General features: G+C 62.8%; 47 protein-coding genes, 1 tRNA gene and 2 pseudogenes. 24 read left to right on the top strand and 26 right to left on the bottom strand.

Annotated features, from left to right (window positions below):
• The first annotated feature begins 305 nt into the window (after positions 1-305).
• Together BRC58_04770 and BRC58_04765 are read left to right on the top strand one after the other, a co-directional pair.
• Entirely contained in the window at positions 306-638 is a 333-nt protein-coding gene (locus BRC58_04770) for a transcriptional regulator (protein PSP18077.1), read from the top strand.
• 78 nt (positions 639-716) lie between these two features.
• Positions 717-1,205 (top strand): hypothetical protein, encoded by a 489-nt coding sequence (locus BRC58_04765; protein PSP18076.1) that lies wholly within the window; start codon positions 717-719, stop codon positions 1,203-1,205.
• A 956-nt stretch (positions 1,206-2,161) separates the two neighbouring features.
• Here the strand turns inward: BRC58_04765 and BRC58_04760 are convergent.
• From BRC58_04760 to BRC58_04750, 3 genes are all read right to left on the bottom strand, one after another.
• Entirely contained in the window at positions 2,162-2,341 is a 180-nt protein-coding gene (locus BRC58_04760) for a hypothetical protein (GenBank protein PSP18075.1), read from the bottom strand.
• Positions 2,342-2,456: 115 nt separating this feature from the next.
• On the bottom strand, positions 2,457-4,673 hold the full coding sequence (gene katG / locus BRC58_04755; GenBank protein PSP18074.1) for a catalase/peroxidase HPI: 2,217 nt from the start codon (positions 4,671-4,673) through the stop codon (positions 2,457-2,459).
• Between the two features lie 338 nt (positions 4,674-5,011).
• Positions 5,012-5,494, bottom strand: coding sequence for a DUF1817 domain-containing protein (locus BRC58_04750; protein PSP18073.1), 483 nt, complete (start codon positions 5,492-5,494; stop codon positions 5,012-5,014).
• A gap of 59 nt (positions 5,495-5,553) precedes the next feature.
• On the opposite strand from BRC58_04750, the gene BRC58_04745 reads away from it, so the two are divergent.
• The gene (locus BRC58_04745; protein PSP18072.1) at positions 5,554-6,141 is read left to right on the top strand and encodes a chromosome partitioning protein ParA; all 588 of its coding nucleotides are present in this window, start codon (positions 5,554-5,556) and stop codon (positions 6,139-6,141) included.
• Here BRC58_04745 and BRC58_04740 read toward each other — a convergent pair.
• Complete coding sequence (locus BRC58_04740; protein ID PSP18071.1) at positions 6,138-6,380, bottom strand: hypothetical protein; 243 nt, start codon at positions 6,378-6,380, stop codon at positions 6,138-6,140. The two genes, BRC58_04745 and BRC58_04740, sit on opposite strands and share 4 nt — an antisense overlap.
• Before the next feature lie 3 nt (positions 6,381-6,383).
• Complete coding sequence (locus BRC58_04735) at positions 6,384-7,562, bottom strand: hypothetical protein (protein PSP18070.1); 1,179 nt, start codon at positions 7,560-7,562, stop codon at positions 6,384-6,386.
• A gap of 273 nt (positions 7,563-7,835) precedes the next feature.
• On the opposite strand from BRC58_04735, the gene BRC58_04730 reads away from it, so the two are divergent.
• From BRC58_04730 to BRC58_04720, 3 genes are all read left to right on the top strand, one after another.
• Entirely contained in the window at positions 7,836-8,372 is a 537-nt protein-coding gene (locus BRC58_04730) for a transcriptional repressor (protein ID PSP18069.1), read from the top strand.
• A gap of 73 nt (positions 8,373-8,445) precedes the next feature.
• Positions 8,446-10,137 carry a DUF3685 domain-containing protein gene (locus BRC58_04725; protein PSP18068.1) on the top strand — a complete coding sequence of 564 codons (1,692 nt, stop codon included), beginning with the start codon at positions 8,446-8,448 and terminating at the stop codon, positions 10,135-10,137.
• An 80-nt stretch (positions 10,138-10,217) separates the two neighbouring features.
• Complete coding sequence (locus tag BRC58_04720; GenBank protein ID PSP18067.1) at positions 10,218-12,098, top strand: cell division protein FtsH; 1,881 nt, start codon at positions 10,218-10,220, stop codon at positions 12,096-12,098.
• Here BRC58_04720 and BRC58_04715 read toward each other — a convergent pair.
• A complete protein-coding gene (locus BRC58_04715; GenBank protein ID PSP18066.1) occupies positions 12,095-12,652 on the bottom strand; it encodes a M23 family peptidase in 558 nt (185 codons plus the stop codon). The two genes, BRC58_04720 and BRC58_04715, sit on opposite strands and share 4 nt — an antisense overlap.
• 125 nt (positions 12,653-12,777) lie before the next feature.
• Here BRC58_04715 and BRC58_04710 point away from each other — a divergent pair, with 125 nt between their 5' ends.
• A complete protein-coding gene (locus tag BRC58_04710) occupies positions 12,778-13,119 on the top strand; it encodes a hypothetical protein (GenBank protein PSP18065.1) in 342 nt (113 codons plus the stop codon).
• Here BRC58_04710 and BRC58_04705 read toward each other — a convergent pair.
• Genes BRC58_04705 through moaC form a run of 4 tightly spaced genes read right to left on the bottom strand, consistent with a single transcriptional unit; the run spans position 13,116 to position 15,459 of the window.
• Positions 13,116-14,354: a lipid-A-disaccharide synthase gene (locus tag BRC58_04705; protein ID PSP18064.1), complete on the bottom strand. Its 1,239-nt coding sequence runs from the start codon at positions 14,352-14,354 to the stop codon at positions 13,116-13,118. The two genes, BRC58_04710 and BRC58_04705, sit on opposite strands and share 4 nt — an antisense overlap.
• A gap of 13 nt (positions 14,355-14,367) precedes the next feature.
• Positions 14,368-14,676 carry a thylakoid-associated protein gene (locus BRC58_04700; protein PSP18063.1) on the bottom strand — a complete coding sequence of 103 codons (309 nt, stop codon included), beginning with the start codon at positions 14,674-14,676 and terminating at the stop codon, positions 14,368-14,370.
• The gene (locus BRC58_04695) at positions 14,663-14,920 is read right to left on the bottom strand and encodes a hypothetical protein (protein PSP18062.1); all 258 of its coding nucleotides are present in this window, start codon (positions 14,918-14,920) and stop codon (positions 14,663-14,665) included. The genes BRC58_04700 and BRC58_04695 overlap by 14 nt, the downstream gene beginning before the upstream one ends.
• Positions 14,921-14,961: 41 nt before the next feature.
• Positions 14,962-15,459, bottom strand: coding sequence for a cyclic pyranopterin monophosphate synthase MoaC (gene moaC / locus BRC58_04690; protein PSP18061.1), 498 nt, complete (start codon positions 15,457-15,459; stop codon positions 14,962-14,964).
• A 41-nt stretch (positions 15,460-15,500) separates the two neighbouring features.
• Here moaC and BRC58_04685 point away from each other — a divergent pair.
• Positions 15,501-15,573 (top strand) — tRNA-Arg (locus BRC58_04685).
• Between the two features lie 3 nt (positions 15,574-15,576).
• Here the strand turns inward: BRC58_04685 and BRC58_04680 are convergent.
• Positions 15,577-16,839, bottom strand: a complete 1,263-nt coding sequence (locus tag BRC58_04680; GenBank protein PSP18060.1) for an MFS transporter — start codon at positions 16,837-16,839, stop codon at positions 15,577-15,579.
• Positions 16,840-16,853: 14 nt separating this feature from the next.
• Positions 16,854-17,867, bottom strand: a complete 1,014-nt coding sequence (locus BRC58_04675; GenBank protein PSP18079.1) for a glycosyltransferase — start codon at positions 17,865-17,867, stop codon at positions 16,854-16,856.
• A gap of 87 nt (positions 17,868-17,954) precedes the next feature.
• Here BRC58_04675 and BRC58_04670 point away from each other — a divergent pair, with 87 nt between their 5' ends.
• The gene (locus BRC58_04670) at positions 17,955-18,848 is read left to right on the top strand and encodes a serine hydrolase (protein ID PSP18059.1); all 894 of its coding nucleotides are present in this window, start codon (positions 17,955-17,957) and stop codon (positions 18,846-18,848) included.
• On the opposite strand, the gene BRC58_04665 is transcribed toward BRC58_04670, so the two are convergent.
• The 3 genes from BRC58_04665 to BRC58_04655 all read right to left on the bottom strand — a co-directional run bounded on the left by BRC58_04665 (position 18,845) and on the right by BRC58_04655 (position 21,552).
• Positions 18,845-19,684 (bottom strand): alpha/beta hydrolase, encoded by an 840-nt coding sequence (locus BRC58_04665; protein ID PSP18058.1) that lies wholly within the window; start codon positions 19,682-19,684, stop codon positions 18,845-18,847. The genes BRC58_04670 and BRC58_04665 overlap by 4 nt on opposite strands.
• 24 nt (positions 19,685-19,708) lie before the next feature.
• Positions 19,709-20,503, bottom strand: a complete 795-nt coding sequence (locus tag BRC58_04660; GenBank protein PSP18057.1) for a DUF2993 domain-containing protein — start codon at positions 20,501-20,503, stop codon at positions 19,709-19,711.
• A 104-nt stretch (positions 20,504-20,607) separates the two neighbouring features.
• The gene (locus tag BRC58_04655; GenBank protein ID PSP18056.1) at positions 20,608-21,552 is read right to left on the bottom strand and encodes an alpha/beta hydrolase; all 945 of its coding nucleotides are present in this window, start codon (positions 21,550-21,552) and stop codon (positions 20,608-20,610) included.
• A 63-nt stretch (positions 21,553-21,615) separates the two neighbouring features.
• On the opposite strand from BRC58_04655, the gene BRC58_04650 reads away from it, so the two are divergent.
• Together BRC58_04650 and BRC58_04645 are read left to right on the top strand one after the other, a co-directional pair.
• Positions 21,616-22,191 (top strand): DUF2062 domain-containing protein, encoded by a 576-nt coding sequence (locus tag BRC58_04650; protein ID PSP18055.1) that lies wholly within the window; start codon positions 21,616-21,618, stop codon positions 22,189-22,191.
• A gap of 270 nt (positions 22,192-22,461) precedes the next feature.
• Positions 22,462-23,256, top strand: a complete 795-nt coding sequence (locus tag BRC58_04645) for a hypothetical protein (GenBank protein ID PSP18054.1) — start codon at positions 22,462-22,464, stop codon at positions 23,254-23,256.
• Between the two features lie 11 nt (positions 23,257-23,267).
• Here the strand turns inward: BRC58_04645 and BRC58_04640 are convergent, their stop codons facing one another.
• Positions 23,268-24,602, bottom strand: a complete 1,335-nt coding sequence (locus tag BRC58_04640) for a polymerase (GenBank protein PSP18053.1) — start codon at positions 24,600-24,602, stop codon at positions 23,268-23,270.
• Between the two features lie 117 nt (positions 24,603-24,719).
• Here BRC58_04640 and BRC58_04635 point away from each other — a divergent pair, with 117 nt between their 5' ends.
• The 3 genes and pseudogenes from BRC58_04635 (at position 24,720) to BRC58_04625 (ending at position 26,889) form a co-directional block, all read left to right on the top strand.
• Positions 24,720-25,304 carry a hypothetical protein gene (locus BRC58_04635; GenBank protein ID PSP18052.1) on the top strand — a complete coding sequence of 195 codons (585 nt, stop codon included), beginning with the start codon at positions 24,720-24,722 and terminating at the stop codon, positions 25,302-25,304.
• A 36-nt stretch (positions 25,305-25,340) separates the two neighbouring features.
• Complete coding sequence (locus BRC58_04630; GenBank protein ID PSP18051.1) at positions 25,341-26,021, top strand: hypothetical protein; 681 nt, start codon at positions 25,341-25,343, stop codon at positions 26,019-26,021.
• Between the two features lie 80 nt (positions 26,022-26,101).
• A pseudogene (locus BRC58_04625) lies at positions 26,102-26,889 on the top strand (transporter).
• On the opposite strand, the gene dacB reads toward BRC58_04625, so the two are convergent.
• From dacB to BRC58_04590, 7 genes are all read right to left on the bottom strand, one after another.
• Positions 26,842-27,759, bottom strand: coding sequence for a D-alanyl-D-alanine carboxypeptidase/D-alanyl-D-alanine-endopeptidase (dacB, locus tag BRC58_04620; protein PSP18050.1), 918 nt, complete (start codon positions 27,757-27,759; stop codon positions 26,842-26,844). The pseudogene BRC58_04625 and the gene dacB sit on opposite strands and share 48 nt — an antisense overlap.
• A 172-nt stretch (positions 27,760-27,931) precedes the next feature.
• Positions 27,932-28,657, bottom strand: a complete 726-nt coding sequence (locus BRC58_04615; protein ID PSP18049.1) for a hypothetical protein — start codon at positions 28,655-28,657, stop codon at positions 27,932-27,934.
• Positions 28,658-28,750: 93 nt separating this feature from the next.
• Positions 28,751-29,521 carry an ABC transporter ATP-binding protein gene (locus BRC58_04610; protein ID PSP18048.1) on the bottom strand — a complete coding sequence of 257 codons (771 nt, stop codon included), beginning with the start codon at positions 29,519-29,521 and terminating at the stop codon, positions 28,751-28,753.
• A 28-nt stretch (positions 29,522-29,549) separates the two neighbouring features.
• On the bottom strand, positions 29,550-30,326 hold the full coding sequence (gene cbiQ, locus BRC58_04605; GenBank protein PSP18047.1) for a cobalt ECF transporter T component CbiQ: 777 nt from the start codon (positions 30,324-30,326) through the stop codon (positions 29,550-29,552).
• Positions 30,323-30,961: a cobalamin biosynthesis protein CbiM gene (locus BRC58_04600; protein ID PSP18046.1), complete on the bottom strand. Its 639-nt coding sequence runs from the start codon at positions 30,959-30,961 to the stop codon at positions 30,323-30,325. Before BRC58_04600 ends, cbiQ begins: the two co-directional genes overlap by 4 nt.
• 4 nt (positions 30,962-30,965) lie before the next feature.
• On the bottom strand, positions 30,966-31,394 hold the full coding sequence (locus BRC58_04595; protein ID PSP18078.1) for a hypothetical protein: 429 nt from the start codon (positions 31,392-31,394) through the stop codon (positions 30,966-30,968).
• Between the two features lie 84 nt (positions 31,395-31,478).
• Positions 31,479-32,342 (bottom strand): DUF4382 domain-containing protein, encoded by an 864-nt coding sequence (locus BRC58_04590; GenBank protein ID PSP18045.1) that lies wholly within the window; start codon positions 32,340-32,342, stop codon positions 31,479-31,481.
• Positions 32,343-32,559: 217 nt separating this feature from the next.
• Here BRC58_04590 and BRC58_04585 point away from each other — a divergent pair, with 217 nt between their 5' ends.
• From BRC58_04585 to BRC58_04550, 8 genes and pseudogenes are all read left to right on the top strand, one after another.
• Positions 32,560-33,180, top strand: a complete 621-nt coding sequence (locus BRC58_04585) for a superoxide dismutase [Fe] (protein PSP18044.1) — start codon at positions 32,560-32,562, stop codon at positions 33,178-33,180.
• A gap of 1,113 nt (positions 33,181-34,293) precedes the next feature.
• Positions 34,294-36,021 carry a diflavin flavoprotein A gene (locus BRC58_04580; protein ID PSP18043.1) on the top strand — a complete coding sequence of 576 codons (1,728 nt, stop codon included), beginning with the start codon at positions 34,294-34,296 and terminating at the stop codon, positions 36,019-36,021.
• A 20-nt stretch (positions 36,022-36,041) separates the two neighbouring features.
• Positions 36,042-37,748 (top strand): flavin oxidoreductase, encoded by a 1,707-nt coding sequence (locus tag BRC58_04575; protein PSP18042.1) that lies wholly within the window; start codon positions 36,042-36,044, stop codon positions 37,746-37,748.
• 53 nt (positions 37,749-37,801) lie between these two features.
• Positions 37,802-38,931: pseudogene (locus BRC58_04570) on the top strand (sodium:calcium antiporter).
• A gap of 354 nt (positions 38,932-39,285) precedes the next feature.
• Positions 39,286-39,552, top strand: a complete 267-nt coding sequence (locus BRC58_04565) for a DUF4926 domain-containing protein (GenBank protein PSP18041.1) — start codon at positions 39,286-39,288, stop codon at positions 39,550-39,552.
• A gap of 40 nt (positions 39,553-39,592) precedes the next feature.
• The gene (locus BRC58_04560) at positions 39,593-39,832 is read left to right on the top strand and encodes a hypothetical protein (GenBank protein PSP18040.1); all 240 of its coding nucleotides are present in this window, start codon (positions 39,593-39,595) and stop codon (positions 39,830-39,832) included.
• A 76-nt stretch (positions 39,833-39,908) separates the two neighbouring features.
• The gene (locus BRC58_04555; GenBank protein PSP18039.1) at positions 39,909-40,124 is read left to right on the top strand and encodes a hypothetical protein; all 216 of its coding nucleotides are present in this window, start codon (positions 39,909-39,911) and stop codon (positions 40,122-40,124) included.
• Entirely contained in the window at positions 40,114-40,419 is a 306-nt protein-coding gene (locus tag BRC58_04550; GenBank protein PSP18038.1) for a hypothetical protein, read from the top strand. The genes BRC58_04555 and BRC58_04550 overlap by 11 nt, the downstream gene beginning before the upstream one ends.
• A 254-nt stretch (positions 40,420-40,673) precedes the next feature.
• On the opposite strand, the gene BRC58_04545 is transcribed toward BRC58_04550, so the two are convergent.
• Positions 40,674-43,223: a DNA gyrase subunit A gene (locus BRC58_04545; GenBank protein PSP18037.1), complete on the bottom strand. Its 2,550-nt coding sequence runs from the start codon at positions 43,221-43,223 to the stop codon at positions 40,674-40,676.
• A gap of 169 nt (positions 43,224-43,392) precedes the next feature.
• On the opposite strand from BRC58_04545, the gene BRC58_04540 reads away from it, so the two are divergent.
• Positions 43,393-44,328 (top strand): histone deacetylase, encoded by a 936-nt coding sequence (locus BRC58_04540; GenBank protein PSP18036.1) that lies wholly within the window; start codon positions 43,393-43,395, stop codon positions 44,326-44,328.
• Between the two features lie 11 nt (positions 44,329-44,339).
• Here BRC58_04540 and BRC58_04535 read toward each other — a convergent pair whose 3' ends face one another.
• The gene (locus BRC58_04535; protein ID PSP18035.1) at positions 44,340-45,527 is read right to left on the bottom strand and encodes a transposase; all 1,188 of its coding nucleotides are present in this window, start codon (positions 45,525-45,527) and stop codon (positions 44,340-44,342) included.
• 100 nt (positions 45,528-45,627) lie between these two features.
• Positions 45,628-45,723 carry a cytochrome B6-F complex subunit VI gene (locus BRC58_04530; GenBank protein PSP18034.1) on the bottom strand — a complete coding sequence of 32 codons (96 nt, stop codon included), beginning with the start codon at positions 45,721-45,723 and terminating at the stop codon, positions 45,628-45,630.
• A gap of 104 nt (positions 45,724-45,827) precedes the next feature.
• Between BRC58_04530 and BRC58_04525 the strand changes: the two genes are divergently transcribed.
• Positions 45,828-46,946 (top strand): 3-dehydroquinate synthase, encoded by a 1,119-nt coding sequence (locus BRC58_04525; GenBank protein PSP18033.1) that lies wholly within the window; start codon positions 45,828-45,830, stop codon positions 46,944-46,946.
• The last annotated feature ends 204 nt before the right edge of the window (positions 46,947-47,150 follow it).

The raw sequence follows: 47,150 nt of genomic DNA, 5'->3' as shown, positions 1-47,150 counted from the left end.
CCTCCTGTTCACGATTCAGGTGATCTTGCTATATATCCTGACAGTGGGGGACGGGTCGCTATTCTTTTATGGGTGGAGACAAAACTGGGGACAAAAGATTTCACGAACGACTTGTGCCACTAGCGGAGAGACTGTACGAAATCTATAGCAGTCGTAGACCACACGTGAACGGGGCTAGCTTGTTGGGCAAAACTCTGGGACTCTCTCAAACTGGGGATTGAAGCCCTCAGAGACAAGCCCACTTATCTGTTCACGATCCACGTGTTTTTGCTATATCTGGAGGAGATAAGGCAAGAGGGGCTGATATGAGCGGACACAAAAAATTCCATGACCTGACCCAAAAGTTCACCAAAAGCCAGAAAGATATTGTTGAGGACAAAAAAGCTCGCTTAAGAACCGAAATGGCGCTAAGCGAGCTGAGAGAAGCCCTCCAAATGACCCAGTCACAGCTAGGCGAAAGGCTATCGGTCAAGCAACCAGCTATTGCTAGAACAGAACAGCGGGATGATGTTAGTGTTTCTCATCTGCGCTCCATCATCGAGGCGATGGGCGGTGAACTCGACTTAGTTGCTCGCTTCCCTGAAGGAGAGGTCAAAATTAACGATTTCGCCGGAAGTCAGCAACACGACGAACGATAGTGCTCCTCATCTAAACGCTCAAAAGCATCTTCCGCCAAGCCGGTTGGTCATGGACCCCTCGTCGATGAGGCTTTCCTAATGCATTTCCCAATCGTCATTCATGCCGACTCGCAAGCAACCTACGGGGTTACCGTCACCGATCTGCCCGGCTGCTTCTCAGCCGGCAGCACTACGGACGAGGCCCTCCAGAGTGCGGTTGAGGCCATCGAGTGCCATGTTGAAGGCCTCCTGCTCGATGGCGAGGACTTCCCGACTAGCGGGTCTATCGAGCAACATGCTCGCAACCCTGAGCTAGCAGGTGGCACGTGGGCGCTAGTTGAGGTTGACCTCTCGAAACTCTCCGGTCAGGTGCGGCGCGTTAACGTCACCATTCCCGAACGAGTGCTGGAACGAATTGATGCTTACGCTAACCGGCATGGCACTTCCCGCTCGGGAGCGCTGACGGCGGCGGCACTTCAACTGCTCGCTAGTCAGTCTCCCGAGGAGGAGCCAACGGAGGCATTCGTCAATTCAGTGCAATCTCCGAAGCAGGCCTTCCAAGCTCATCGGCAGCAGCTATCCGCCTGACTACCCTGTAATAGCGCAACGAGTCCCTGAGTGGACTGTTCAAGCCAAGCAGCTACTAGCAGCGCAATCGCATTGAGCGTACTTTCAGCCGTTTTAAGGAATACCTTTGCCTGGCCACTACGCGCGATGTTCGCACGCAGCTCTATGAAAAGCGGGCGCAGAATGACCGCAAAACGGGAAACCAAAACGCTTACTTACGATTGCGAAGCATTAGCTTTGGGAAGCATATTATAGCTTTCTAAGCTCCAATAAAATCCTGGAACCTGATCGTTTTCGGGATTGCTGCTAGTAAAATAATTATCTGCAGAAGGATCTACTAGAAACGTTAACTTACTGCTACTCAAGGGCTGTATTTTATTGGCTGGCATGTTTCCAACTAACTCTATAATTCCCACATAAACACGATCCTCCATTTTAGTTAAATGTTCGACAGCCATGTCACTTAATAAGTCATCTTTCGATCTTGGCTGTGAACCAAGTGTACTTCTCTCGCCATCGCTTTCCTTTAATCTATAGCAGTCGTAGACCACATGTGAACGGAGCTAGCTTGTTGGCCAAAACTCTGGGACTCTCTCGAACTGGGAGTTAAAGCTCTCAGAGACAACTCTACCTATCTGTTCACGATCCACGTGTTTTTGCTATAGATTTTGCTTGTTTTATCTCTAAACTAGATTTTTCTGATAATTTTTGAACTGCTTTTTCCGATAAAGGTTTAGACAAAGTAACTGTAACGAGTATTCGCTCGTTAGGATTCACAGATGTTTCGATCCTATTGTTTTTCTTGTTAACTTGTTTCTTGTATTGCAATATTTCACTCTTAGAATCAATCATTTTATCATAACTCCCCATAAAAACTTGTTCTGCTGTTTCGGATCTATTAAGTTCGCTATTTTGTGCTATTGATACCGTGGCTGTTATACCGTCTAAATTTACCACCGGAATGCCCAGGAGTGACTTTACTGCGTCAGGTCATCATTAGAGAGATTGTAGTAAGCCGCGAACCGGCGGATTGCCGTGCCCTCAATTCCCGCCAAAAGCAGCCGATGCACGTCTAGAACCGACTGCACCCCCGAGTCGGCCGAGCGGCCAAAGCTCTCGAGGATTCCCGCATATTCCGCTTGCGCAGACGTTCCCATGAGTCGTGCTTCGCTTGCCATATTGGCAGCCTAGCACGTCAAACTGGCACGGGCTCGACTGTAGCGCGGAGCCGCACCAGACCCGAGCTGCAAGCGCAGCTGGGCCTGCAGGCCCTTACGCAAGGTCAAAGCGGTCCGCATTCATGACCTTGTTCCAGGCCGAGGCAAAGTCGCGTACGAACTTCTCCTGCGCGTCGTCCTGGGCGTAGACCTCCGAGATGGCGCGCAGCTGGGTGTTGGAGCCGAAGATGAGGTCAACCTGGGTGGCGGTCCACTTCAGCGCGTTGGTTTGGCGATCGCGGAGCTCGAACTGCTCTTCCGCTTCTGAGGTGGGTTCCCACTTCGTGTCCATATCGAGCAGGTTGACAAAGAAGTCATTGCTGAGCGTCTCCGGGCGATCCGTGAAAACACCGTGCTGGGATTGCTCGAAGTTGGCATTCAGCATGCGCATGCCGCCGACGAGCACGGTCATCTCGGGGGCAGTCAGCGTCAGTAACTGCGCCCGGTCGAGCAGCATCCGTTCGGCGGGCACGGTAAAGCGCGTCTTGAGGTAGTTGCGGAACCCATCAGCGACCGGCTCGAGCACCTGGAAGGCTTCTTCGTCAGTCCATTCCTGCGAGGCGTCGGTGCGTCCCGGATAGAAGGGCACCTCAATGTCATACCCGGCCTTCTTGGCGGCCTGCTCCACAGCAGCGTTGCCGCCAAGGACAATTGTGTCGGCGAGCGAGACCCGCTTGTTGCCAGACTGCGCGCCGTTGAAGGCTTTTTGGATGTTCTCCAGGGTCTCGACCACCTTCGCCAGCTGTTGGGGCTGATTGACCTCCCAATCTTTCTGCGGTGCGAGCCGGATGCGCGCGCCGTTGGCGCCGCCGCGCTTGTCGGAGCCGCGGAAGGTTGAGGCCGAGGCCCAGGCCGTGGCCACTAGCTCCGCGATCGACAGGCCGGAGCCGAGGATCTGCGCCTTGAGCGAGGCGATGTCTTGCGCGCCGATGAGCGCGTGGTCGACGGCAGGAACCAGGTCCTGCCAGATCAGGTCCTCCTGGGGGACTTCGGGCCCCAGATAGCGCGATTTGGGCCCCATGTCCCGGTGGAGCAGCTTGAACCACGCGCGCGCGAACGCGTCCTCGAGCTCGCCCGGGTTCTGGTGGAACCGCTGCGAGATCTCGCGGTAGCTCGGATCCACCTTCAGCGAAATATCGGTCGTGAGCATCATGGGCGCGTGCCGCTTCGACGGATCGTGGGCATCGGGCACCTTGTCCTGCTCCGCGACGTTTTTCGGCCGCCACTGATAGGCCCCGGCCGGACTCGCGGTCAGCTCCCACTCGTAGTTAAAGAGCATGTCGAAGTAGCCGTTGTCCCAGCGTGTGGGCTCGGGCGTCCAAGCCCCTTCAATACCGCTGGTCATGGCGTGCTCGCCTTTGCCCGTGCCGTAGCTGTTGTGCCAGCCCAGCCCCTGTTCCTGGAGCGGCGCTGCCTCGGGTTCCGGGCCGACGTGCTGGGGGTCGACCGCACCGTGGCACTTGCCGAAGGTGTGCCCGCCGGCAATGAGCGCGACGGCCTCGTAGTCGTTCATGGCCATGCGCCCAAAGGTCTCGCGAATGTCGTGGGCAGCGGCCTCCGGGTCCGGCTTGCCGTTGGGCCCTTCCGGATTGACGTAGATGAGCCCCATCTGCACGTTGGCGAGAGGCTGCTCGAGCTCGCGATCGCCGCTGTAGCGCTCGTCAGCGAGCCACTCCTGCTCGGGGCCCCAGTAGGTGTCGTCCTCGGATTCCCAGATGTCTTCGCGGCCGCCGGCAAAGCCGAAGGTCCTCAGGCCCATGTCCTCCATGGCGCAGTTGCCGGCTAGCAGGATCAGATCGGCCCAGGAAATGCGGTGGCCGTACTTTTGCTTGATCGGCCAAAGCAGCCGGCGCGCCTTGTCGAGGTTGCCGTTATCCGGCCAGCCATTGATGGGGGCAAAGCGCTGCGCCCCCCTGCCACCGCCGCCGCGGCCATCACCGATGCGGTAGGTACCCGCGGCATGCCAGGCCATGCGAATGAAAAGCGGGCCGTAGTGGCCGTAGTCGGCCGGCCACCAGTCCTGGGAATCCCGCATCAGGGCAAAGAGATCCTGCTTGAGGGCTTGCAGATCGAGCTGTTGGAATGCCTCCCTGTAGTTGAATCCTTCGTCCAAGGGATTGGACAAGGCAGAGTGCTGGTGGAGGATCGCGAGGTTGAGCTGGTGGGGCCACCAGTCGCGGAGCCCCATGCCATCGCCATCCAACTGCGTGCGAGCGCCGTGCATCACCGGGCACCGGCCTGCGCTCTGGGTGTCTTTTGCGTTTGCGGTCATATCTAGGGTCAGTTAGGGGGGTTGATCGATAAAAAACTGCAGGTGGAGGCGGGAGCTGGGTTGCCTGGCTCGCCCGCCCCAGTGCCGAACTGTCCTCGCTTGCCGGCATCCGATGCGCGATCGCGACGCGGGCAGTCGAGATACCGGCGCCTTCTAGCGCGGTTCCAACGGCAGCGGTTCCAACAGCCCAACAAGTCTCGGCGCTGTAGCAGCGTGCCCGCCATTGTAGCGATGGGGTTGGGATTGTGCCTGGCAAGGCTGGGGTCAGCCACTCGCCTTGCAGCCGCGACCGTCATTTCCCTAGCCGCGATCGCTAGCGGGCAGCCGCTCCCGAGCTGCTAGGACTGCGCCGCCAGATCGAAAAACGTATCGTCGAGCTCGTAGCCTAACATCTGCGCCATGGACTTGACGCGCGAGGTGCTGGATAGGCCCTGCGCGCCCAGCCAGTCGGTCAGCACGAAGATCTTGCGCATGACAAAGATCTCCAGGGCCTCGGGGTTGTACTGGATGCCCTCCGAGCGGCTGAACTGATGCGGCACTAGCATGGCGGCGTAGCGCGCCAGCTCGCCCGAGCGCCAATCCAGCGCAAACGGCAACCACGGATAGCGGGCATCGAGGCTGACGAACCACAGCCGGACTTCGGGGACCTCGGAGAGCTCGCGCGGATCGGTTTGCTCGCGCGGGAAGTCAATGTCAAAGCTGAGCTGCTGCTCGAGATCGGCAATGGCACCGCGCCGAAGCGGCTCGTCCACAACCTCGCGAATCGGGGCTAGATCGAGGTTGCGGATCTGGGTTGCATTGAGAGAAACCGTTGCCGTCATTAGAATGCCTCTCGATTTGCAGCCGACTCGTTCCTACCTGACATTCTCGAGGCTCCCGTATGTTCGTAACCGTTACGGCACTCAAAGGCGGCGTCGGCAAAACTACTACCGCCATTCACCTGGCAACTTACCTGCAGCAGCAAGCCCCAACGCTACTGGTCGATGCCGATCGCAACCGCTCGGCGCTGGTGTGGGCTAAAGAGGAAAAGCTCCCGTTTCGCGTGGCCTCTGAGGCCGGCTCCCATGCTGTCATCCGCAAGTACAACCACATCGTCATTGACACGCAACCGCGGCCCGAGCCCGACGACCTTAAAGATCTGGCCCAAGGCAGCGACCTGACGGTCCTGCCCACCACGCCCAACTCGCTGGATATGGATGCCACCTTCAAAACCCTGGAGCTACTGGAACCGCTAGGGGTGGCTTTTCGGGTCTTGCTGACCAAAGTCGATCCGCGCACCCGAAGCGGGCGCGAAGCCCGCGCGCAGCTGGAGGCGCGCAACGTGCCGCTGTTTTCGGTCGAGATTCCGCTACTGGTGGCCTACGAGCGGGCCGCCGAGCGCGGGGTTGCCGTTCGCGACTACACTGGAGCACGCGCCCGCCTGGCTTGGAAAAAGTACGAAGCCGTGGGCGAGCAAGTGTTGGCTTAATAGGGCGCCTCGCTTGCCGCGATGACCTCGCCATCGGCGATGGCGTAGCCCCAGTGCGGATTGCGCTGGGCTAGGCGCCGGGCAGCTGCCGTCTCGCCCAAGCGGCACAGCTCGGCAAGCTGGCGGTAGCCGGCTTCGACCTCGCGCCGCTGCCGCTCGCGCTGCCAGGCAGCCCGCTCTGCTTTTGAGGGGGCGCGGCGCCCGGGATCCCAAGCTGAGAACTGACCGAGCTGCTCCATGGCTCAAAACGGGTAGCGATCGACCACTTCGCCGCCTTCAATGGCATACCCCCACTCGGGATGGGCCGCAATTTGCCGCTCGACGTACTCGCGGCCCATGGGGGTTCGGTAGGCGCGGCGCAATGCCTCCAAGCTGGGAACCTCGGCCTCATCGGCAGGGGTATCGCTGCCGCCATCGGTCCCGCGCTGGGACGCCTGAGCGGTGTCCTCGCCGCCACCTTCGCTGCTGGTTTCGGCGGTGAGGCTAGCTGCCGGAGAACCTGCGCGGGCAAGCTTTTCCATGACGCTTTCTTTGGTGACCTGGCGCCGCTCGGTAAAGGACGAGGGCAGGGCCGGGTGCGAGACGCCGGCTTCGCGGGCCGTGATCGCCTCATCCGCCAGGCGATCGCACTTGCGCAAAAAGCCATCCCACAAATCTTGCCCCAAAACCGGGTCCCGCAGGTCGGCGCGCGCCTTGGCAACAGCAGCTTCCAGCGGTTCGCCCTTGTGGCGGTAGTACTGAATGCGCTCCTCCTCAAAAGCGGGATAGGGCACCCCCGGCGCCACTTCCCACTCGCGCTGGACCTGTTGCGACTCGCCCAGCGGGCGCCCGGCCGCAAACTCGTCCCAAAACGGCGAGTGGATGCCTTTGGTCAGCCCATCGATCACCTTAAAGGCCCAAGCCGAGGGGTTGCGCATGCCCTGCTGCTTGGCATACTCGAGCAGCGCGCGCTGGAATGCCTGCAACTGTTGCTCGGACTGCCACGGCCCCTGGAAGCGATAGTCCGGGCTAACGGGAACGCCAGCCGTCGGGCGGCGGACCGGGAAGTGCGGGTCAGCAGGTGCGGCGGGAGCTCGCTCAGGGGGACCGGCAGCACCATCCGCCGCCGGCGCATCCAACCGCTCGGCTAGGGGCGCCGTTTCGGGATAAAACGTGCAGCTCTGACCTTGCTGCGAACGCGCTTGCAGCAGCGAGCGGGCCTCGAGCAGCGCCCGCGCAAGTTGCTGCTCGTCGGCATTTAGACCGGTTGCGGCTTCGAGCTCGGCTGGCGTGCAGCTCACCCCACCCCCACCCTGGCGGGCCTGCCACTGCAACAGGATGGTATAGAAAATGGCGGCGGTCGCTCCCCCTGTGGCGCGCGCCAAGGCGGGATAGTAGCTGGCCGCAGGCCCTAAGGCTTGCAGTAATGCTCCTAGCTGCATGGCACCGTCTTGGCTGCCGGCAGCAGCTCCAGCGCTAGCTCAAGGGGACAACGCGCTCATCGATCCTGGCATATGCTAAGTCTGGGCAGTGGCAGCCTTCGCCGCACCTGCACGCCGATAGGCGGTCGCTGCTTGCAAGGCATGCAAGCTAAACTGGTAATGAGTATGAATAATGTTAAAAGCCGAGCCGGTTGCAATCGGGGCAGCTTGGACTGCGGTTGCTAGCGGCAGAGCGCAACGCACCATTTCTGCCCAAGGCAAGCATTAGGGCCCATGAGTCAAAGCAACCGCCAGCAGCAGGCTAATGAGAGCGAGCGCCGCGAAGCGCCCATCCGCTCGCTAGAAGATGCCCTGCAGCAGTGCCAGAAGCGCGGCATGCGCCTGAGCCGCCAGCGGCGCTCCATTCTGGAGCTGCTTTGGGAAGCAGACAAGCACCTATCGGCCCGCGAAATTTACGATCGCCTCAACTATCAGGGCAAAGAGATCGGCCACACCTCGGTTTATCAAAACCTCGAGGCGCTCTCCAGCCACGGCATTATCGAGTGCGTCGAGCACTGCGACGGCCGCCTCTACGGCAACATCAGCGAGGCGCACAGCCACATCAACTGCCTGGATACCGATCAAATCGTGGACATCCACGTCGAACTCCCGCCGGAGCTAATCCGCCAAATCGAGGCCCAAACGGGCATCGAAATCTCCGATTACCGCATCGATTTTTACGGCCGCTACAAAGCCGAACGGCCCACCCAAGCCGGCGGCGGCCCGCTGCCACCGGTCGTTCGCGCTCAAAGCGCCTCCTCCGGCGAGTAAGGCCGCTTGGAATGCGCCTGGGCCGTCAGTTAGGCTTAACGCGATCGCGCTGCGCGCAACGGGCGCTTAGGTTGTGACATCCGCTGGTGATCGCCCCCTCCGCATTGTAACGGTCGATGCCGATCAGGTCTTTCGGTGGGGGCTCGCCTCGGTACTGGAGGACGATAGTGGCATTGCCATCGTCGCGCAGCTCGAATCGCTGGCAGCGGCGTGGGATTATCTGCAACCGCCGGCAGGGACGGCACCGCCCGATCTGGTCGTGCTGGAGCCTCACTCGGGCGACCCGACAGAGGCAGCAGACGCCAGCCTGCAGCGCTGCCGGCAGCTCAAGCGCGACTTCCCGCGCATTCCCGTTCTGCTGTTGAGCGCGATCGCTGAACCGAGGTGGCTGGCAGCGGCGCAAGCCTGCGGCATTGAAGGCTACTGCCGTAAGGGAAGCTCGGCCGCAACGCTGGCAGCCGCCATGCGGGAAGTGGCAGCCGGCCGTCCGTCTTGGTCGCAGGCCCAGCTAGAGGGCCCAACCCCCTCGGCCAACTGGCTCTACCGACAGCGCCGCTCGGGAGTGCGCCAGATCGATGCCGAGCTGGCTGGCGTTCGGCTTCGCCTGAGCGACCCGCGCTTGCGCCTGCCGGACTGGTTGTTTTGGCAGGGCGTGCAGCGCGAGTTGCTCGCGGCCCGCTGGCTGATCGGCCAGCTGCTGCCGCTCGGGACAGGCGGCGCGACCCCCGAGCCGCCTAGGCCGGCCTTGCAGTCCGGCGAGCGTCCCTCAACGGGGGACACCGAGCCTCAAGATGCAGCCCAAATTGCCATTGCTGCAACGCTCGAGCGCGTCCGCGCCAGCACGGCCAATGCCACCGATCGCCCGCTCGAGATCGAGCTGCTAACCCCGGAGCGGCGGCGGGAACTGCTCTATACGATCCTCAAGCGCCTGGAAGCCCAGCTAGCGGAGCTGCGCTTTCTGGAGCTGGCCCCCGAGCAGCTGCCCGAGGCGCAATCGCGGCTGCTGCGCGAGCTGTGGCAAAATTCGCTGCTGCATTTTTTCGGCAAATACCATCCCAACCGCACGCCTACCGGCGATCCGCCCAGCTTCGATCTGATCCTGCAAAATGCGGCTCGCGTCGAGCGCGACATTCTGGAGCGCCTCCCGCTGGTGAGCGAGCTGTTTGCCTACCTGCTGTTCGAGCAGCCGCCGACCTTCGAGCGGGTCGATGCCTCGCAAACCCCGCCCACACCACAGCAGCGGGCCGAGCTGCTGCTGCAGAATCTCACCATCCAGGTTGGCAACGGCGTCATGCACGCCATTGCCAATACCTTCTCCGAGACGGATGCGGTCGTCAAAGCGCTCTACCGGCGCGAGTTTTGGTCCTCGCGCGCGATCGGGCGTTTCCGCAACAGCCTCTCCTGGCAGTACCGCCAGGACTACTACCTGTCCGAGCCGCGCGCCATATTCGAGAGCAAGTATCGCCTGCTGGCCTTTGGGCCCAACGGCATCCAAACGGTCGAGATTTACGGCCGGCGCCAGGCCGAGCTAGCCCAGCTGCGCGGCATTCGCTGGGGCGTAACCCTGGCCTGGGAGATCCGCGATGCGCTAGCGCCGCGGGTGCGCGTGATCGCCAGCTTTATCGGCGGCGGTGCGGTTTACGTGCTGACCCAAATTCTGGGGCGCGGGATCGGGCTGATCGTGCGCGGCGTCATCCAGCAAGCAGGGAGCGCGCTGCAAGAGGCGCGACAGCGCCGCAGCCAGGAGCAAGAGCAGCAAAAATAGCCCGGCAATGGCGGCGTTAGACTGGGAGCTAAGGCGCATAGCGTTCCTTAGTTGCCCACGCGATCCCCCATTCTAGGGTCATGACAGGATTGCTCCCCACCCGGCCGCGCAAGCAACGCTGGCTGTCGCTAGCGGCGGGCCTCGCCGCCATTCCTGCCGTTCTGCTCGGCAGTGCCAGCGCCACCCAAGCCCAAGACAAGCGCAACCAGTTCAACTACGGGGACCTGCTCCAGCAGCTCGAGCAGGGCAATGTGGAAAAGGTCACCCTCAACAAAAACGACCAAACGGCCCAAGTCAAGCTGAGCGGTCGGGCCGAGCCCCGTCAAGTTCGGCTTTTCCAGGACAATCAGGATCTCATTACCCGGCTGCAAAAGCAGGATGTCGCCATTGCCGTCAAAAACGGCTCGGATAACTCGCTGGCCATTGGGCTAGCCATCAACCTGCTGCTGTTTGCCATTTTGATCGGCGGGCTGGTGTGGTTCGTGCGCCGCTCCAGCAAGTCCTCGGGCCAGGCCATGAGCTTTGGCAAAACCAAGGCCCGGTTTCACATGGAACCCCAAACCGGGGTGAGCTTTGACGATGTCGCCGGCATTGAGGAAGCTAAAGAAGAGCTGCAGGAGCTGGTGAGCTTTCTCAAAGAAACCGAGCGGTTTACGGCAGTGGGCGCGCAAATCCCCAAAGGGGCGCTGTTGGTGGGAGCGCCCGGAACGGGCAAAACCCTGCTGGCCAAGGCAGTCGCCGGCGAAGCTGGCACGCCGTTTTTTAGCATCTCGGGATCGGAGTTCGTCGAGATGTTTGTCGGCGTGGGGGCCTCCCGCGTGCGCGATTTGTTCAAAAAGGCCAAGGAAAATGCCCCCTGCCTGGTGTTTGTGGACGAAATCGACGCCGTCGGGCGCCAGCGCGGTAGCGGCATTGGGGGCGGCAACGACGAGCGCGAGCAGACGCTCAACCAGCTGCTCACCGAAATGGATGGCTTTGAAGCCAACACCGGCGTGGTGGTGATCGCTGCCACCAACCGGCCCGACGTGCTGGATGGGGCGCTGCTGCGCCCGGGACGCTTCGACCGTCAAGTCACCATCGATCTGCCTAGCTACGCCGGACGCCTGGGCATTCTGGAGGTCCACGCGCGCGATAAAAAACTGGCTCCCGAGGTATCGCTAGCCAACGTCGCCCGCCGAACGCCCGGCTTTTCCGGCGCGGATTTGGCCAACTTGCTCAACGAAGCTGCCATCCTCACCGGACGGCGCCAAAAGGATGCCATCTCGATGCGCGATATTGATGATGCCATCGATCGCATCACCATCGGCATGACACTCAATCCGCTGCTCAACAGCAAGAAAAAGCGCCTGATCGCCTACCACGAAGTGGGCCATGCCCTGCTGATGACGCTGCTGGAGCATGCCGATCCGCTCAACAAAGTCACCATCATCCCGCGCTCGGGCGGCGTCGGCGGCTTCTCCCAAGCCACTCCCGATGAAGATGTGATCGATAGCGGCCTCTACAGCCGCGCATGGCTGCTCGACCAAGTAACGATCGCGTTAGGCGGTCGAGCGATTGAGGAAGAAGTGTTTGGCGAGGCCGAGGCAACCAGCGGCGCCAGCAACGACTTGCGCGCGGTCGCCAACCTGGCGCGCGAGATGGTGACGCGCTACGGCATGTCCGATCTGGGACCGCAAGCCTTTGAGAGTGAAAGTGTCCCCGTCTTTTTGGGGGGCAACTGGGGCAACGGGTCCGAGTACTCGGAAGAGGTGGCTGCCCAAATTGATCGGCAAGTGCGCGCGATCGCTACCCACTGCTACGACAAAGCGCGCCGCCTGATCCGCGAAAACCGGCAGCTCGTGGACGACTTAGTCGATATTTTGATCTACGAAGAAACCATCGACGGCGAGCGCTTCCGCCAGATTGTAGCGGCTTACACCCAGCTACCGGCGCGCCAAAAGCAGCTCGCCCCGTCGCGCTAGCCTGCGCCAGCAGCTTCCATCTTGCGCAGCACGCGCGCCGGATTGACGAACTGCCCCTGATACTTGAGCCCCCAATGCAGGTGGGGACCCGTGGTGTTGCCGGTTGTGCCGACGCGGGCAATGCGGGCGCCGGTGGGTACGGTCTGCCCTTGCCGCAGCCGGATGCCGCGCGTGCGGTAGTAAGCGCCGTTGTGATCGTGCTCGACGCTGCCTTGCAGGTGGCAGTAGATGTGCTTCCAGTCCCCCGAGCGCACGATCGCCATGGTGCCGCAAGCGGGGCGCTCGGCCACCTTGACCACGCGGCCGGCCCACCAGTTGCGGACGTAGCTGCCTTGGGGCGCGGCCATGTCTAGCCCGTGGTGGAAGTCTCGGCCGCCGCCGCCACTGGCCCCATTGGGGGCGTTGCGATAGCCGTAAGGGGAGGTATAGCCCTGAAAGGCCTCAATTGGAAATGAGGCCTCCTGCCAAACTGATGCCGCAGCTGGCGGCGCAGTCGAGGCCGCTGCAGCCAATGCAGCCCAAGCGGCCAGTCCGTAGCGGATAACCTCGCGCATGCTGCCGTTCCCTTCCTCGCACCGGCGCGATTTTAGCCTCGCTCTCCATAGCGTCAAGACAAGCGCTCGCGCCTTGCTGTTACAAATTGTTAAGCTTGCAGGCAAGCCACTTGCTGGGTCCAGCCATGCTTGCGCTCCCCATCGATACAACGGCCCTTGCCGCTGCCTGCCTCTGGTCGTTTGCCCTTTATTTAGGTGGCGAATCCCCGCGCGAGCGGCTGACTGTATGGCTCGAGCGGCGGCTTGGGCCCATCGAATGCGCGCTGCGCCGCTCGGAACCGGCTGCTCCCCATGCCTTGGGTGCCTCGGTTTTGAGCATCGTTCCCTTTTTGCTGGCAGGCGCGCTCTGCAACTGGGGCATCGCGCATACCTTGGGCGCGCGTTGGTCGGTAGCGGTCAGCCTGCTGGCCTGCGCGGCATGCGGCATTTACGAGCTGGGCCGCCAGTCTTACCGCTCCGATGCCTAGCGCGCGATCGCGGCAATGGCGAGATCGGCCAGGCGCTCGGCCGCCCCGGGCTGACCGCACGCTTGCTGCAGGCGCTGGCGCCTTTGGGCCAGCTCCTCCGATTGCTGCAACCAAGCCAGCGCCAGCGCTGCCACGCGCTCGGGGGTAAGCTGCCCGACTAACTCAGGCATGACGGTTTCTCCCGTCCAAATATTGGGCCAGGCAAAAGCGCGCTTTTGCCGCAAGACCCAGGCGTTGATGAGCTTGGCCAGCGGCGCGCCCACCCCCGGCAAGTTGGCTAGCAAGCCCGGCACGCCATCCCAGGCGCGCATGGCATCCAGCTGCTGCGTGGGCAACAAGACAATGGCTGGCACGCCCAGCGCGCCCAACTCGGCCGTATTGGCCCCAACCGTGGTCAGGCAGAACGTGCAATGCGCCAGTTGCGGGTGGGCGGGAAAGTGAGTCCATAGGGCCACCGTCGTGCCGCGCGCGGTGGTGAGGATTAGTTCGTCGCCCGCGCGCTCCAGCGTGGCGCTGGTGCCCCCAACGCGCGAAACCAGGGGATTGCGCGCGGGATCGCCAAAGCGCGCCAGCGCCGCCGGGTCCAGCGTGGGCGCCACGGGGAGAGCGAACCGGGCCTGCGGGCATTGAGCCTGAATGGCCTCGGCGCTGGCCAACATCAGCGGCAGCCCCTGCGCGAGTTTGGCGGGTTTCGATCCGGGTAGCAGCCCCACTAGCGGCTGGCTCGGTGGTGCCGGCGGGCCGGCCCCCGCGCTGACATCAGCCATCAAATCGCCCACGACCGCGATTTTGGCGCGATGGTGGCGTGGCGCGCGCGCGGCAACCTCGGGGCGCGGGACGCCAAAGCGGTCGTGCCAGCGCAGCCAGCGGGTTTCCCATTCCCCATAAACGACAGTGGGATAGCCCAAGCGCTTGCCAATGGGCAGCGGAAAGAACTGGTCGCCGCCTAAAAACAGTACGACGCCGCGATCGCGCCAGTCCCATCCCTCAGCGGTACGCCCCCAGAGCAGAAATGGCCAAAAGTGCTGCGGCCCCTGCACCCGATCGAGCGGCAGTAACTGGCGCGCCATCTGCGCCTCAGTGCCGGTGGCGTTGCGGCAAGGGGCCAGCACCAGCGACAGGCGGGCGCGATCGCCTAGGCGCTGCCGCAGGCACTCCATCACCGGCCGCACCCACGTCGCAATCTCGCCCGGCCCATTGGAGAGGATGAGAATGTCAGCGGGCGGAACCGACACAGCCGAGTAGCGGCTACAGCCGGCGCTGGTAGTCTTCGAGCTGCTCCACCAGATCGGTTTGACTTTGCGGAGGAATTAGCTCTGCTAGGGAGAGTTCTCGCTGGCCGCCCCCCAGTCGGACGGTGACCTGGCGCAGCGCAGCTTGCACGTCGCGTTCGCTAATGGCCTGCTGCTCCAGCACCGGATAGAGCTGCTCGGCTAGCGGCCGATGCAGGCGCGCGTCCGATAGGTAGAGGTGCCAGTTGGCAACATCGATGTAGGCCGCTTCGCCAATTTCGGCTGCCAGGGCCTCGATGGCTTGCGTGGTTTCAGAATCGGCCATGGGAGCTCCGAGCGCGCTCGGCAAGCGCGAAGGCATAGACTGCATGCGCGAGTACGGCCAAGCCCCACCCGCCGGTGAGCCACGGTGCCCAAGCCCAGTGGGCCTGCTGCAGGTTGTGAAAGAACCACAGCCCCGAGTTGGTTGCAGCGAACGCGCCCAAGTGAACGACCCAGTTGATGCGATCGGCCAAGCGTCGGTAATCGGGGTCGGTGCGAGTGGGCGGGCGCGACCAGCGCGGTGGCAAGGCAGCTCCTCGCAATCGCTTGTCAATTCAATTGTAAGGCGTCACTCCCCCTCGCGCGCGCTCTGGGAGCGGCCTCCCGTTTTGTGCAGCAAGCGCACCGAGCCGATCTCCATGGTTTGCTCTAGGGCTTTGGCCATGTCGTAGAGCGTCAGGGCTGCCACCGAAACGGCCGTCAGGGCTTCCATTTCCACGCCCGTGGCCGCTTGGGTGCTCGCGCTGGCCTGGATGTGGTAGCCCGGCAGCTGCGGATCGGCTGTCAGGGTTACCTCGACGTGATGCAGCGGCAGCGAGTGGCAGAGCGGAATGAGCCGATCGGTTTGTTTGGCGGCCATGATGCCCGCTAGCCGGGCCGTTGCCAGGACATCGCCTTTGGGCGCGTTGCCTGCCGCGATCGCCTCGAGCGTGGCCGCTCGCATCCGGACGCAACCGGCCGCAACGGCCTGGCGCGCCTGCTCGGGCTTGCGCGAGACATCCACCATCTGCGCCTCGCCGCTGGCATTCAGGTGCGAGAGCGCCTCATCGGAGCGCGATTGTTCCATGATGTGGGCCTGTGATAGCGTAGGAAGCCGGCAGATTGCCAGGGCTTGTAGCTCAGGGGACAGAGCACGTGGCTACGGACCACGGTGTCGGGGGTTCGAATCCTCCCAAGCCCGCTTTCACTGCGTTTGCTCTAGGGCGTAGGCGTCCCGGCTGCGGCCGGTGGCAAACCGCAACGAGTGTGCCAGATTGCGGTTGGCGCGCGTAACGAACACCAGCAGCGCCACTGCGACCAAGCCAGCGGCCAGCGCAAACAAGCCGCGATAGCCTAGCGCTTGCGCCAGGACGCCCACAAACGGGCTGGCCAGGGCGATGCCTAAATCGAAGCCGCCCACGCAGATGGAATAGACGCGACCGCGCTCGTTGGCTGCCGAGCGATCCGCCATGAGCGCAATCGACATGGGGAGCAGCGTTCCAGCTCCCACCCCCTGCACCAGCGCGGCCAGGATAAAGTCAGCGGGCGTGCGCGCGCCCGCCAGCAGCACCATGGCTGTGGCGTAGCAGAGCAGGCTCCCGGTTATGAAGGCGCCGCGCCCGTAGCGATCGGAGGCGCGCCCGGCAAAGGTCCGGACGATAAAGCTCGCCAGCGCCACGATGGTGTAGTACAGCCCCGGGTTGAGCGCAACGCCCAAATCTCGGATGAAAAGCGGCAGGAAGCTGGCAATGGCCCCAAACACCAGCCCCATGAGAAACAGTACCGCCGTCGGCACCCGCAGCCGCGGGCTGGCCAGCAGCTGCCAGAACCTCTGCGAGCCGCCGGCACCGCCGCGATCGCAACTCGGGGCATCGGCCACTTGGCTGGAGAGCGCGAATCCCACCAGGCCAATAGCACCTGCTAGGCCGAATAAGGGGCCGTAGCCCACCTGCGCTTGCAAGTAACCGCCGCCCGCCGTGCCGATCGCCATGCCGATGGGGACCACCAGGCTCATGTAGCCGATGAGCTCGCCTTTTTTATCGGGTGGGGACCAATCGACCACCAGGGTGCTGTAGCCAGTGGTAAATGCAGCAATGCTGATGCCGTGGAAGCCACGGATCGCCACTAATAGCGGAATCGAGTCAACGGCCCAATACCCCAGCGGCGCCACGCCCCCCACCGCCGTCCCAATGGCGACAGCCAGCTTGCGACTGCGCCGATCCGCCAGCCGGCCCAGCCAGGGCCGAAACAGCAGCAACCCGGCTGCAAAGCTGCCCATGACCAGCCCCACCTGCTGCTTGCTCCCGCCCACATCGCTGATGTAGGCCGGGAGCGTGGGCAGCATTGCCGTCAGGCCGATCCAAAACGAGAGGCCGGCAACGAACAGAAACAGCAGGTTTTTGAGTTGTGCCGGTTGAAGCTCGCGGAGGCTGTTGGCCGCAGGTTGCACGGTTGGGGAGCGCCCCATTCAGCGATGGCTACTTAACCATTCTTAACAGATTGGCGCTCTACGACTTCCCTAACCCGATAGATCGGCCGGTCCTGGGACTCGTGGTAGGTCCGCATCAGCAGCTCGGCCAGCAGGCCGAAACAGAACAGCTGCACGCCGGCCAGCAGCAGGATGGCTACCAGCAACAGCAGCGGGCGATCGCCGATGTCCTGCCCCAGCGCGTACTTGACGTAAGTCAGATAGCTCCCCACCGCGACGCCGGCTGTCATGGAGAGAAGTCCCAGCAAGCCAAAAACGTGCATGGGGCGCGTCAAAAATTGCTGCATGAACCAGACCGTCAGCAAATCCATCAGCACGCGGAAGGTGCGCCCCAGGCCGTACTTGCTGCGGCCGTGGCGGCGCGGGTGGTGGTGCACCGGCAGCTCGGCAATGCGGGCGCCCTCAATAAAGGCCAGCGCCGGTAGGAAGCGGTGCAGCTCGCCGTAGAGGTTCAAATCAGCGACCAGATCGGCGCGGTAGGCCTTGAGCGAGCAGCCGTAATCGTGCAATTGCACGCGCGTGACTTGCCCGATGAGCCAGTTGGCCACCTTGGAGGGCAGCAAGCGCGCAATCGCGGCGTCCTGGCGGTTCTGGCGCCAGCCGCTGACCAAATCGTAGCCATCGGCCAGCTTGCGCACCAACTGCGGGATGTCGGCAGGGTCGTTTTGCAAATCCGCATCGAGCGAGACAACGGCACCGCCGCGCGCGTAGCGAAACCCGGCTGCCAGTGCCGCGCTCTGCCCGTAGTTGCGTCGCAGTAGAATGGCGCGCAGGTCCCCCCGCTCGCGGGCTAGCTGCTTGAGCAGCGCTGCCGAGCCATCTGCCGAGCCGTCGTCAACGCAGACGATCTCGTAGCGCCACGAGCTCAGAGCAGCGGCAATCCGCTCGCACAGCGAGCCCAAGCTCTGGCATTCGTTGTAGATGGGAACGACCACCGACACGAGCTTGCTCTCCCGAGCATCCCCATCTGGCTCGGTACTGGCCGGGGGCGCTTGGCTGGCGGGCAGGTGATGGGGCAACGGCCATCGAGCGGATGCATCCAGCCCAAATCGTAAACGCCAACGCCGCCGGCAGGGAGTTTTTGAGCCTAAGCCATGCCGTTTTTTCGCCGCGATGCCGCGCTCGTGCCCTTGGGTACCGACATCATTGCTCGCGCGCGGGCCGAGTTCGCTAGCCTCACCGCCGATCGCCTGGCCCTGAGTTGGCTGATTGCGGATGGCGATCCGCCCTTGCGCAGCTTCAGCCACCGCGGGCGCGAGCCCATCTACCCGGCCAGCCTCATCAAGCTGTTCTACGCCACCGCCATCCAGCAGTGGTTGCAGCAGGATCGGCTCGCCCCCTCAGCCGAGCTCGAGCGCGCACTTCGAGATGCTCTGGGGCCTTCCAGCAACGATGCCACCAGCCTGCTGGTGGATCTGCTCACCGATACCACCAGCGGCCCCGACCTGCCGCCCGAGGCCTTCGAGCAGTGGCAGTGGCAGCGCAACCGCATCAACCGCTACTTTGGCTCATTCGGTTGGCCGGCGCTAGCAGGCACCAACCTCAACCAAAAAACCTGGTCCGATGGCCCCTACGGCCGCGAGCGGACCTTTGTGGGTCGCAACCTCGAGAATCGCAACCGGCTTACCACCGATGCCACGGCTCGGTTGCTCTACTGCATTGCCAGCGGGATGGCTGTCTCACCCCAGCGGGCGCAGCACCTGCGCGCGCTGCTGGCCCGCAGCCTCGATCCCAGCGAGCGCACCCAACACGATGGCGAGGACCAAGTTAGCGGTTTTTTGGGTGAGGGACTCCCGGCCGGCGCGCGCTTGTACGCCAAAGGCGGCTGGACTTCGCACGTGCGCCACGATGCGGCCTACATCGAGCTGCCCGGCTGCCCGCCCTACGTGCTGGTCGCTTTCACTGAAGGTACCGATCTCGATCGCGGCATCTTGCCGTTTGTCTCCAGCGCCGTGGCGGCGGCCATGGGCGAGCTGGCGCAGCGCTAGCGGCCGCCCTCCAGAAACGAACGGACCGCCTGTTCGAAGGCAGCCGGCGCAACCAGGAACGCCCAATGGTTGCCCGGCACCGAGCGGACCTGCAGCTTATCGGCGTGGCGCCGCAAGGGGGCGAGCTGCCACACCATGCGGTTGAGCCCGCGCTCGGGGATCAGCAAGAGGGTGGGATGGGGCAGTGGCGCGCGCAGTCCCGCTACCTGCAGGACCTCGGCAAAGGCCTCATCGCGCGCGGCAAGGGCAAACTTGCGCCGCCACCAGCCATCGGTTCCGCGCTCGAGGCTGGCGCGAAACGCCTGCTGCTGCCAGCAGGACCAACCGCGGTATTGTTTCATTCGCCGCGCCTGTTGTTGGGCGCGCTCGTAGCTAGCGTAGGGCCCCAAGCCTTGCAAAAACGGCAGCGTGCGGTACAGCAGCGGAAACGTCAGGCGGAGCCAGCCGGGCAGCCGCCCGATGTAGAACGGATCGACCAGCACGAGCCGGCGCAGCCGGTGCGGCGATCGCTGCGCCCAGAGCGGCAGCAGCTTGCCCGTCCAGGAGTGGCCCAGCGCATCGGCCGCCGACCAGCCCAAGGCATCAAACAGGGCCTCCAAATCGCCCATGAGCTCGGCAAAGCCGTAGCCGCGGGCCGGCTTGTCGCTATCGCCATGGCCGCGTAGGTCCGGCGCGACGACGTGGTAGCGATCGCCTAGCGCTTCGCCCAGGCAGCACCAAACGGCGGCGCAGTCTGCCAGGCCGTGCAGCAGCAGCAACGGTACGCCGCCCGGGTTCCACTCCAGGTAGGAGAGCCGGAGCTGGGGCAGCGCGAGCGTGCGGCGCACCGGCGGCATGGGTCGTTTGCAACCTAAGGGCGCTTACCCCGACTGCGGCACGCGCTCGATTTGGGCGTAGCCGCTAAACAGCATGGTTTTGCCCTCGGTCTCCAGCCGGTTGAGCCGCATGGTAACCCCATCCAAATCGAAGCGATCGAGGTCCACCATATCGTTGAGGATCTCGCCCAGCACCGGTACCAGCTGCTGCGCGCTCGCTTGCTGCGCTTGCGGCACGCCATCGGCTTCAAACTGAATGTCTTTGAACCGGATGCGGCGGCGGCGCTCGACGCTCAGCGTGCAGCTCAAGCAAACGGGAATGGGCTCTCCCTGCGACAGTTCAGCGTGGGCCCAAAGCTGGATGCGGTTGTGCGGCAGCAGCTCAACTTGCACGTTGGTAAACGAAACCGGCTGGCCGCCCGACAGGGCTGTCAGGTTGGGATCGGTTAGGTTATCCAGGCGCTTACGCACCAGCTGCGCTTGAAAGGCTTGGTTGATGTCGTGCTCGGTCAGCTTGACCTGCGCGATCGCCTGCGTGGGCTGCTTGAGGGCAATTTTGCCTTTGAGCGCGGAGCTAAAGTCGATCGAGACGGCATCGGTCTCGAACGACATGGCCTCGGTGCGAAACACCTTGCGGATGACCAGCCCCCGACCGCTCATTTTGAAGCTGTCGATGCTGCCCTGGAGCAGCTTGTTGGAGGGGCTGCACTCCACCGAAACGTCGATGGCCTCGCACTGGGAAAACAGGTGGCGCAGCGTCTTGGTCGCCACCGAGTTGAGCAGGTTCTGCCCCCAATCGGCACCCTGACGGTTTTGAAGTTGCGCGAAGCCACCCACCATAGAACTGGCAAACTATCCCAGCGATTGCCTCCCTTGTAACAAAATATTAAGCTCCCGGCAATTGCTGGCTTGCCTGCGGCAATGACAAAAGCTTATGGCTGCCATTACACCGGCTGCTGGGCCGGCAAAACTGCCGCGCGCATCCAAGCGCGCAGCTCGGCATCGACCTGTTGGGGCGCTTCATTGTGAGGGCAGTGACCGGCCCGTACGAACGCCTCGCTCAACGGCGGGCAATGCTGCCGGAACTTGGTCGCGCGCTCGCTCGCATCCATCCAGGGATCGGCCTCGCCCCAGAGCGCCAACAGCGGACATTGCAGCTTGGGCAATAGCTCGTCCAGCGGATCGCCGGGCGGTGTGGTAAAGACCGAGCGAAACACGTGGAAAGCACCGCGATCGTGGGCGGGGCGGCGGATGGCCTCGACCAGTTCCTCCGTCACAGCGCTCGGGTCCCAATAAACCCGCTTGAGGGTGCGGCGGATCTGGGCGAGGCGGCGCAGGTAGCAAAATAGCAAATAGCTCGCCCAGGGCTGCCGCAGCAGCGAGCGCACGCAGTCGCGCGCAAACCGCTTTAGGGGCTGATCGGCCTGGGTGGGAAGCGTCGTTTCGAGGTTATGGGCAAACGGACCGGCGTTATTGAGCAGCGCCACGCCGGCTGCCGTTTCGGGGTGATGAGCTGCCGCACGCAGCACCGCATAGCCGCCCAGCGAGTTGCCCACGAGCACCGCCGGGCGCTCGAGCCGGCTGTTGATAAAGTCGCGCAGTTGCGCCTGCCAGAGGTCGCCACTGTAGTGCCAAGGGGGCTTGGCCGAGCGCCCAAAACCCAGCAAGTCAATCGCCCAGACCTCAAATTCGGCGCTTAGCTCGGCAATGTTTTTGCGCCAGTGTTCGGTTGAGGCGCCAAAGCCGTGAACCAGCAACAAGGGGGGTGCTCCTCCCGGATCGCCAGCCTGGCAGTAGTAAATGGGCTGGTCCCGCCAGTACCAATAACCGCCTTCTGCCACGGTGGCTGGCATTGCTTGACTCCCTCGCAGGGCTGCGTGCAGGCGCATTTTAGCCGATGGGGGTGGCACGGTTGCCTTACAATGCAGGCGTAGCAATCCGGCCTGCGGCCAATGACGCCCTTGAGGGCCATGCAGCGTTCGCCCGTTGCTGAGCAGACCAGGCCCCGCCGCCAGCCCAAGCGGCGCCGCTGCCAGCGGCGCCTGCGCTACTACTACCGGCGCTTGGCCCGCATGGAAGGCACCCCAGCCGCGATCGCGCGGGGGTGCGCGGCGGGCGTCTTTGCCGGGTTGTTTCCGCTGTTTGGCGCTCAAACCCTCATTGGGCTAGCCATCGCCACGCCGCTGCGCGGCAACAAAATTGCAGCGGCCGTAGGGACTTGGATTAGCAATCCCTTGACCTATGTCCCCATCTACATCTTCAACTTCAAAGTGGGCCAGTGGTTGCTGGGCACCGAGCAGCTCGCCGCCCAGCGGGTGGATGTCGAGTCCTGGCGCGAGCTCACCCAGCTAGGCGCGCAATTTTTGAGCACGCTGTTTGTGGGGTGTGCCATTGTGGGCGCTATCTGCGCCGTCCTGGCGTACTTGACTGCCCTTTGGGTGGTTCCGCGCCTGCGCCGCGCCCGCTCGGGCAGCCGCAAACGGGCGCGCTACCCCCTTAACGGCGGCAAGCCGCGCTCTCGCGCCTAGGCCTGGTACCGGTGGTAAAATCGCTGTATCGAGTTGAGAGCCATTCCCAATATGCCATTGCCGCGCCGTTTGCCACTGGTCGTCTCGCTCGCGCTTTTGGGAACGTTGGGGACTGCGGCAGCCCGCTCCCAGTCTGAGTCTGCTCAATTCCATCCCTCAAGCCCCATCAGCCTCAGCCCGCAGCGTCCGCCTTCGCTGGCCCAGCCAAGCGCGCAGTCGGCAACCGTACGCAGCGCTCAGGCCGTTTACGCGTCCGGCGAGCCCGTCCGCATGCAGTTTTTCGGGTTGCCCGGCAACGATAGCGACTGGATTACGGTCGTTCGGGCCGATGCAGCCGATGACAGCTACGACGAGCAGCGCTGGGCCTATACCGAGGGCCGCAAGCAAGGGACGATGGCCTTCGACGGCTTGCCCCCGGGCGAGTACGAAGCGCGCGTTTATTTCAATTGGGAAGAGAACGGGGGCTATGAGGTCCGCGATCGCGCTCGCTTTCGCGTTGAGGCAGCGGACGCAGCCGACTCGCTGTTGGGTCGCAATTTGCTAGCCAACGGCAATGCCGAAGCTGGACCGCTCGGCAGCCCTGTACGCGGTTGGGTTACTAGCGGCGGCTTTAGCACTAAGACCTACGGCAACAGCGAATATCCCAGCGCCAGCGCGCCCGGACCGAGCGATCACGGCGACCGGTTTTTCTACGGCGGCCGCGTTGCCAACTCTGAGGCCAGGCAAACCGTGGATCTGGCGGGCCGGGCCGATGCCATCGACGCCGGCGAGTTGCAGTACGAGCTTGCCGGCTACTTAGGGGGCTGGAAAGACCAAGCCGATCGCGCTACGGTTGTAGCTCGCTTTATGGACGGCAACGGTCGAGTGCTGGACTGTGCCCGGCTCAACGCTGTCCGGGCTGCCGACCGAGACGGACAAACGGGCTTGCTGCGCCGCCAGGCAAGCGGTCAGGTCCCCAGCGGCACCCGCAAGGTTGAGGTGCAGGTGCAAAGCGTTCGCAGTGAAGGGACCTCCAACGATGGCTACGCCGACAACCTGTCGCTAGTCCTGTCGCAGCAGCAGTAGTGCCCTCGGACTTAGGGCCGCCAGCGCAGCAGCGCCCGGTAGCGGTGCGTGACGCCAGCGAGCCCGGCCAGCAGCAGCCAGCCCACCAGGTTGGTGCGCGGATCGAACAGCGGGACGTCAAAGGCACTAAATAGGGTGCACCCGCCAAAGGCAACCCCATACCCAAACAGCAGCAGGCGGTCTTGGTGCCACTGAAACGCCCCCGGCACGGGGGCAGCCAGCGGCCAGGCGCGCAGCAGCCAAACGGCGCGCACGATCGCCACCCCCACCAGGGCCAGCAGCAGCAGCGTCAAGGGCGCCCCTACCTCCATGGCCAGCATTAAGACCAAGTCGTGGGGATGGCCCAGCCAGTGACCGGTTTGCGCTTCGTAGAGGGGCGAGAAGTGGCGCAGCCCCCAGCCCAACCAGGGGCGATCGAGCCAGCGCTCCCAGGCAAACGCCCATTGATTCGTGCGCAGGCGGGCCGGCGGCCGGTCGGGGTAGAACGCCGCCATGACCCGCTGCCACCAGTAGGCTGGAGCGATCACGCGCAGCCCGGACTGCAGCGGCGGCGGCGCCAAGGCGGCACCGGTGACGAGGCCAGCGAGGCTCACCAGCGCCCCAGCGCTCCAGATCGCCAGCCGCGTCCAGCCCAGGTAGAGGGCAAACGCGAGCCCCCCCAGCACGGCAAGGGCCAGCGCGCTATCAGATTGGGATAGCACTACGGCACTCCCATTGCCGAGGGCAATGGCACTCGCCCCCAACAGCCGGAGGGCGCCCCCGCTGCTGCTATGCCGCCGCCAGTCGCGATAGGCCTCTAGCGCCAGCTCCAGGGCCAACAACCCAATGGGAAACGCATAGGCAGCCAGGTGGTTGGCATTGGTAAACACCGAGGCCATCCACCCCACTGGGTCGCCGCCAGCATCCAAGTCCCACCCCAGCAGCCATGGGGTGCTCCAGGCCGTTGGGGTCGTCCAACCGCCCCACATTTGACCCAGGCCCAAACCAAAAACCGGCACGGACCCGAGCGCCAGGAGCCAGGCCAGCCGCCGCAGCTGGGCCGGGACTTGCAAAACGGCGCTCAAGATGGCAAACAGCGCCACAAACGGCAGAAAATTGGCCGCTCCCAACAAGGCCGTTAGCGGCCGAGCAGCCAAGGCGCAGCTCGCGAGCACGCCCACGCTCCAGAGCGCCCACCCCCAGTTCAGCGGCCGCGCCCCAATCGCGCCGCGATACTGCCAGCCCAGGGCAGTGGCAGCCACTAGCAGCATGGCACCGCCCCAAACAGGTACGACCGGGAAGACCAGTAGGGCGCCCTGCCAGCCCTGCCAGGGTAAGTTTTGCCAGGCCAGTGGCGATCGTTCCATCGCAGTCTGCGCCAGTCGCGGCAGGCGGCAGCCTGCCCGAGCCCAGCCATGTTAACCTCAAACGGATCGGCGCCAATCTCATGCCGATCGCTATTGAGCGCCAGGAGTCTCTAGTCCATGCCACGCCGCCGCATTCACGCCCTTCGAGTTGGCACTGCCGCAGCTGCTGCCCTTGCGCTCGGCGCTTGCAGCACGCTGCAGGAGCGCCTGCCTGGCATGCCGGATTCTTCCCAGGCCCCCAACGAGCAACAGCAGCCAACGCAAGCCAACCCCGATCGGTCCAATCCGCAAACGCAACCGAGCCAACCCCAACAGAAGGCCACGCAGGCGGCGACTGATGTCAGCGAGCAAGAGCTAGACAAGTTTGCCAAGGCCGTGCAAACGCTCAGAAAGCAGCGCGCGCAGAGCCAGCAGAAGATGGCGAAAGCGCTCAAGGAAGTGGGGCTAACGCCCAAACAGTTTCAAGACTTGAACCGCTCGGCTAGCGGCCAGGATGGTTCGCAATCCCTGTCGCAACAGGAGCAACAGCAGCTCGATCGCGCGCGCCAAAAGCTCAAAAGCATGCAAGAATCAATGCGCGCCCAACAAAAGCAGGCGATTCAGGAGGCAGGGCTAGAGCCCAAGCGCTTCCAGCAAATCAGCCAGGCAGTGCAGCAAGATCCGGAGCTGCGACAAAAACTGCGCCAAAAGCTGCAGGGCTAGCTGCTTGGCATTGCAGCCGCGACCAACTAACTGCGTATGGCATCCAAACGGGCTAAGACGGTGATCGCGATTGCTGCATCGCTCGGCGCAACCGTGGCCGGTCTGGGACTGGCAGGTTGGGCCATGGTTACCCTCAAGCCGGGCTTGTGGCAGCAGATTGCTGCCACCTTCAACCGCTCGGACAGCAGCGAGCAGGCGCAATCGGAGGCGGAGGAGGGCGAGCGCCGCCAGCCCTTGATTGCTGAAGATACCCTCGAGGAGGCAGCCGATTACCTCCAGCGCCAGGCCCCCTTAGTTGAAAATCAGACGCTAGAGGAAGCAGCTGCTTACCTGCAACGCTTGCAAGCGCGCCAGCAGGACGCGGCAGCAGTAGCTGTTGGCGAATCGCAGCAACGCGAGATTTACCGGGCGCTCGAGGCAGCTGCGAAACGCGCCAGGCGGCAGGGATGGGAGCAATACCCGCGCCGTCCCAATGCCAGCAACCCACGGCGCTACAGCCTCAGGCGCATCGATCGCATCGAGCAGCTGAAGCGGCGCTACCAGCGACAGGTGCGCGCCACCTACGGCATTACGGCCCAGCAGGCCGACCGCATCCTGGCAGCCGGACGCCGCGGGGAGTGGCCTCGGCCTGAACCCATTGCCATGGAAGGGCCGCCCTACGTTGCCCCAGCCCGATCCGGCCACAAAGGGAGCTTGCCTCGGGCATTTGGCAGTTAACGCGGCTTAGGTTCTCTGGCGGGCTTCCACTTTAAGGCTGCGCCAGCGTGCAATGTCCATCGCCGCAGCGGGTGCCTGCCATGAGCAGTATTGTCGCCGCGTTTGTCTCGGTGAGCGCCATTGCGGCAATTGGCTTTGTTGCCGGTCGCTGGTTGCAGCTCGAGCACCGCACGCTCGCCCAGCTCGCGCTGTACGTGCTGGCACCGGCGCTCATTGCGGACAAGCTCTATCGCACCACGCTATCGCTGCAGAGTGCCCTGGGCTTGCTGGCAGGGTTTGCCGCCGTTTCGGGGTTGCTCTATTTGTTGGTTTGGGGGATAAGCCGGCTGCTGTCGCTCTCGCTGGCGCGCGAGAAAGAGTTGGTGGCGATCGGGCTGTTTTCTAACGCCGGCAATTTGGGCTTGCCGTTCGTTGCCTTCACCTTGGGCGATGCAGGGTTGGAGCGGGCTGCCATTTATTTGGTTGCCTCGGCGATCGCGCTGTTTGGTTTGGGACCGGCTTTTTTGCAAGGCGCAGGCCTTGCGCGCGGGCTGACGTTAGTGCTCAGGCTGCCGCTATTTTGGGCCATGCTGGTGGGGTTGGCGCTCAACGTGGCGGTCGTGGAGCTGCCGCTGCAGTTGGGCGAGACGCTGCGACAGCTCGGTCAGGCTGCCATTCCCGTTGCCTTGATCGGGCTGGGCATGCAGCTGGCTACAACGCGCTTGGCCGTTGGTGCGTACGAGCTGGCTGCATGGTGTTGGTCAGCGAGTTCGGCGGGGATCCCAGCGAGGTGGCGCGTATTGTTGCGCTCTCAACCCTGGTGAGTCCGCTGACGCTCACGCTAGCTTTCGCCCTTGCCAGTACCCACATCTTGGGCGGATTCGGCTAGCGGTTGCTGGCACTGTTGCAGCTGGGCCAATTGCAGGGCGATTTTGTCAATCGCCGCCACTAGGCGGGATCCGGCCCCGTTGGGATTATTGGCCAAAATGCTAAACGCTACCCGCCCAAAATCGGCCGTCTCGGCGTAACCTGAGAGGGCTCTGACCCCGTGCAGGGTGCCCGTTTTGGCCCGGATTTGGCCGCTTGCAGCGGTATCTTGCAGGCGATGGCTGAGCGTCCCGCTTTGACCGGCCACTGGCAGCGAGCTGTAGAACAGAGCCCAGTGGTTGCTATCGGGCATGGCAGCCAGTAGCGAAACCAGGCTCGAGGCCGTGACGGCATTGCGGCGGGATAGGCCGGATCCGTCGGCCTGGCGGTAGTTGGCTTCGGTCAAGCCCAGCTGGCTGAGCGAGCGGCTGGCCACTTGGGGACCGCCCAAGCCGCTCAGCAGGCTATCGGCCAGGCTATTATCGCTATAACGCAGGATGCGCTTTACCCGCGCGCGGTGCCGGTCGTTGAGGGGCGGGTCCCACTGCCGGAAGGCCGCTGCTACGGTTAGCAGTTTGGTGTTGGAAGCCGGAATGAGGGGGTGCTGGGCGTTGTGCCGGTAGAGCGTCCGGCCGGTTTGCAAGGACTTGACGGCAATGCCCCACTCGCTGTTGGCCACGCCAAAGCTATCGAGGGTGGCATCCAGGCCCTGGCCCAATTGGGCGCGACAGGTTCCGCTCGCCTGCCGCGCTGGCGGCGGTACCTCTAGGGAAATCGATTCAGCTTGCGCGACCGAGCGCGTTGGACCGCTTGGGCCTGCGCTCAATCCCAGCGAGGCAACTGCGATGGCTGCAGCAGCCAGACATTGCGACCAACGCGGTCGAACCGACATGGTACTCCTCACGCTCCTACCTCAATTCGTCCGCAGCCAGATGCACTGCTGGGACGCTTCCGCGCTAGTTATACCACCCATCGACACAACGGCGCTACCCCCACTGGCTGCCCACAAACAAGGGCCGCTGGCGTGCCAGCGGCCCCGAGACGTGCCCCGTGCAGGGCTGCCGTCATTCGCGGTTGAGGGCAATCAGCAGGCGCAGGATAAAGATAAACAGGTTGATGTAGGTCAAATACATCGACAGGGCAGCCGGCAAGTACTGGTCGTCGCGGTAGGTACGCGGCAGCAGGTAGAAATCGACCACCGCCATGCCGGCAAACAGCAATACGCCCATGCTGGAGATGCCCACCTCCAGCCAACTGGGCGTTATGACCCCAAAGAAGCTGAATAACAGCTGACCGACCAGGACGACCACGAGGGCAATGAGCCCTAGCTGAACGGTTTTGGTCAGCGCCATGCCGTCTTCATCCGAGAGGTTGGAGCCAATGGGCCGCGCTGCCATGAACGTGACGCCGCAGCCCAGCGCAGCGATGCCAATGCCTTGAACGCCCACCCCCGAAGTGCTAAGGGCCATAAAGATAATGGCGCTGAGCGTGTAGCCCGATAGCAAGCTGTAGAGACCCAGCAGCGGCAGCGCTGTCTCGTTATTGCCCCGCTCGGCAACGCCGCGCGAGACAAAAAACAGTACCAAGTTGCCAATGAGCGCGACCCAAAAGGTGGGCATGAACGCCTGCGGGTAGTTCGACATTACCCCCAGGCCGCCGTAAACGCCCATGGCGGTCAGGACGAGTCCGCCCCCCAAAAACGGAAGAGCATTGCGGATTACGTTTGGGCCAACCAGGGCTTGGCCTTGGGCCTCCTGCATGGCCCGACGAAAGTCAAACGTGTTGCTCATGGCGGCTTGCTCCTTGGGCGAACGCCAACAACTTCCGCCCGCCATTATCCCCGATGTTGCCCTTGCGCGCCCAGTTGGGGAAACCGCCCAAGGCTAGGGGCCGCTATGGTGCGGTAGTAGCGAGTGGGGTTTCTCTAACCCGTGGGCTTCCATTAGGGCGCGATCGCTCATGACATCGCGGGGGTTGCCATCGGCTGCGAGCTGACCGCCCTCGAGCAGCAGCACGCGATCGCAAACCTCCAAAATTAGCTCCAGATCGTGGGACGCCAAGGCCAGGGTTCCCTGCGAGCCCTGCAAAAAGCGGATCAGGCGCCGCCGTGCGCGAAAGTCCAAATTGGCGCTGGGTTCGTCATACAGCACCAGGTGGGGGTGCATGGCCAGGATGGCAGCGATCGCCACCATGCGTTTCTCCCCACCCGAGAGGTTGTGCGGCATGCGTTCGGCGAGCGCCTGCGTGCCGGTCAGGCTGAGCGCTTCGCGGACGCGCTCCTCGACCGCTGGCGCCGAGAGGCCCATGTTCTGCGGGCCAAAGGCAATGTCCTCGCGGACGGTGGGGCAAAATAGCTGATCGTCGGGGTTCTGAAAGACCAAGCCAATGTCGGGGCGAAATTGGCCCGGCACCACCGGGTCGCCAAAGAGCGCAATCTCGCCGGCCGTGACCGGCAAAACGCCGCAGACAGCCAAAAACAGCGTCGTTTTGCCTGCCCCATTGGGACCGATCAGGCCCACGCGCTCGCCCGGCCGGATCTGCAGCGTCAGATCGTGCAGCACCGCCCCGCTATCGGGGTAGCGCAAATGTAAGTTGGCGATGGCGATCGCATCGGCCCGGGCGGTTTCGAGCTGCGATTGCAGTAGCTGGGCCATAGTTGCTTTCACTCCAGCTTCAGCGTCGTTAGGCGCCCATTTGAGCCCCTAGCAAGGCAGCTGCGACGGTCACAGTGACCCCAAAGGCGATCCGGCTGCGCGCATCCAGCTCGCCGCGCGCCAGGAAAAAGGGCGCTCGGGTGCGAGGCGCTTGCCCGTAGCCGCGCAGCAGCATGGCCTGATAGAGCCGCTGGGAGCGCTCGTAGCTGCGCACCACCAACGTGCCGATGGCAGCCGCAAGCAACCGCAGGTTGCGGCGGCTGAGCTGGCGAGGGCGGAAGCCGCGGAGCCGCATGGCGCGCTGCACGGTCACCAGGGTGCTGCCCAGCTCTTCCAGGTAGCGGTAGGCCAGCAGCGTCATGTCGGTCAGGGTAGCGGGAACCCCCAGCGCTCGCAGGGCCTTGACGCTGGTGTGGAACGGGGCCGTGCCAAACAGCACCAGGCTCACGGTCAGGATGCAGCCAAAGCGGCCTGCAACCAGCAAGGCGGCCCGCGTCCCCTCCTGCTTGAGCGCAAGTGGCCCCCACGCGACCAGCACGGTTTCGCCCGCGGCAAAGGGCAGCAACGCCACCACCGCCGCCACAAACACCCCCGGATAGCGCAGGCGCGCCAACAAAAACTCCAGGGGCAGGCGCGAGATCTTGTACAGGATGGCAGTAACGGCAATCGCGGCCGGCAGCAGTACCAGCTGCTCGATAAAGGCAAACGCCAGAATCAAGGCCAGCAGGGCCACGAATTTGGGCCGCGGCTCCCAGGCGTGGATGGGCGAGTGCAAGTGGGCGTAGCGATCGAGCGCTAGCTTCACGATTCTTCAAGCAGCTCGGGTTTAACCCGCTGGAAAAACGACACCAGCATGACCGTAAACAGTCCTTCAATGACGGCTTGGACGGCGTAGCCACCCAGCGCGATTAAGGTTGCGGTCTGCTCCAGTTGGGCATTCAGCTCGGCTGGCACGGTGGTGACGATCAAAACCGTAAAGACCAACGCTGAAGTTGCCAGTGCCCCTGCGCCGGCGCCAAATGCCAGCACCTGCTGCAAGCGCTGCGAGCGGCCCAAGCGTTCGCGCAACTGAAAGGTGTAGTAAGCCCCAACGGCCGGAATGCCCATCATGGCCGCGTTGATGCCCAGCGTGGATAGCCCGCCGTGCTGAAAAAACACGGCCTGAAAGAATAACCCAATGGCAATGGCCGGAAAGGCAAAGTAGCCCAGCACGATCCCCACCAGGCCGTTGAGCACCAAATGCACGCTCGAGGGCGGAATGGGGATGTGAATCAACGAGGCGACAAAAAATGCGGCCGTTAGCAGCGAGGCTTTGGGCATTTTGGCCGTTGCCTGCGGATCGTGATCGATCTGGCGCAGCGAGTACCAGGTCATGCCCCCTGTCAGGGCGTACCCGGCAATGGCAACGCTAGGGGGAACGATCCCATCGGGGACGTGCATGGCACTAGCTCCGCCGCTGTGCAAAAAACAAGGCTGTGCCCACAAAGCCCCAAACGCCAACCGCGCCCATGAGGGCTTTTTGCAACGGGGTATAGCCCGTGCTACCGGCCAGACCGCTTGCGGCTGCCGATCCGGTCTTTTGCCCGAGGGGAATGTTGGCGATCTCGCCGTGACCGGCCTTGCGCACGCGCACCTCCCAGTTACCGCTCGCGGACCCCGGCGGTACGAACGCAAACCGGCCCTTGCTGTCCGTGGTGCCCTGGCGCCAGGGATTTGATGGCTCATCAGGTGCGTAAACGGTGACTTGGGCGTTGGCCATGGGGTCGCCGCCCTCGTAGCGGGCTTGAATCGCAATCGCCTCAGTGCGGCGGTACTCCACGACTGTGCCGTGCGCCGCCGCTCGTAAGGGGGCTAGGGCCACCGGTACGGCCAGGAGGGCGAGGGCAGCATGCCCGAGGTGCCACCTCCGCTGGGGTGCTAAAGGCCCGGACGCGTGGCTCTGCATTGTCGCCCTCCGCTAGCTCGGGTTGCCATCGCCGGCAGATGCCGTCACCTCATTGACTCGGCAGTGTCCTTCACCGACGTGACCCAGTCCCTGCAGCGCATTTTGCAGGGTTTGGTAGTCGGCATCCGATAGCTGTGATCGCAGCCTGTTGGCATCGGCCTGGAGCTGTCCATCCTCGGCGAGTGCAGCGAGCGGCTCAAAGCCGAGCGCGTTCTGATTGAGATCGCCGTCAGCTGGCGCTTCTGCATCGCCAAAGAGGTGGTCGAAGTGAAAGGTTGCCTCGACTGCGGCCGTGCCGCCTGGCTCCAGAATTCCCTTGCGCTGCTCGCCCACGTAGGCGCCGCACCGGTAGCGCATCTGGCGTGCGAGCGAAACTTGAAAGTCGATCGTGCGCCCGTCCTTTTGCGCCGTGCCCTCCATGGCGATGGTGGCATTGTTGGCCGTAACGAGCGACCAAGCCAGGGCGTCGTACTCGCCTGCTGGTGCTTGCTGGCCGGTCACCTCAATGGGATCGGCATCCTCGGGGCCTTCGGCCAGGTCCACTGTGACGGGCTCGGTTACAAGCTTGACCGTCTCAACCGCCTGAATGTCGCCGCCTTGGTCCGGATCGAAGGGCGGATCGCTCTGGTAGGCCGTCACGTCACCCAAAGTGACGGCTACCCGTTCGAACGCGATCTGCCAGCCGTTTTTGCTGGTAAAGCCCTGGCGAACGAAATCTTCGCCGTTGGCCGCTAGCCGCAACTCGCCCGTTTGGCCGCCAGCGCCATTCGCATCGGCTGGATTGGTTTGGCGATCGCCGCCTGTTTGAGCGCGGCACCCCAGCACCAGAACGGGCGCGCCCAGCAGCAAGCTGGCTAGGATTAGCTTTCTCCCCATCGACAGCACTAGAACATTCAAACGCCAATGATCTGGAAATCGCTTGGGAGCGACAATCCCCGTCGGGGGGATTGTCAGTTGCTGCTGGTAAGAGCATTGCAGTCGATCCGGCAATCCCCATGGGGTTGTCCCCCCTGTGGGCATTGAAGGGACCCCTCAATCGCTCAAAACTAGGAAACGAGATTGCGCTTTTAGCAATTAGCAGGAGGAGAACGCCATGAGTTACGAGTTGCCGCCGCTGCCTTACAATCACGATGCGCTCGAGCCGCACATGTCGGCCCGGACGCTCGAGTTCCATCACGACAAGCACCACGCCAAATACGTCAATCAGTACAATCAGCTCTCTCAAGAAGCGGGTATGGTCGATCGGCCCATCGAGGAGGTCATCAAGGCCACCTACAACGACAGCTCAAGAACTGGCCTGTTCAACAATGCTGCTCAAGCCTGGAACCACACCTTTTTCTTTAACTGCATGTCGCCCGATGGGGGCGGTGCGCCTAGCGGGTCGCTAGGCGATAAGATTGCCGCCGATTTTGGCAACTTTGACAATTTTAAGGCCGAGTTCAAACAAGCCGGTGCCACGCAGTTTGGCAGCGGTTGGGCCTGGCTGGTCATGGATGAGGGCGGTAACCTCAAAGTGACCCAAACGCCCAATGCCATTAATCCGCTCCCCACGAACGAAACGCCGCTGCTGACCTGCGACGTTTGGGAGCATGCCTATTATTTGGACTATCAAAACCGCAAGCCCGACTTCCTCGATGCCTTTCTCAACGAACTCGTCAATTGGGCGTTTGTCGGGCAGCAACTAGAGCAAGCCCGCCAAACCGCCCGAGTCTAACCCGTTTCCGAATGCGTCCTGTCCGTTGAAGCGATCGCTGAGGGGCCTAGGGCCCCTCCCTTTTTTTGGGCCGTTCGCAGGGCTTAGGGGTATTGTCCTCAAACCTAAATAGATCGCAATTAGAGGCCTGCGTATTGCACCTGGAGTGGCCAAAAGAAGTGGCCAACTTTTCCAGCCATTGCTATTACTCTTCAAGCAAGCAAGATAGATCGCAGTCAAAGGACAATCCGGAAGCGAGCCTGGAGTTGGCAGACGCCCTAAGCCTATTGCCTCAAACCCAGCAAGCCTTGCGCCAGCGGGCCGTCGCCGCCGTAGTAGAACAAGGACGAGTCCAGCAGCAAGTCGTTCGGGAGTTGGGCATAGCCCGGGCACTGTCAGTCGCTGGGTGCAGCGCTATCAGGCACACGCTATAAGTTGGATTGAAAAGCTTCGGTCGTTAATCCAGATTCTTTAGACAAAAACAAAGGGGAGTGCGCCGTTGCCGGCGCGCTCTCCTGGGGGGCCTAGTTCAGTTTGTAGCGGATGCCTGCCTGCCCCCCACTGGTGACGCGCTGCGCCGCTTCCCCACGCTCTTCCCCAAAGCTAGCATTGACCCCAGTGCTGGCCGTGACCCGCTCGCTCACCGGGACATCAACTCCGGCAGTGGCTAGAGCGCCCATTCGCTTGCCCGGCGTGTAGGTGATGTCCCCCCAATGTAAGGCTCGACTGAGCGCCCGTTGCCGAACTCGTAGGTGACCGGCACGCTAATGCACAGGTAATGGTCCAAGAACCCAATTCCCATGACCGGGTAGCTAACAGTGGGGCGAATGGCAATGCGGCGACCAAGGCCAATCCGGGCCGTTAAGGTGCCTGAACTCTCACCGACTGTGCCACCGTCACCGTCAGGCAAGCTGCCAGCCCGAGTCCAGGGCGGCAGCAGCATTTAATAAGTTTTACTTATAAATTAGCTTTGGTTTTATAGATTCAATTTTGTTTATGCTACGACACATTCGCCGGCAGAGCCCTTAAAGTAATCAATACAAGTTCATGGTTTGCAATACTCAGTAACACTCTGCGGCCCTTTCCCGGCCGAGCGGAGCTCAATCGCGCCAAGCCCCCAAGGAGGCAATCGCAATGGTTGCAGCGCTCACCCAAAACAACCAACGCCTATCGACGCAAACGGCCACCATCGCTGACGGCACGACAGCGCTGCGTTCGCTGGATTGGGATCGGGATCGCTTTGACATCGAATTTGGCTTGCAGAACGGCACCACCTACAACTCCTTTGTCGTCCAAGGGGACCAAACAGCGCTCATCGACACCTCGCACGAAAAGTTTGGATCGCTGTATCTCGATGCGCTCAAAGCGACGATTGACCCCAGCCAAATTGACTACCTAATCGTCAGCCATACCGAGCCCGACCACAGCGGCTTGGTGGAGGCAGTCCTGGAGCTGGCCCCACAGGCGGTTGTAGTGGGCTCGAAAGTGGGCCTTCAGTTTTTAGATGGGTTCGTCCACCAGCCCTTTGAGCGCAAAACCGTCAAAAGCGGCGATCGCTTGGACTTGGGTCAAGGCCACGTGCTGGAGTTTGTCAATGCGCCCAACTTGCACTGGCCGGACACAATGCTCACCTACGACTGGAAGACGCAGGTGCTGTTCACCTGCGATGTCTTTGGCATGCACTATTGCTCCGAGTCGCTCTACGATCGCAACTTGCAGGCCATCGAGGGCGACTATCGCTTTTACTACGACTGCCTGATGGCGCCCAACGCGCGCTCGGTGCTGACCGCGCTCAAGCGCATCAACAAGCTAGGCGAGCTGGATGTTGTGGCCAACGGGCACGGCCCGCTGCTGTACCACCACGCGCCGGAGCTGATCCGCCGCTACCGCGATTGGAGCCAGGCTCAAACTAACAGCAAGAGCGCGGCTGCCGTTTTCTACGTCTCCAACTATGGGGACAGTGATCGCCTCTCGCAGGCCGTCGCGCACGGCATTACCAAGGCCGGGAGTGCCATGGAAATGGTGGATATGAGCGTGACCGACCCGCAAGAAATCCGCGAGGTAGTCGAGGCTTCAGGGTGCGTGGCGATCAGCATGCCGCCCAGCTCGGGCACCCGGAGCCAGGAGGCCGCCACCGCCCTTGCAACGATCTTGGCCTCGGTGAGCCCCAAGCAAGGGTTCGGCGCGTTCGAGTCCCACGGTGGCGATGACGAACCCATCGACCCGCTGGCGACCCAACTGCGGGATTTGGGGCTCAAGGAGGTGTTCGCGGGGATCCGCCTGACCGCGCCGCCCGATGAAGCCACCCTCAAACTGTGCGAAGAAGCCGGCACGGACGTGGGTCAGTGGCTCAATCGCGAGCGCAGCGTCAAGCAAATGAAATCGCTCGATAGCGAGCTGGATAAGGCCATGGGCCGCTTGAGCGGCGGGCTCTATATCATTACGGCGCAGCAGGGCGAGGTCAAAAGTGCCATGCTGGCCTCCTGGGTCGCCCAGGCCAGTGCCAAGCCGCTGGGGATCTCCATTGCCGTGGCCAAAGACCGCGCCATCGAATCGTTGCTGCAAACCGGCGATCGCTTTGTGCTCAACGTGCTGGCAGAGGGTAACTACCGCCATTTGATGAAGCACTTCCTCAAGCGCTTCCCGCCGGGGGCCGACCGGTTTGAAGGGGTTGACACCCAAGCGGCGACCAATGGCGCCCCCATTCTGAGCGAGGCCCTGGCGTACCTGGAGTGCGAGGTCATCGACCGGATGGCTTGCAGCGACCACTGGATCCTCTACTGCCAGGTGGAAGCCGGGCGCGTCTCCCACGCCGAAGGGCGCACCGCCGTCCACCACCGCAAGGTTGGCAATCACTACTGACTGAAGGGCAGGGAACTCCCATGGCCGCTCGCGACGTTCAAATTTGCTCCATTGCCCCCCATACCACCGTTTTGCGATCGCGTACCTGGGACCGGTTAAAGTTCGAGGTTGAGTACGCTCGCAAGCGGGGAACGACCGCCAACACCTACCTGATCCGGGCCGATTGGGTGGCGCTGCTCGATCCGCCAGGGGCCTCCTTTACCGATGCCTTCCTGGAGGCCTTGCAGGCGTGCATCGATCCGCAACAGATCGACTACATCATCCTCAGCCACCTCAATCCCAACCGGGGCGAAACGCTACGGGCCCTACTGGCGCAGGCGCCGCAGGCCACGGTGGTCTGCTCCAATCCGGCTGCCGTGGCGCTGCCGCGCATCCTGCCCGAGCAACGGCTCGACCCGCTGGTGGTCAAAGGCGATCGCGCGCTGGATTTGGGGCAAGGCCATCAGCTGGAATTTCTGCTAGCGCCCACCCCGCGCTGGCCGGATGCGCTCTGCAGCTACGATCCCGCTACGCGCATTTTGTTCTCGGACAAGTTCTTCGGCGCCCACGTCTGCGGGGAAGCAATCTTTGATGAGGGATGGTCTGCCGACGATCCCGACCGGCGCTATTACTTCGACTGCCTGATGGCGCCGCACGCCGGCCAGGTGGCAACCCACCTGGAGAAGCTGGCAGCCAAGCCGGCCCAGCTTTACGCTACCGGCCACGGGCCGCTGGTGCGCGACAGCCTCAGCGAGCTGACAGCGGCCTACCGCCGCTGGGCCCAACAGCAGCAGGAGCAGCCCTATCGCGTTGCCCTGCTCTACGCCTCGGCCTACGGCAATACCGCCACCATCGCGCAGGCGATCGCGCGCGGGATTGAGGGGGCAGGCGTGGCTGTCGATGCCCTCAACTGCGAGTTCGCCGAGCCCGAGACCGTGCGTACGACCGTCGCCCGAGCGGATGGCTTTGCCATCGGCTCGCCCACCTTGGGCGGTCACCTACCCACTCAAATTCAGACGGCTTTGGGAATCGTGCTCTCAACCGCGGATACGAGCCAACTGGCCGGCGCGTTCGGCTCCTACGGCTGGAGCGGCGAAGCAGTCGACCTGCTCGAGAGCAAATTGCGCCATGCCGGCTACCCCCTGGGGTTCGAGCCCATTCGGGTCAAGTTCAAACCCACCGAGGCAGTGCTGCAATCCTGCGAGGAGGCCGGCGCCGCCCTGGCCCAAAAGGTGCGCAAGCAGGGCAAGCAGCGGGCTTACCGCCAGCTCGCCAGCGAGTCCCAGGCACCGCGCGCCGAGCAAGCCGTGCGGCGCGTCGTTGGCTCCTTGTGTGCCGTCACGGCCCTCCAGGGCGAGCGTACGGGCGTCCTGCTGACCTCATGGGTGTCCCAGGCCACCTTCGTGCCGCCGGGGGTCACGGTTGCCGTTCCCCAAACGCATCCGGTCGCCGCCATGCTGGCGGTGGGCGAGCGGTTCGCGCTCAACGTGCTGCCCGAGGGCACGCAACTCCCCAAGCATTTGACCGACGGTGAGGGCGAGGCCTGCTTGGCCAATCTGGAAACGGCAACCGGCGAGAGCGGCTGTCCGCTGTTGCAGGGGGCGCTGGCCCATCTAGAGTGCCGCGCGGACAATTACATGGAGTGCGGCGATTGCTGGCTCGTGTATGCTATTGTCGACAGCGGCCGCGTCCTGGACGAGCGCGGCGTAACGGCCGTGCGCGCCCTGCAAGCCGACAGTTACAGTTAGCGAACGCTAACAACAAGCGTGAACGGCGCCACGATTGGGTCACTGGCAGTCGGGTGCTCCTGCTGGTTGCGGGTGCCGAGCTGCTGGTGCGGGGCGGTTCCCAGCTGGCTGCCCGATTGGGGCTGTCGCCGCTACTCGTCGGCCTGGTGGTGGGCTACGGCACAGCGCCCCCGAGCTGGCCGTCAACCTGCAAGCGAGCCTCAGCGGGCAGGCCGATTTTGCCATCGGCAACGTTGCCGGGAGCAACATCTTTAACATCCTCATTGTGCTGGGCCTATCGGCCCTGATTGCCCCCCTAGTGATCGCTCCGCGCGCGCTTCGCTTCGACCTGCCGCTCGCCATCGGCCTGTCCGTGCTGGCGCTGGGATTGGGCTTCAACGGGAGCATCGAGCGCGCTGAAGGCGCCGTTCTGGCGGCGGGCGGCGCAGTTTATACCGTGGGCTCGTTTTGGGCCGGTCGGCAGCGCCAGCCCCAACAACCAGTCCAAAGCTCGATGCAGGAACGCCCCCTCCCCAGCGTTGCCCTGCTCGCTGGAGGCTTGGGCTTGCTAGTTGGGGGCTCGTCATTGCTGGTGGAGAGCGCAACCGCCCTGGCGCAGGCATTGGGCATCAGCGAGCTGGCGATCAGCATTGCCGTCATTGGGCCGGGCACCTCGCTGCCGGAGCTGGCAACCTCGGCGGTCGCGGCGCTGCGGGGCGCGCGCGATTTGAGCGTGGGTAATACCAATCCTCGTAGTTTATGCGCTAGATCGCGATCCCCGAAACTCCCTCAATATGGGAGTCATGTTCTTTGGTGGGCGTGCATCTGCTGCTCAAATTGGTATAACGCGATCGGGAGCAACATTTTCAACATCCTAGGCGTGCTGGGCCTATCGAGCGCCCTCACCCCGGGTGGCCTTGAGGTCGCTAGCGAAGCGCTCCGGCTGGATCTGCCCGTGATGGTGTTGGTCGCGCTGGCGTGCTGGCCTGTCTGTTGGACGGGCGGCCGGATCGCGCGCTGGGAGGGAGCCTTATTCGTGAGCTACTACGCCGCCTACCTGGCGTACTTGCTGCTGGATGCCCTCGATTTGCCCTTCCTACCAGCGTTTGGCCGGGCCTTGTTCTGGGGCGCTCTGCCGCTAACGCTGCTGGTGCTGCTGGCTTCGAGCCTGCACTACTACCGCCTTGTGCGGCGGACGCGCTAGGAACTGCTACCTAGTACGACAGCCGCGGTTTGGCTCTACAATCGCTGTGGCGGGCAATCGAGGGCTCGCCCACCAGGAAATCCATAGACGCCAAAATCGTATACGTGCTTGTCGGTTCTTTAAGCACGCCCAGGGGACAACAATTTCAGGTTCGCACGGTATGGATTGTAACGAGTCGGGGACAGGCGAGCCGTATTTGGTTACGGCTTACCCAGGCTAATACCAATTCTCGTAGCTTGTGCACTAGATTGCGATCTCCGAAATTCCCTCAATATGGGAGTAATGCGCTTTAGCAAACGTGCATCCGCTGCTCAAATTGGTATAAAACTGCCAAGCAGACGATGGGGATCGTTTATGGACGCTGCAACGCCAATCGAGGAACTGGAAACCGTTGTCCTTTTACGCGATGTCACAGATTATGGCTTGGCGCGCGGGGACATCGGCGCAGTCGTTTATTGCTCCTCACCAGCGGGCCCCTACGAGGTTGAATTTGTGACCGGCCAGGGCAAAACCGTGTCTGTCTTAACGCTCGGCCGTGATGAAATCCGGCCGATGAACGGTCGCGAGATTCTACACGCTCGCCCTTTGGCATCCCAGTACCACAGCCGCGGTTTGAGCTGAAACTATTGGTAGCGCTCTAAACCACCCAAGCCAGGCCTAGATGAAAAAAGCAGAGTGGCAATGCTATCAAAAACAAGCAGAACACACGTTAACTTCCGCACGCCGGGATTTTGAGGCGGAGGATTGCGACTGGGCTTGTTTTAAAGCTCACCAGGCAGCAGAGCTAATTTTAAAGGGATGGTTGCGCAGCTCAGATCGCTTTGTTACAGGCCATTCAGTTGTCAAGCTATTGGCAGACATACAGCAGCAAACAACTATAGCAAGACCACTTGAATCGTGAACGGATTATTGTGCTTACGCCTAATAGCTTCGAGTTCCAGTTTGAGGGGATCCCATAGATTCGTCCAACAAACTAGTTGCGTTCACATGTGGTCTATGACTGCTATATTTCTGAAGAAGTTCGCAAATGCGCCAGAGAACTAGATAAAGTATATATTCCCAGTCGATATCCGGACGCTTATAGTTCAGGAGCACCAATGGAGTTCTTCGATCAGCAAAACGCCCTGGAGAGCCTCAATTGTGCTAAAAAAATTTTTGCTTTAGTCAAATATTTAGTCAATAATGCTGAATAAGAAACAACAGCGCTCGTTGCGGCTGCAGAGAGTAAAGCTTTATTTATCCAAGCTGCCTCTATACCACTACACAGCCATCGTATTTGGTTCTGTAGCGCGCGAAGACTTCATTCAAGAAAGCGACACGGATTTAATCGTTATAAGTGATGAGTTTCCTGAATCAGTCAAACGCCGTATTGACATGCTGTTTGACTTGCGGGATGCTACCCCAGAAATTGAACCCATTGGTTGGCTTGAGCGAGAATACCAGCAACGAAAAGCGCAAGGGGATCCCTTTATTGCTCTCTTAGAATGAGAGGGACTAATACCAATTCTCGTGGCTTGTGCACTAGATTGCGATCTCCGAAACCCCCTCAATATAGGAGTCATGCGCTTTAGCAAGCGTGCATCCGCTGCTCAAATTGGTATAACTGTTGGCTAGATGCTCGGCATGACTGTCTGGCCATCCATCTTGGCCATGCATGCCTGCTAGCATTGGGCTATCTCAACGTACTAGCAGATGCGACATTGCTCTACCAACCGTTCCAGGTGCAAACCGCGGCTATAAGACTAGCCTGCACCTGACTCGACGGCATCTTGCCAAACCTCGTCCTGTGCCGGTTGCGGCACGCGCGCGACGGCGGCGATCGCATCCTGCTCGTCCAGGCGCTGCACGCGCACGCCCGTGGCCGTGCGCGACTGCTGCGGAATGGCATCGCTGGCCTGGCGGATGATAATGCCGCGGTTGGTAATCAGCATGAGCTCGTCGTCGGCCTCAACGGCCAGCAGGGCCGAGAGCGCGTCCCCAGCGGCCCGGAACTTGGCGGCAATGACCCCCTTACCGGCGCGGTTCTGCAGCCCAAACTGCGACACCGGAACGCGCTTGCCGTAACCGCTGCTGGTAATGGCCAGCAGCCAGGGGCCCTGCTCGGTGGGGGCGCCCTCCTCGCTCTCAGGGTGGGCGACATCCGGGCCAGCCGAGGTGCGCTCGGGCAGGATGTCCATGCCCACTGGCGCATCGCCGCCGCGCAGCTCCATGGCCCGCACGCCCCGCGTGGCGCGCCCCAACGGGCGCAGCTGCCGGTCGTCGGCCTGGAAGCGGATGGCCATGCCCTGGCGGGAGGCCACCACAATGCTGTCACCGCGGCGCGCCCGCCGCACCCAGCAGAGGCGATCACCTTCGGCCAGCGCGATCGCGATCAGGCCGTTGGCACGGATGTGACTGAAGGCAGTCAGGGCGGTCTTTTTGACGTAGCCCTGCTGGGTCAGCATCACCAGGTACTCGCCCTCGCTGAAGGCATCCACCGGCACCACCGAGGTGATGGTCTCTTCGCTGGAGATGGGCAGCATCTGCACGATGGGCGTGCCGCGGGCGGTGCGCGAGGCAGCCGGGATCTCGTAGGCCGGCAGCGAGTACACCACGCCCCGATTGCTGAAAAACAGCACTCGGTCGCGATCGCGGCAGCTGATGAAGTGGGCAATGCCATCGTCCTCGCGCATGCGTGTAGCCGATTTACCCCGCGTCGCCCGGCTCTGGGCGGTGAAGGTATCCACAGGCATGCGCTTGATGTAGCCCTGCTCGGTCAGCAGGATGACCGCTTGCTCGTTGGCGATCAAATCCTGCTCGTCCAGCTCGCCAGCGTTCGCTTCGATGGTGGTGCGCCGCGGGGTAGCAAAGCGCGATTTGATCTCGCTCAGCTCCTGCTCGATAATGCTCTCAATGCGCTCGCGCCGCGCCAAAATGTCGCGCAAATCGGCAATGCGCTCGACCAAATCGTCGTGCTCGGCCTGGATTTTGTCGGCCTCCAGCGCGGTCAGGCGGCGCAGCTGCATCTGCAGGATGGCATCGGCCTGGTCCTCGCCCAGCTCGAATTGCGCCATCAGTTGGGCCTTGGCGGTGGGGGTATCGGCAGCGCCCCGGATGGTGCGGATGACGGCATCCAGATCCGCTAGTGCGGCCAGCAGGCCCTGCAGGATGCGATCGCGCTCCTCGGCCTTGCGCAGCTCGTAGCGCGTGCGCCGCGTAATGGCCTCGATGCGAAACTCAATAAACGAGCGCAGCAGCTGCTTGAGGGTCAGCAGCTGCGGCTCGCCGTCAGCGAGTGCCAGCAGGTTGGCGCCAAAGTTGGACTGCAGCGGCGTCTGCTTGTAGAGATTGTTGAGCACCACCCGCGGGTAGGCATCTCGCTTGAGCTCGACTACCACCCGCATGCCTTCGCGATCGCTTTCGTCGCGAATGTCGGAGATGCCCTCGAGCTTTTTGGCATTGACCAGCTCGGCAATTTTTTCCACCAGACCGGCTTTGTTGGTCTGGAACGGCAGCTCGCTAATGATGATGGCGTCTTTGTCCGCCTTGCCGTGCTGCTCCAGGGTCTCGATGGTGGCGGTGCCGCGCATGACCATGGACCCCCGCCCGGTGGTGTAGGCCTCTTTGATGCCGTCCTGCCCCAGGACTTGACCCCCAGTAGGGAAATCCGGGCCCGGCACGTAGCGCATTAGGGTGGCGTCGTCGGTGTCGGGGTCGCGGATGAGCGCGATGGTGGCGTCAACCAGCTCGCCCAGATTGTGGGGCGGGATGTTGGTGGCCATACCCACCGCAATCCCCGAGGAACCGTTGAGCAGCAGCTGCGGCACGCGCGCGGGCAGGACCAGGGGCTCTTGTTGGGAGCCATCAAAGTTGTCGATAAAATCGACCGTCTCGGACTCAATGTCCTGCAGCAAGGCTTCGGTAGAGACGGCGCGCAGGCGGCACTCGGTGTAGCGCATGGCCGCCGGCGGGTCATTGTCCACCGAGCCGAAGTTGCCGTGCCCGTGCACCAGCGGGTCGCGCATGGAAAAATCCTGGGCCATGCGCACCAGGGCATCGTAAACGGCCGAGTCGCCGTGGGGATGGTATTTACCCAAGACTTCACCCACCACGCGGGCGCACTTGCGAAACGGGCGATCGGCGGTCAGGCCCAGCTCGTACATGGCGTAGAGGATGCGCCGGTGAACTGGCTTGAGGCCGTCCCGCGCATCCGGCAGCGCCCGACCGACGATGACACTCATGGCGTACTCGAGGTACGACTGCGACATCTCGTTGCGCAGCTCGGTCGGGATGGTCCGCGCGGCTAGGGTCATAGGGTCAATGGGGATGCCAGCAATGCCGACGGGGCAGCCTGGGAGGGTTCCGGTGCGGAAGCGCCAAAACTGCCCAATGAAGCGGCTTATGCCCTCATGTTAGCGCAGCGGCAGTGCCCGCGATACGCCCTGGTGTAGGCTGTTTGTAGAGCCATCACCGAAAATCCCCATGCCCGTTGCCGTCATTCACTCGCCCCAATTCCGACAGCACGCCACTGGCGGCATGCACCCCGAGCGACCGGAGCGCCTAGATGCCATTGAGGAGGCGTTGCAAGCGGCTCCCTGGGCGGATCGCTTGCAGTGGCAGCAGCCCAGCTCGCCCCAACAGCGGGATGCTTTGGGGTGGGTGCAACAGCTCCACAGCGCTGAGTATGTCGATCGCGTGCAGGAGCTGGCCGAGCGCGGCGGCGGCCGGATCGATGCCGATACCGTTGTTTCGGCGCAAAGCTACGAGGTGGTGCTCCTGGCGGTCAGCGCCTGGCTGGATGGCGTTGACTGGGTGCTGAGCTTGGGCGAGCCGGCTTTTGTGGCTGCCCGACCGCCGGGGCACCACGCCGTGCGCTCGCGCGGGATGGGCTTTTGCCTGTTTGGCAACGCCGCGATCGCGGCCCACTACGCCCTGGCGCAACCGGGCATCGAGCGCGTGGGCATCCTGGATTGGGACGTCCACCACGGCAACGGCACGCAGCACTTTGTCGGCCGCAACCCGCAAATCGCCTACTGCTCGCTGCACCAAGCCTCGGGCTTCCCCGGGACCGGGCGCGCCGACGAGCGCGGCGAGCACGGCAACGTTCTCAACCTGCCCATGGCCGATGGCAGCACCTGGGCGGCGTACCGACCACGCCTAGAGGACGAAGCGCTACCGTTTTTGCAGCAGTTCGCGCCGGATCTGCTCATTGTCAGCGCGGGTTACGACGCCCACCGCGACGACCCGCTGGCCAGCGTTGCGCTGGAGGCGGGCGACTACAGCGCCATGGCCGAGCGCTGCCTGCAGCTTACGCCCTACACGCTCTTGGGGCTGGAAGGGGGCTACGATTTGGCCGCCCTGGGTGAGAGCGTGCGCGCCACCCTGGCGCGCTGCGCGGGCGTGCCCGCCTCTGCGTGAACTACCGCTCATCAGCTAGCGCTCGATGAGCGGCTTCCAACTTCAACGGCCGCAGCCTTACCGTCGGTACGGCAAGGACTTACACCGCCTCCACTGGCAGTCGCCTCTGTCCCGGAGGCGAGTTGCCTTACCCCTTCATTGCGGATGTTGATAGCAGCACAGATGTCTCGGTCGTGGTTCTGGCCACAATCGGGACATTGCCAATACCGAACGTTTACAGGTAAGTGCTCGACAACCCGAGCGCAAGTGCTACAGGTCTTAGAGGACGGGAAGAAACGGTCTATCTCACGGTAGATTTTCCCTTCCCGCTTAGCCTTGTAGGCCAGCATTGGGCGAAATAACGACCAACCGGCATCGCCGATTGACTTGGCTAGCTTGTGGTTGGCCATCATGCCTTTGACGTTCAAATGCTCGGCAAAGATGGCTTGGTTCTCGTCCACCAGTCGCCGAGAGCACTTATGGAGCCAGTCTCGCCGTGCATTGGCGATACGCTCATTGATGGCAGCAACTTGCTGCTTGAGCTTGCGCCACCCATTCGATCCCTTGGTCTTGCGAGCCAACTTCCGCTGCTTGCGTTTGAGGTTGGCTTCATGCCGTGCCAAGTGCCTCGGATTGGCCAATTTGACACCATCCGAGGTAGCGGCAAACTCCGTCAGTCCCAGGTCGATGCCCACTGCCTTGCCGTCGGCGCTTGGTTCTGGTTGGGGAGTCCCGTCCTCCAACAGCAGAGCGGCATGGTAGTGCTCTCGGGGCGTCTGGAACACCGTGACCGTCTTGAGCCGCCCTACAAGCGGACGGTGGAACCGAGCCTTGACCCAGCCCACCTTGGGCAGATAAATGCATCGTTCCCCTAGCTTGACGCCTTGCGGGAACTGGATGGACTGTCGTCCCCGTTTGGACTTAAACTGGGGAAGTTTAGCTCTTCCCTGGAAGAAGTTGTCGAAGGCTGCTTTGAGATTGAGAATCGCTTGCTGCAATGCTTGGCTGGGCGCATCTTTAAGCCAAGGGTGCTCCCGCTTGAGCTGTGGCAAACGCTTCTTTAGCTGGTAGATTGGAATCCCCTTGCCGGTTTCTCGGTACCTCCGTTGGTTCTCAGCCAAAGCCTCATTCCAGGCCCAGCGAGTACAGCCAAAGGCTTTAGCAAGCGCCGTTCGCTGTTGGCGGTGGGGATAGATTCTGACTTTGACAGCGGCAAGCATTCTTCTATTGTAGCGACCGGTCGGCGCGATTCATCTCACGCTTGAATCGAAGATGCCAAGCGGAGGATTCTTGCGCGAAGTTGCTAAAGCGGCGGGTAGCTCAAATCATCTTGGCGGCGCGCAGGGCAAAGTAGCTGCCCATGGCGATCGCGGTCAGGCCGGCGGCAATGCCCAAAAAAGTGGCGACGGCAGCCATGGCGATGGGCCTCCCCTTACAAGCACGACTCAGGGCTCAATCTAGCAGAGGCGCGCCCCAGCAGCGGTAGGCTGGACGGGTACCGCGGCGCTCGATGTTGCCCTATGGCCGATCGCATCCCCGTCCGCCTGCCACAACGCCACTACGACATCGCCATCGCCCCCAGCGCGCTCGATGGGCTGGGCGAGGCCCTGCGCGCGCTGGAGGTGGGCGCGCGGGTGCTGTTGGTCTCCAATTCCACCGTGTTTGAGCGCTACGGCGAGCGCGCCATGGCCAGCCTGGAGGCGGCCGGGTTGGCGGTGGCCCGGGCGCTGCTGCCGGATGGCGAGCGCTACAAGACCTTGGCCTCGGTGCAGCAGCTCTACGACGCTGCCTTCGAGCACCGGCTGGAGCGCGACTCCACTGTCGTCGCGCTGGGCGGTGGCGTGGTGGGAGACGCCGCCGGGTTTGCCGCTGCCACCTGGCTGCGCGGGGTCAACGTGGTGCAGGTGCCCACCTCGCTGCTTGCTATGGTGGATGCGGCTATTGGCGGCAAAACGGGGGTCAATCACCCCCAGGGCAAAAACCTCATCGGCGCTTTTCACCAGCCGCGGCACGTCCTCATCGACCCGCAACTGCTGCAGACGCTGCCGCTGCGGGAGTTGCGCTCGGGCATGGCTGAGGTCATCAAGTACGGCGCCATTTGGGATGCCGAGCTGTTCGCCCAGCTCGAGCGCGCCCCAGGGCTGGCAAGCCCAGACCAAATGGGGCAGGAGCAGCTGCAATCGCTGCTGGTGCGCTCCTGCCAGGCCAAGGCCCAGGTGGTGAGCCAGGATGAGACCGAAGCTGGCCTGCGGGCCGTGCTCAACTACGGCCACACGGTGGGGCACGGGATCGAGCGTTTGACCGGCTACAGCGCGCTCGCCCACGGCGAAGCAGTGGCCATTGGCATGGAAGTAGCAGGCCAGCTGGCGGTTGAGCTGGATTGGTGGTCGGCTGAGGCTGCCCGGCGCCAAACGGCGCTGATCCGCAAGGCCCAACTGCCCACCCAAATCCCGGGCCAGCTCTCGGTGGAAGCCATTCTGGACGCGCTACAGGCCGATAAAAAAGTCAAAGCCGGGCGGGTGCGGTTCGTGCTGCCCACCCAGATTGGGGCGGCTACCGTTAGCGATCGCGTCTCGCCACCGCTGCTGACCCGCGTGCTGCAGCAAAACTTGGCCCCCGTAGCAGCCGGGGGTTCCTAACGGCGGTTGGCTCCGTTATATTGGGCGCGTCCGGGCGATTGTGCGCTCTGCTTGATCGGCCCGAGATGCGAGTGACATCACAAGGATTCGAGCATGACCGAAGCTAGCGGGGATACAAGCCCCGCCCTTTAGGGCGGCTAACTGTGCTATTTTAATAAGAGTAGCTAGGCTTTTATCAGTGTTGGTCCTGAGCTACCGCTACAA

This window comes from Cyanobacteria bacterium QS_8_64_29, assembly GCA_003022125.1.
Classification (GTDB): Bacteria; Cyanobacteriota; Cyanobacteriia; order Cyanobacteriales; family Rubidibacteraceae; genus QS-8-64-29.
This window is presented reverse-complemented; position numbering and strand designations above follow the sequence as displayed.

What these genes read in the sequence shown, in the direction of transcription:
- BRC58_04770 (PSP18077.1), top strand. Translation starts at nt 306, where the DNA reads ATGAGCGGACACAAAAAATTCCATGACCTGACCCAAAAGTTCACCAAA.
- BRC58_04765 (PSP18076.1), top strand. Translation starts at nt 717, where the DNA reads ATGCATTTCCCAATCGTCATTCATGCCGACTCGCAAGCAACCTACGGG.
- BRC58_04760 (PSP18075.1), bottom strand. Translation starts at nt 2,341, where the DNA reads ATGGGAACGTCTGCGCAAGCGGAATATGCGGGAATCCTCGAGAGCTTT.
- katG (PSP18074.1), bottom strand. Translation starts at nt 4,673, where the DNA reads ATGACCGCAAACGCAAAAGACACCCAGAGCGCAGGCCGGTGCCCGGTG.
- BRC58_04750 (PSP18073.1), bottom strand. Translation starts at nt 5,494, where the DNA reads ATGACGGCAACGGTTTCTCTCAATGCAACCCAGATCCGCAACCTCGAT.
- BRC58_04745 (PSP18072.1), top strand. Translation starts at nt 5,554, where the DNA reads ATGTTCGTAACCGTTACGGCACTCAAAGGCGGCGTCGGCAAAACTACT.
- BRC58_04740 (PSP18071.1), bottom strand. Translation starts at nt 6,380, where the DNA reads ATGGAGCAGCTCGGTCAGTTCTCAGCTTGGGATCCCGGGCGCCGCGCC.
- BRC58_04735 (PSP18070.1), bottom strand. Translation starts at nt 7,562, where the DNA reads ATGCAGCTAGGAGCATTACTGCAAGCCTTAGGGCCTGCGGCCAGCTAC.
- BRC58_04730 (PSP18069.1), top strand. Translation starts at nt 7,836, where the DNA reads ATGAGTCAAAGCAACCGCCAGCAGCAGGCTAATGAGAGCGAGCGCCGC.
- BRC58_04720 (PSP18067.1), top strand. Translation starts at nt 10,218, where the DNA reads ATGACAGGATTGCTCCCCACCCGGCCGCGCAAGCAACGCTGGCTGTCG.
- BRC58_04715 (PSP18066.1), bottom strand. Translation starts at nt 12,652, where the DNA reads ATGCGCGAGGTTATCCGCTACGGACTGGCCGCTTGGGCTGCATTGGCT.
- BRC58_04710 (PSP18065.1), top strand. Translation starts at nt 12,778, where the DNA reads ATGCTTGCGCTCCCCATCGATACAACGGCCCTTGCCGCTGCCTGCCTC.
- BRC58_04700 (PSP18063.1), bottom strand. Translation starts at nt 14,676, where the DNA reads ATGGCCGATTCTGAAACCACGCAAGCCATCGAGGCCCTGGCAGCCGAA.
- moaC (PSP18061.1), bottom strand. Translation starts at nt 15,459, where the DNA reads ATGGAACAATCGCGCTCCGATGAGGCGCTCTCGCACCTGAATGCCAGC.
- BRC58_04680 (PSP18060.1), bottom strand. Translation starts at nt 16,839, where the DNA reads ATGGGGCGCTCCCCAACCGTGCAACCTGCGGCCAACAGCCTCCGCGAG.
- BRC58_04670 (PSP18059.1), top strand. Translation starts at nt 17,955, where the DNA reads ATGCCGTTTTTTCGCCGCGATGCCGCGCTCGTGCCCTTGGGTACCGAC.
- BRC58_04665 (PSP18058.1), bottom strand. Translation starts at nt 19,684, where the DNA reads ATGCCGCCGGTGCGCCGCACGCTCGCGCTGCCCCAGCTCCGGCTCTCC.
- BRC58_04660 (PSP18057.1), bottom strand. Translation starts at nt 20,503, where the DNA reads ATGGTGGGTGGCTTCGCGCAACTTCAAAACCGTCAGGGTGCCGATTGG.
- BRC58_04655 (PSP18056.1), bottom strand. Translation starts at nt 21,552, where the DNA reads ATGCGCCTGCACGCAGCCCTGCGAGGGAGTCAAGCAATGCCAGCCACC.
- BRC58_04650 (PSP18055.1), top strand. Translation starts at nt 21,616, where the DNA reads ATGACGCCCTTGAGGGCCATGCAGCGTTCGCCCGTTGCTGAGCAGACC.
- BRC58_04645 (PSP18054.1), top strand. Translation starts at nt 22,462, where the DNA reads ATGCAGTTTTTCGGGTTGCCCGGCAACGATAGCGACTGGATTACGGTC.
- BRC58_04640 (PSP18053.1), bottom strand. Translation starts at nt 24,602, where the DNA reads ATGGAACGATCGCCACTGGCCTGGCAAAACTTACCCTGGCAGGGCTGG.
- BRC58_04635 (PSP18052.1), top strand. Translation starts at nt 24,720, where the DNA reads ATGCCACGCCGCCGCATTCACGCCCTTCGAGTTGGCACTGCCGCAGCT.
- BRC58_04630 (PSP18051.1), top strand. Translation starts at nt 25,341, where the DNA reads ATGGCATCCAAACGGGCTAAGACGGTGATCGCGATTGCTGCATCGCTC.
- dacB (PSP18050.1), bottom strand. Translation starts at nt 27,759, where the DNA reads ATGTCGGTTCGACCGCGTTGGTCGCAATGTCTGGCTGCTGCAGCCATC.
- BRC58_04615 (PSP18049.1), bottom strand. Translation starts at nt 28,657, where the DNA reads ATGAGCAACACGTTTGACTTTCGTCGGGCCATGCAGGAGGCCCAAGGC.
- BRC58_04610 (PSP18048.1), bottom strand. Translation starts at nt 29,521, where the DNA reads ATGGCCCAGCTACTGCAATCGCAGCTCGAAACCGCCCGGGCCGATGCG.
- BRC58_04600 (PSP18046.1), bottom strand. Translation starts at nt 30,961, where the DNA reads ATGCACGTCCCCGATGGGATCGTTCCCCCTAGCGTTGCCATTGCCGGG.
- BRC58_04590 (PSP18045.1), bottom strand. Translation starts at nt 32,342, where the DNA reads ATGGGGAGAAAGCTAATCCTAGCCAGCTTGCTGCTGGGCGCGCCCGTT.
- BRC58_04585 (PSP18044.1), top strand. Translation starts at nt 32,560, where the DNA reads ATGAGTTACGAGTTGCCGCCGCTGCCTTACAATCACGATGCGCTCGAG.
- BRC58_04580 (PSP18043.1), top strand. Translation starts at nt 34,294, where the DNA reads ATGGTTGCAGCGCTCACCCAAAACAACCAACGCCTATCGACGCAAACG.
- BRC58_04575 (PSP18042.1), top strand. Translation starts at nt 36,042, where the DNA reads ATGGCCGCTCGCGACGTTCAAATTTGCTCCATTGCCCCCCATACCACC.
- BRC58_04565 (PSP18041.1), top strand. Translation starts at nt 39,286, where the DNA reads ATGGACGCTGCAACGCCAATCGAGGAACTGGAAACCGTTGTCCTTTTA.
- BRC58_04560 (PSP18040.1), top strand. Translation starts at nt 39,593, where the DNA reads ATGAAAAAAGCAGAGTGGCAATGCTATCAAAAACAAGCAGAACACACG.
- BRC58_04550 (PSP18038.1), top strand. Translation starts at nt 40,114, where the DNA reads ATGCTGAATAAGAAACAACAGCGCTCGTTGCGGCTGCAGAGAGTAAAG.
- BRC58_04545 (PSP18037.1), bottom strand. Translation starts at nt 43,223, where the DNA reads ATGACCCTAGCCGCGCGGACCATCCCGACCGAGCTGCGCAACGAGATG.
- BRC58_04540 (PSP18036.1), top strand. Translation starts at nt 43,393, where the DNA reads ATGCCCGTTGCCGTCATTCACTCGCCCCAATTCCGACAGCACGCCACT.
- BRC58_04535 (PSP18035.1), bottom strand. Translation starts at nt 45,527, where the DNA reads ATGCTTGCCGCTGTCAAAGTCAGAATCTATCCCCACCGCCAACAGCGA.
- BRC58_04530 (PSP18034.1), bottom strand. Translation starts at nt 45,723, where the DNA reads ATGGCTGCCGTCGCCACTTTTTTGGGCATTGCCGCCGGCCTGACCGCG.
- BRC58_04525 (PSP18033.1), top strand. Translation starts at nt 45,828, where the DNA reads ATGGCCGATCGCATCCCCGTCCGCCTGCCACAACGCCACTACGACATC.